The organism is Aeromonas sp. s8 (genome assembly GCF_040907785.1).
Classification (GTDB): Bacteria; Pseudomonadota; Gammaproteobacteria; order Enterobacterales; family Aeromonadaceae; genus Aeromonas; species Aeromonas veronii.
On sequence record NZ_JBFOCL010000044.1, the window covers coordinates 1 to 40,558 of the forward strand.

At 46.9% G+C, this 40,558-nt stretch carries 35 protein-coding genes and 1 pseudogene; 29 read left to right on the forward strand and 7 right to left on the reverse strand.

Annotation, left to right across the window (positions count from 1 at the left end):
• Positions 1-113 precede the first annotated feature (113 nt).
• The 6 genes from AB5Y86_RS15545 to AB5Y86_RS15570 all read right to left on the reverse strand — a co-directional run bounded on the left by AB5Y86_RS15545 (position 114) and on the right by AB5Y86_RS15570 (position 4,127).
• Positions 114-299: a hypothetical protein gene (locus tag AB5Y86_RS15545; RefSeq protein WP_005338109.1), complete on the reverse strand. Its 186-nt coding sequence runs from the start codon at positions 297-299 to the stop codon at positions 114-116.
• 42 nt (positions 300-341) lie between these two features.
• On the reverse strand, positions 342-923 hold the full coding sequence (locus AB5Y86_RS15550; protein ID WP_368193315.1) for a NifB/NifX family molybdenum-iron cluster-binding protein: 582 nt from the start codon (positions 921-923) through the stop codon (positions 342-344).
• Positions 920-1,234, reverse strand: a complete 315-nt coding sequence (locus tag AB5Y86_RS15555; RefSeq protein WP_005338107.1) for a DUF134 domain-containing protein — start codon at positions 1,232-1,234, stop codon at positions 920-922. The genes AB5Y86_RS15550 and AB5Y86_RS15555 overlap by 4 nt, the downstream gene beginning before the upstream one ends.
• Before the next feature lie 223 nt (positions 1,235-1,457).
• Positions 1,458-2,639 carry a dicarboxylate/amino acid:cation symporter gene (locus AB5Y86_RS15560; RefSeq protein WP_005359180.1) on the reverse strand — a complete coding sequence of 394 codons (1,182 nt, stop codon included), beginning with the start codon at positions 2,637-2,639 and terminating at the stop codon, positions 1,458-1,460.
• 192 nt (positions 2,640-2,831) lie between these two features.
• Positions 2,832-3,383 carry a hypothetical protein gene (locus AB5Y86_RS15565; protein ID WP_368193317.1) on the reverse strand — a complete coding sequence of 184 codons (552 nt, stop codon included), beginning with the start codon at positions 3,381-3,383 and terminating at the stop codon, positions 2,832-2,834.
• A gap of 105 nt (positions 3,384-3,488) precedes the next feature.
• Positions 3,489-4,127: a TetR family transcriptional regulator gene (locus tag AB5Y86_RS15570; RefSeq protein WP_005350268.1), complete on the reverse strand. Its 639-nt coding sequence runs from the start codon at positions 4,125-4,127 to the stop codon at positions 3,489-3,491.
• A gap of 140 nt (positions 4,128-4,267) precedes the next feature.
• Between AB5Y86_RS15570 and AB5Y86_RS15575 the strand changes: the two genes are divergently transcribed.
• From AB5Y86_RS15575 to AB5Y86_RS15715, 29 genes and pseudogenes are all read left to right on the forward strand, one after another.
• Positions 4,268-5,461 carry an efflux RND transporter periplasmic adaptor subunit gene (locus AB5Y86_RS15575; RefSeq protein WP_368193319.1) on the forward strand — a complete coding sequence of 398 codons (1,194 nt, stop codon included), beginning with the start codon at positions 4,268-4,270 and terminating at the stop codon, positions 5,459-5,461.
• 17 nt (positions 5,462-5,478) lie between these two features.
• Positions 5,479-8,628, forward strand: a complete 3,150-nt coding sequence (locus AB5Y86_RS15580; RefSeq protein ID WP_368193320.1) for an efflux RND transporter permease subunit — start codon at positions 5,479-5,481, stop codon at positions 8,626-8,628.
• A 340-nt stretch (positions 8,629-8,968) separates the two neighbouring features.
• Positions 8,969-9,115 carry a hypothetical protein gene (locus AB5Y86_RS15585; protein ID WP_368193322.1) on the forward strand — a complete coding sequence of 49 codons (147 nt, stop codon included), beginning with the start codon at positions 8,969-8,971 and terminating at the stop codon, positions 9,113-9,115.
• 244 nt (positions 9,116-9,359) lie between these two features.
• Entirely contained in the window at positions 9,360-10,427 is a 1,068-nt protein-coding gene (gene wecA / locus AB5Y86_RS15590; protein WP_368193324.1) for a UDP-N-acetylglucosamine--undecaprenyl-phosphate N-acetylglucosaminephosphotransferase, read from the forward strand.
• 105 nt (positions 10,428-10,532) lie between these two features.
• Positions 10,533-11,639, forward strand: coding sequence for a dTDP-glucose 4,6-dehydratase (rfbB, locus tag AB5Y86_RS15595; RefSeq protein WP_368193325.1), 1,107 nt, complete (start codon positions 10,533-10,535; stop codon positions 11,637-11,639).
• Complete coding sequence (gene rfbD, locus AB5Y86_RS15600; RefSeq protein ID WP_368193327.1) at positions 11,639-12,526, forward strand: dTDP-4-dehydrorhamnose reductase; 888 nt, start codon at positions 11,639-11,641, stop codon at positions 12,524-12,526. The genes rfbB and rfbD overlap by 1 nt, the downstream gene beginning before the upstream one ends.
• Before the next feature lie 112 nt (positions 12,527-12,638).
• Positions 12,639-13,517, forward strand: a complete 879-nt coding sequence (gene rfbA, locus AB5Y86_RS15605) for a glucose-1-phosphate thymidylyltransferase RfbA (protein WP_040094731.1) — start codon at positions 12,639-12,641, stop codon at positions 13,515-13,517.
• Between the two features lie 58 nt (positions 13,518-13,575).
• Positions 13,576-14,130 carry a dTDP-4-dehydrorhamnose 3,5-epimerase gene (rfbC, locus tag AB5Y86_RS15610; protein WP_368193329.1) on the forward strand — a complete coding sequence of 185 codons (555 nt, stop codon included), beginning with the start codon at positions 13,576-13,578 and terminating at the stop codon, positions 14,128-14,130.
• The gene (locus AB5Y86_RS15615) at positions 14,123-15,553 is read left to right on the forward strand and encodes a lipopolysaccharide biosynthesis protein (RefSeq protein WP_368193330.1); all 1,431 of its coding nucleotides are present in this window, start codon (positions 14,123-14,125) and stop codon (positions 15,551-15,553) included. The genes rfbC and AB5Y86_RS15615 overlap by 8 nt, the downstream gene beginning before the upstream one ends.
• Positions 15,554-15,593: 40 nt before the next feature.
• Positions 15,594-16,706 (forward strand): dTDP-4-amino-4,6-dideoxy-D-glucose aminotransferase VioA, encoded by a 1,113-nt coding sequence (vioA, locus tag AB5Y86_RS15620; RefSeq protein WP_368193331.1) that lies wholly within the window; start codon positions 15,594-15,596, stop codon positions 16,704-16,706.
• Between the two features lie 11 nt (positions 16,707-16,717).
• The gene (locus tag AB5Y86_RS15625; protein ID WP_368193332.1) at positions 16,718-17,983 is read left to right on the forward strand and encodes a polysaccharide pyruvyl transferase family protein; all 1,266 of its coding nucleotides are present in this window, start codon (positions 16,718-16,720) and stop codon (positions 17,981-17,983) included.
• 14 nt (positions 17,984-17,997) lie between these two features.
• On the forward strand, positions 17,998-19,266 hold the full coding sequence (locus tag AB5Y86_RS15630; protein ID WP_368193334.1) for an ATP-grasp domain-containing protein: 1,269 nt from the start codon (positions 17,998-18,000) through the stop codon (positions 19,264-19,266).
• The gene (locus AB5Y86_RS15635; protein ID WP_368193336.1) at positions 19,251-20,255 is read left to right on the forward strand and encodes a glycosyltransferase family 2 protein; all 1,005 of its coding nucleotides are present in this window, start codon (positions 19,251-19,253) and stop codon (positions 20,253-20,255) included. The genes AB5Y86_RS15630 and AB5Y86_RS15635 overlap by 16 nt, the downstream gene beginning before the upstream one ends.
• Before the next feature lie 79 nt (positions 20,256-20,334).
• Positions 20,335-21,018: pseudogene (locus AB5Y86_RS15640) on the forward strand (IS5 family transposase); the annotation flags it as partial.
• Positions 21,019-21,750: 732 nt separating this feature from the next.
• On the forward strand, positions 21,751-23,025 hold the full coding sequence (locus AB5Y86_RS15645; protein WP_368193338.1) for a hypothetical protein: 1,275 nt from the start codon (positions 21,751-21,753) through the stop codon (positions 23,023-23,025).
• A 124-nt stretch (positions 23,026-23,149) separates the two neighbouring features.
• Positions 23,150-24,097 (forward strand): glycosyltransferase family 2 protein, encoded by a 948-nt coding sequence (locus tag AB5Y86_RS15650; protein WP_368193339.1) that lies wholly within the window; start codon positions 23,150-23,152, stop codon positions 24,095-24,097.
• Positions 24,087-25,154, forward strand: coding sequence for a glycosyltransferase family 4 protein (locus tag AB5Y86_RS15655; RefSeq protein WP_368193340.1), 1,068 nt, complete (start codon positions 24,087-24,089; stop codon positions 25,152-25,154). Before AB5Y86_RS15650 ends, AB5Y86_RS15655 begins: the two co-directional genes overlap by 11 nt.
• A 39-nt stretch (positions 25,155-25,193) precedes the next feature.
• Positions 25,194-25,724: an acyltransferase gene (locus AB5Y86_RS15660; RefSeq protein WP_368193341.1), complete on the forward strand. Its 531-nt coding sequence runs from the start codon at positions 25,194-25,196 to the stop codon at positions 25,722-25,724.
• 8 nt (positions 25,725-25,732) lie between these two features.
• Positions 25,733-26,854 (forward strand): glycosyltransferase family 4 protein, encoded by a 1,122-nt coding sequence (locus AB5Y86_RS15665; RefSeq protein WP_368193343.1) that lies wholly within the window; start codon positions 25,733-25,735, stop codon positions 26,852-26,854.
• A gap of 4 nt (positions 26,855-26,858) precedes the next feature.
• The gene (locus tag AB5Y86_RS15670) at positions 26,859-27,872 is read left to right on the forward strand and encodes an NAD-dependent epimerase (RefSeq protein WP_368193345.1); all 1,014 of its coding nucleotides are present in this window, start codon (positions 26,859-26,861) and stop codon (positions 27,870-27,872) included.
• A 12-nt stretch (positions 27,873-27,884) separates the two neighbouring features.
• The gene (locus tag AB5Y86_RS15675; RefSeq protein WP_368193347.1) at positions 27,885-29,051 is read left to right on the forward strand and encodes a nucleotide sugar dehydrogenase; all 1,167 of its coding nucleotides are present in this window, start codon (positions 27,885-27,887) and stop codon (positions 29,049-29,051) included.
• Positions 29,052-29,116: 65 nt separating this feature from the next.
• Positions 29,117-31,861: an SLBB domain-containing protein gene (locus tag AB5Y86_RS15680; protein ID WP_368193348.1), complete on the forward strand. Its 2,745-nt coding sequence runs from the start codon at positions 29,117-29,119 to the stop codon at positions 31,859-31,861.
• Positions 31,862-31,934: 73 nt separating this feature from the next.
• Entirely contained in the window at positions 31,935-32,894 is a 960-nt protein-coding gene (locus AB5Y86_RS15685; RefSeq protein ID WP_368193350.1) for a Wzz/FepE/Etk N-terminal domain-containing protein, read from the forward strand.
• Positions 32,895-32,992: 98 nt separating this feature from the next.
• Entirely contained in the window at positions 32,993-33,220 is a 228-nt protein-coding gene (gene yjbE, locus AB5Y86_RS15690) for an exopolysaccharide production protein YjbE (RefSeq protein ID WP_270693406.1), read from the forward strand.
• A gap of 90 nt (positions 33,221-33,310) precedes the next feature.
• Positions 33,311-33,982, forward strand: coding sequence for a YjbF family lipoprotein (locus AB5Y86_RS15695; RefSeq protein ID WP_368193352.1), 672 nt, complete (start codon positions 33,311-33,313; stop codon positions 33,980-33,982).
• The gene (locus AB5Y86_RS15700) at positions 33,979-34,725 is read left to right on the forward strand and encodes a capsule biosynthesis GfcC family protein (RefSeq protein WP_368193354.1); all 747 of its coding nucleotides are present in this window, start codon (positions 33,979-33,981) and stop codon (positions 34,723-34,725) included. The genes AB5Y86_RS15695 and AB5Y86_RS15700 overlap by 4 nt, the downstream gene beginning before the upstream one ends.
• Positions 34,722-36,800, forward strand: a complete 2,079-nt coding sequence (locus AB5Y86_RS15705; protein WP_368193356.1) for a YjbH domain-containing protein — start codon at positions 34,722-34,724, stop codon at positions 36,798-36,800. The genes AB5Y86_RS15700 and AB5Y86_RS15705 overlap by 4 nt, the downstream gene beginning before the upstream one ends.
• Positions 36,801-36,922: 122 nt before the next feature.
• Positions 36,923-38,659, forward strand: a complete 1,737-nt coding sequence (locus AB5Y86_RS15710; protein WP_368193358.1) for a Wzy polymerase domain-containing protein — start codon at positions 36,923-36,925, stop codon at positions 38,657-38,659.
• Positions 38,660-39,268: 609 nt separating this feature from the next.
• Positions 39,269-39,679: an H-NS family nucleoid-associated regulatory protein gene (locus AB5Y86_RS15715; protein ID WP_005344269.1), complete on the forward strand. Its 411-nt coding sequence runs from the start codon at positions 39,269-39,271 to the stop codon at positions 39,677-39,679.
• A 527-nt stretch (positions 39,680-40,206) separates the two neighbouring features.
• On the opposite strand, the gene AB5Y86_RS15720 is transcribed toward AB5Y86_RS15715, so the two are convergent.
• Positions 40,207-40,558 (reverse strand): integrase core domain-containing protein (locus AB5Y86_RS15720; RefSeq protein ID WP_368193357.1); only part of this gene is annotated, 352 nt, incomplete at its 5' end.

A 40,558-nucleotide genomic window follows, 5' to 3' on the forward strand; every position in this document is an offset into this window, starting at 1 on the left:
GAGTAAATAGAGAGGGGGCACCAGCAGGTGCCCCCTCTCTCTTATAGTCTTTCTATTAAATGCGCCTTTAGTTTGCCGACCTTATCTCTGTGGCTATGGCGTTTGCGGTCAGGTTACTTTTTGGGCGTCGGCTCGCTGATCTGGTAGAGGTGATCCGCGCAGGCGCTGGAGCAGCCACAGGGACGCACCTCTTTATCTTCCCGCTTCTGGGCAAGCTGGTATTGGCGCCACCAGATGATGGTGCCCATGGCCAGGATCAGCACGAACGAGGCGAGCAGGCTCAACAACCAGATGGACATGATCTCTTCTCCTTGATGGTGATGACATGCACGGCGATGGCATCAGTGATGATGGCAGCAACCGCCCTGCTGGTTGGCACCCTCACTTCCGTGGCAACAAGTATGGCCTTGTCGTGAGCTCTCTGCTTGATGGCCACCACTGGCGCAACAGTGATCGGAGCCACTGTTGCAACCACCGTGACAATGGCCATGACTCGAGCCTGCGCCGACGGGCTGGATGGCACGGATCGCAGATTTGCTCTGATGACGGCGAGACGGACGCCCCTGACTGGCCTCGGTTAGAGGTTGCAGATTGGCGGGGGCCAGCAGCGCGGGCAGCGGCAGGCGGGCAGAGCGGCACTGCAGCACCCGGATATTGACCGCCAGCAGGCGCCCCAGCATTCGCTCGCCGATATTGCGCACCACCACCTGACCTACCTGATGATGGGTGAGGGCGTCGAGCAGCGCTTGCTTGCCGTGGCAGCCTTCGGCGGCGGCCGGATTGGGCAGGGTGGCGATAACGTTCCCTTCGGGGTTAAGAATTTGCAGCTGCTCGGCACGGGTAAAGTGGCCAGCCAGCAACCCCTGACTCAGCATCAGGGCGCTGTTGCTGGGGTTGGTGGTCATGGTTGTGACAGCATTCATGTCGGCTCTTCTCCACTGGTTGGGTGGTCGGGCTCGGCGGGTTGCATCATCAATGCCTTGCCCAGACTCAGACACTCCACCACCTTGTAGCGCCCTTTTTTCAGGATATTGGCCAGGGTCTGGCGGGAGACCCCCATCACCAGGGCGGCCTCCTGCTGCTGCATTCCTTGAAGGTCGACGAGGCGCAGTGCCTCGAACTCGTCAGGGGCCAGCGTGACCTGTTCCAGCTGATGCATGGGGCGGCCGTTGGGTTTGAAGCAGCTGTTGGCGGGGCGGCCACAGATCTGGCGGGCAATCTTGGGTCTTGGCATGGTGGCTCCTAATTGGCATAAGCCATTTATACGCTCATATGTGGCATATGCCAATAATTTTGTCGGGTGTAGAGAGCTGCGCCAGTGCTGTTTACGGCAGAGAGGGGTAAAGAGGGGGAGGAGGAATACGCACAAAAGCAGTGAAGGTGGCAGAAACGACGCAGGCCCGAACATGGTTCGGGCCTGCGGTTTTGCAGAGGATGGTCGGGCAATCCCGGCGAGTTTACGCCTGTTCGGCCTCGGCCACAGGAGCTGCGCTCTCGCTACCGTTGGCGAAGCGATCCGCCCACAGGGCAATCACGCCGTCACCGGTGACGTTGCAGGCGGTGCCGAAGCTGTCTTGCGCCAGATAGAGGGCGATCATCAGGGCGATGGAGGCTTCACCAAAGCCGAGCATGGAGGTGAGCAGGCCCAGCGCCGACATCACGCCACCACCCGGGGCGCCCGGGGCGGCGATCATGATCACCCCCAGCATCATGATGAAGGGGAGCATGGTCTCGATGCCCGGAATGGCCAGATGCTCGGAGAGGAACATCACCGCGGTGGCGCAGGTGACCAGGGTAATGGTGGAGCCACAGAGGTGAATGGTGGCACACAGCGGCACGGTAAAGTTGGCGATACCGTCGCTCACCCCGTTGTTCTTGCTCGATTGCAGGGCGACCGGAATGGTGGCGGCGCTCGACATGGTCCCCAGCGCGGTAAAGTAGGCGGGCAACATGTTCTTGATGAGCTGGGCCGGTGAGCGGCCAAGGGCCAGACCGGTACCCACGAACAGTACGGAGAGCCAGATCCAGTGCATCAGGATCGCCATCACCAGCACTACGCCGAAAGTTTTCAGGGTAGCGAATACGGTGCCTTCTACCGTCATCTCGACAAAGACGCCCGCGATATAGAACGGCAGCAGCGGGATGATCACCTTGGCCAGCAGGCGGTCGATGATGTCACGACCCTGATCGGCGACCCGGCGCAGATCGGTGGCCTGGGTGGCGCTGATGCCGATGCCGAACACGAAGGCGGCGGCCAGTGCCGACATCACGCCAAACAGCGGCGGGATCTCCAGATTGACGTAGGAGGCAAGTTTGATAGCCGTGGCCGTGGTGGGCTCGGCGGCGGTGGTGAACTGCGGGATCAGGTGGCTCGCCACGGTAAAGGCGAACAGCCCCGCCAGAATGGTGGAGCAGTAGGAGAGTGCCACGGTTTTGCCCAGCAGCTTGCCGGAGTTTTTCGGCAGGCTGGCGATGCCGCTCATGATAAAGAACAGAATGATGAGCGGAATGGTGAAGGTGATCAGCTGACCTATCACTGTCTTGGCCGTAAACAGCACGCGCGCCACCCACTCAGGGGCGTAGAGACCGAGCAAGAGACCGGCAAGGATGCCAGCAATGAGTTTCAGGACAAGTTTCATAAGGAAATCCGGAGTTGGTTGTATTGTCTGTTTTGTTATTAAAATTTGATATTAATCACACTTTTTAACACGTAAGCCGTGTTATGTCTGCCTTTTCTGCGTTAACGCCGAGTTAAATATTGTCGAAAGCCAAGATCGCCGACTAGCTGTCGGCTTGGCGTTGAACGGGAAAATCCGTGATGAATTAGCCCGTTAGGTGGCCTGATGATCGCCATGCAGCAACATGACGTACTGGCTGGCGTGTTGACTTGTGCATGATGGCGTGTTGGTCGAGGCGGTTTCCATCGGCGCCAGTTGCAGCGCTATCCCGGATGTGGTGACCAGTTGTTGTAGCTCATCGTGACTAATCTTGCCGCTTGGCTGTAGGGGGAAGCAGAGCGGAGCGCCCGCCTTGAGCAGGGTCGCCAGCTGTTGCAACAGGGGGACAAGGGTGGCCGCGTCGCTATCAAGCGGGCGGCTCAGCCAGATGCCATCGTAAGGGAGCACCGAGTGCATCTTCGCCAGCGGGCAGACCCGCACTGCTTGTCCGGATTGCTGTGAGGCAACTCTGGCGTCGGCCAGTACCGCTTCACAGGCGGTGACCACATACCCTTCTGCACGCAGCCAGCACAGATCCTCCCCCATACCGCACAGACCATTGAGCAGGTGAGCGCCGGGTTTGAGGCGCGCCACAAAGGCAGCTCGAACGTGGGCGTGCTGGTCGTTAAATGGCCAGGAAGCGGGGATGGCGTCAAAGTGTGGCACAGGGGTTACCTCAAGCTGGGGGCGCACAGGGTAACAAATCGGGGCCTGACTGCCAAAGCGCGCGGTCAGGCCCCGATTTGGATGTGATGAAGTTGCCGGAGCCGGTTAGCGGCAGCAGGCAGGCCCGTGGGGCTGGGCCAGCATGGTGAACATGCTCTCTATCATAAAGGCGGATTCGCCCTGCAGGTCGATCCGCCCCGGAAAGTGGAGCCAGTTGATGATGTAGCCATCCAGAGTGCAGTGGAGCAGGGTGGCGGCGCGCTGCAGGTTGAGGTTGGCTGGCAACTGGCCCCGCCGTACCGCATTGGCCAGGGTGGTCTCCAGATCCCGGAAGAAGTTGGCGGACTGGCTGCGGATATGTTCGCGCAGTGAGATGGCTTCCCCCTCCAGCGATTCGAGATTGAACAGGATGGTGAACATCTGCCGCTGGGCCGGATTGTGAATGAAGCTGTGGAGCACCCCTTCGAAGAAGAGGCGCAGTTGCCCCAGCGGATCCGGCTCATCTGGATTGAGGCAGGCATCGAGCTGGTGGGCGAGGGGGCTGCAGAGCTCCTGCCAGAGCGAAATGAAGAGTTCATCCTTGTTCTTGAAGTGCCAATAGATGGCACCGCGGGTCAGGTCTGCCGCCCTGGCGATGTCGGTCAGGCTGGTCTTGGCCAGGCCCTGAGAGCAGAACAGATCCAGCGCCGTGCTCATGATGTGGCAGCGGGTTTGCTGCGCCTCTTCTTTGGTTCGTCTGGCCATCGAAATTTGTGCCTCATGCAAGCAAAAAGTCACTTACATACATTTATGAATGTATGTATATTGCCTCATCTTTCGACTATTTACCAACAGGGCCCATGCGGCCCTGATTGTTCATTGACTGGCAAAGGCTCAGGTGTTTCATGCATAAACATATTCTTGCTCGTTCAGTTGGTCTTGCCTTGCTGGCTACAGGCTTGCTGGCAGGTTGTGGTGACAAGGGGGGCGCACTCCAGGGACAGGGCGGCATGCCGCCCGCGGCGGTCAACGTGGTGACCCTGCAGAGCGGTCCGCTAATGTTGACCACCGAATTGACCGGTCGCAGCGCCCCGCTGCGGGTGGCCGAAGTGCGTCCGCAGGTGAGCGGCATCATCCTCAAGCGCCTCTTTACCGAGGGAAGCGATGTGAAGGCGGGCGACCTGCTCTATCAGATCGACCCGGCTGTCTATCAGGCGGCAGTCGCCAGCGCCAAAGCCAATCTGGCCAAGGCCGAGGCCAACGAGCAGAGTGCCCGCCTCAAGGCGCAGCGCTATCAGGAGCTGCTCAAGGTCAAATCCATCAGCCGTCAGGACTATGACGACGCCGACGCCAGCTGGAAGCAGGCCAAGGCCGAGATCATGGCGAGCAAGGCGGCCCTGCGCACTGCCGAGATCAATCTCGGTTACACCCGCATCACAGCCCCCATCAGTGGCCGCATCGGTAAATCCGCGGTGACCGAGGGGGCGCTGGTGACTGCCCAGCAGGCTGACAGCCTGACCGCCATTCAGCAGCTCGATCCCATGTATGTGGATGTGCGTCAGTCCACCGCCGATCTGCTGCGTCTCAAGCGACTGGTCGCCGAGGGCAAGCTGACCCAGGACGAGCAGAAGGGGGCCAAGGTGACCTTCCAGCTGGAAGATGGTTCCACTTATGGCGAAGAGGGCTCGCTGCAGTTCTCCGATGTGACCGTGGATGAGACCTCCGGCATGGTGACCCTGCGGGTGATTGTGCCCAACCCTCACCAACTGCTGCTGCCCGGCATGTTTATGCGCGCGACCCTGCAAGAGGGTGAGCGGGCGCAAGGGTTGCTGGTGCCGCAAACTGCCGTGACTCGCACCCCCAACGGCGGCGCCACCGTGATGGTGGTAACCGCTGATAACAAGGTGGAGCTGCGCAACGTGCAGCTGAGCCGTGTCGTCGGCAGCAACTGGGTGGTGGAGTCAGGGCTCACCTCCGGCGAGCGGGTGATCGTGGCTGGCTTGCAGAAAGTACGACCGGGCGCCGTGGTCAATCCCGCCGAGCAGGGTGCTGATGCACCGTCTGCTCAAGCTGCGTCCAACACCCCGGCCAACAAGTAGGATGGAGTAGTCGCTTCATGGCTCGATTTTTTATAGACAGACCCATTTTTGCCTGGGTGATCGCGCTGGTGATCATGCTGGCGGGCAGCCTGGCCATCATCAAATTGCCGGTCGCCCAGTATCCGAGCATTGCGCCGCCTGCTGTCGGTATTTCTGCCAGCTATCCGGGCGCATCCGCCAAAACGGTGGAAGACTCGGTGACCCAGATCATCGAACAGAACATGACCGGGCTGGATCACCTGCTCTACATGTCCTCCCAGTCTGACTCCGCGGGTCGGGTGTCGGTGACCCTCACCTTCCAGCCGGGTACCGATCCCGATATCGCTCAGGTGCAGGTGCAGAACAAGCTGCAGCAGGCGATGTCGCTGCTGCCGCAAGAGGTGCAGCAGCAGGGGATCCGGGTACAGAAGACCTCCAGCAGCTTCCTGATGGTCGCGGCTTTCATCTCCAGCGATGGCTCGATGAACAACGACGATCTGGCGGACTATGTGGTCTCCAATATCAAGGAGCCTCTGAGTCGTCTGGACGGGGTTGGGGATATCACCTTGTTCGGCAGCCAGTACTCCATGCGGGTCTGGCTCGATCCCAACAAGCTCAACCGGGTGCAGATGACCCCGGGTGATGTGCAGGCAGCCATCAAGGCGCAGAACGCCCAGGTGGCGTTCGGCAAGCTGGGTGGTACCCCGTCGGTAGAAGATCAGCAGTTCACCGCGACTATCATGGGGCAGACCCGTCTCTCTACCGTGGAGCAGTTCAACGACATCCTGCTGCGGGTGAATCAGGATGGCTCCAAGGTACGGCTGAAAGATGTGGCCCGGGTCGAGCTGGCGGGCGAAAGCTATGACGCCGATGCGCTCTACAACGGCCAGTCTACCGCCGCGGTCGCCATCAAGCTGGCGACCGGTGCCAACGCGCTGGATACCGCCGAGAAGGTGCGTGCCAAGCTCAATGAGCTGTCGGATTACTTCCCGGCCAATATGGAGATCGTCTACCCCTACGACACCACGCCGTTTGTGAAGATCTCCATTGAGGAGGTGGTGCAGACCCTGATCGAGGCGATCTTCCTGGTGTTCTGCGTCATGTATCTGTTCCTGCAGAACTTCCGTGCCACTCTGATCCCGACCATTGCGGTGCCTGTGGTGCTGCTCGGTACCTTCGGGGTGATGGCGGCGTTTGGCTTCTCCATCAACACCCTCACCATGTTCGGTATGGTGCTGGCCATCGGCCTGCTGGTGGATGACGCCATCGTGGTGGTGGAGAACGTGGAGCGTCTGATGAGCGAGGAGGATCTCTCCCCGCTGGAAGCGACCCGCAAGTCGATGACCCAGATCACCGGCGCGCTGGTGGGGATCGCGTTGGTGCTCTCCGCCGTGTTCGTGCCGATGGCCTTCTTCGGCGGCTCGACCGGTGCCATCTATCGCCAGTTCTCGCTGACCATCGTCTCGGCCATGGTGCTGTCGGTGCTGGTGGCGTTGATCCTGACTCCGGCCCTTTGTGCCACCCTGCTCAAGCCGATGAAACATGGCGAGTTTGGTGCCAAGCGCGGCTTCTTTGGCTGGTTCAACCGCGCCTTTGATGCTGGTACCAATCGCTATCAGAGCGGCGTGCGCAAGGTGATCAAGCAGGGTGTGCGCTACAGCCTGATCTACGGCGCCATGCTGGCGGTGCTGGCTGTGCTCTTTATGCGGATGCCCACCTCCTTCCTGCCGGAAGAGGATCAGGGTGTCATCATGTCCATGGTGCAACTGCCGGTGGGGGCGACCAAGCAGCGTACCGAGGTGGTGCTGGCGGACATGCGCGACTACTTCCTGAAAAACGAGAAGGATAACGTTGACTCCGTACTGACCGTATCGGGCTTCAGCTTCGCCGGTAGTGGCCAGAACGCGGGTATGGCCTTTATCAAGCTCAAGGACTGGAGCGAGCGCAAGAGCGCGGATCGCAGCGCCAATGCCATTATCGGCCGCGCCATGGGCTATCTGTTCAGCATCAAGGAGGCGCAAGTGTTCGCCTTCAACCTGCCTCCGATCCCGGAGCTGGGTACGGCGACCGGTTTTGACTTCTTCCTGCAGGATCGCGGCGGTATCGGTCACGACAAGCTGATGGCGGCGCGTAATCAACTGCTTGGCATGGCGGCGCAGGATCCCACCTTGGTGCGAGTGCGTCCGAACGGGATGGAAGATACGCCGCAGCTCGATATCAAGATCGATTACGAGAAGGCGCTGGCGCAGGGGCTATCCATCGCGGATATCAACAACACCCTGGCCACCGCCTGGGGCTCGTCCTACGTTAATGACTTCGTTGACCGTGGCCGGATCAAGAAGGTCTACATGCAGGCGGATGCCCCCTTCCGGATGAACCCGGAAGATCTGAAACTCTGGTATGTGCGCAACAGTGCCGGTCAGATGGTGCCCTTCTCCGCCTTTGCCAGCACCGAGTGGAGCTTCGGCTCGCCGCGTCTGGAGCGCTACAACGGCGTGCCGGCGATGGAGATCGTCGGTGAAGCTGCGCCCGGCAAGAGTACCGGTGATGCGATGGCCGCCATCGAGCAGATGGTGAAACAGCTACCGGAAGGGGTGGGTATCGAGTGGACCGGGCTCTCCTTCCAGGAGCGTCAGGCCGGTTCACAAGCACCTGCGCTCTACGCCATCTCCTTGCTGGTGGTTTTCCTCTGTCTGGCGGCCCTCTACGAGAGCTGGAGCATTCCGTTCTCGGTGATGCTGGTAGTACCGCTCGGGGTACTGGGGGCTATTGTTGCTGCTACCCTGCGCGGGCTGGAGAACGACGTCTACTTCCAGGTGGGCCTGCTCACCACCATCGGCTTGTCGGCGAAGAACGCGATTCTGATCGTGGAATTTGCCAAAGAGCTCTATGACAAAGGGATGGGGTTGGGTGAAGCGGTGGTGGAGGCGGCACGCCTGCGCCTGCGTCCGATCCTGATGACCTCGCTCGCCTTTATCCTCGGGGTGCTGCCGCTGGTGATCAGCTCTGGCGCAGGTGCCAGCAGCCGTAACGCCATCGGTACCGGCGTGATGGGGGGGATGATCAGTGCCACCGTGCTGGCCATCTTCTTCGTGCCGCTCTTCTTTGTGTTGGTGATGCGTTACTTCACTAGCCACAAGAGTAAAGAGGCGCGCATGGCTGCAGCGGTTGAGTCAAAAGGTGACTGATGGCATGCAGGTTTAGCTAATCTGAACAGAGTTCAATAAATCGCCAGCCTGCTTTGGTCTGGCTGACAATCAAGCAGGGCAACCCCATGGGGTGCCCTGCTTTTTATGAGCTTGTCGAGAGGTTCGTTTTACCGATTGTTGAAATAAGTAGCAGGGCGTTCGAGCTGGCTGTTACAAGCCTTGTGTTCAGCTTTAAATTGCCCCCCAATGAGGTAATTTTTGCTGTTCATATGGGGGGGATACGAGCTAGAATCCTAGTTCAAATCGGTTCTGTATGGTGACAATGGCGCGATAGATTTGTGATAGCGCGTAGCGATGCATGCCGCCAAAGTACAATTAAATGCTGGAGGACATGATGGCCAACAGCTTGAGCAATGTGGTTAAAAACAGCGAACTGGGGGCTGCAACCCAGTGCGGTAGCCATTCTCATGCTTTTTTAACCATTTCTGTCACCACGTTTTTTATTTTAAACTTAACTTTAAATTAAATATTGTTTAAAGGTTTTTGTGGTTTGAATATTTTTAATAATCTCTACATCCCTTTTTTGTTTATTTAATTAGGTGAATATATCACTAATTTAAATAACTAGGGAAATGATTTTTTGATGACGTTACTGGCTTTATGGTAAAGATTCAACGAACAATTGAATTTGTTAATAATAGATAAAATGTGCTCAAGCTAGCTAGGATATGGCTTGTATGCAAGTGAAGGGATAAAACAGGAATCAAATAATGGAGATGTCAGGTATTATTGCCTTTCTTGGCACTGCAATAGCGATCGTGTTTTTACGGCCAATCGCAGGTAAGTTGCAACTTGTTGACCTTCCTAATCAGCGAAAACAGCACGTGGGGGCTATCCCGTTGATTGGGGGGCTTGCAGTGAGTATAGGTGTATATCTAAGTGTATTTATTACTATGCATCTTTCACTTACGCTGGTTATGTTATTATTTTGTGCAGGAGCTATGGTTGTGATTGGTGCGGTAGATGATGCACTTGATATTTCACCAAGGCTGCGTTTGGGTTTGCAGGCATTCCTTATAGTTGTGTTATGTTTATCCACAGGTGTGGGTCTACACCACTTTGGTGACTTAGTGGGACTGGGTAATATTAGCCTGCCTCGGGGTGAGGTTTTCGTTGCTGTACTTGCTGTTTGTGCAGCGGTTAACGCCTTTAACATGATGGATGGCATTGATGGCCTCGCTGGCTCAATGGCTGGGATAAGCTTGGTCGGCTTGGCTACGTTGTTCAGCAATACCATGCCCGATATGGCCAACTTCTGTTTAGTAATCGCGATTGCGCTGGTGCCCTATCTGGCGATCAACCTCACCATCCCCCCCTTTAAACACAAAATTTTTATGGGTGACGCAGGCTCAATGTTTTTGGGCTTTATAATCGGCTTTTTAGTGATTTATGGTTCACAAGTCACTGAACAACACCCAGCATTCAGACCTGTAATGGCCCTGTGGCTAATGGGATTGCCGCTGATCGACATGGTCGGAATTATGATCCGGCGTATTCGGAAAGGTCAATCCCCACTCAAGGCTGACCGTAATCACCTTCATCATATCTTGTTGCATGCCGGATTTACTCATCGTGAAGCATTGTTGCTAATGGTCGTTACCAACCTTGGCATAGTTTTTATGGGCATTTTGGCTGAAATGGCAAAATTACCTGAATGGTTAATGATGGTTATCTACTTGGGGTTGTTTGCAAGTTATACCCTATCTCTTAACTATGCATGGCGAGTAGGACGTTGGATAAAGAACAGTAAAAATCAAGTAAGTAACAACAGTAATTGACCCTTACCTAGGTTTTGTCAAGCTGAGGCTAAGGGATATATTATTCATTGTTTATTTTATCTTTCATAAATTTGTATTTAACTTCAACATGGCCTAATAAAGAGAATGAAAATACTCGTTACTGGTGGCGCAGGCTTTATCGGCTCTGCTGTGGTGCGCCATATAATCCGTGATACCCAAGATTCCGTTATCAATCTCGATAAACTCACCTATGCCGGCAATCTGGAATCCTTGGCCGATGTATCGACAAGCGAGCGTTATGCGTTTGAGCAAGTGGATATCTGCAACCGTGCCGAGCTGGATCGGGTGTTTGCCCTGCACCAGCCGGATGCCGTGATGCATCTGGCCGCCGAGAGCCATGTTGATCGCTCAATCACAGGCCCGGCTGACTTTATCGAGACCAATATCGTTGGCACCTATATGTTGCTGGAAGCGGCTCGCGCTTACTGGAACGATCTGGACGAGGTACGCAAGGCGGCCTTCCGCTTCCACCATATCTCCACAGACGAGGTATATGGTGATCTGCCCCATCCGGATGAAGTTGCCACCGGTGAGACGCTGCCGCTCTTTACCGAAACCACCCCCTACGCCCCCAGCAGCCCCTATTCTGCCTCCAAGGCTTCCAGCGACCATCTGGTGCGCGCCTGGCGCCGCACCTATGGCCTGCCCACCATGGTCACCAACTGCTCCAACAACTACGGCCCGTACCACTTCCCCGAGAAGTTGATCCCGCTGGTCATCCTCAACGCGCTGGATGGCAAGCCATTACCTGTCTACGGCAAGGGCGACCAGATCCGTGACTGGCTCTATGTGGAAGATCACGCTCGCGCGCTCTATAAGGTGGTGACTACTGGTGTGGTCGGGGAAACCTACAACATCGGCGGCCATAACGAGAAGCAGAACCTGGACGTGGTGCATACCGTGTGTGATCTGCTTGACGAGATTGTGCCCAAAGCGGGTTCTTACCGCGATCAAATCACCTATGTGGCTGATCGTCCCGGTCACGATCGCCGCTATGCAATCGATGCGACCAAGATGAGCGCCGAGCTGGATTGGCAACCGCAAGAGACCTTTGAATCCGGTATTCGCAAAACTGTGCAGTGGTATCTGGATAACCAGCAGTGGGTCAGCAACGTCAAGAGCGGTGCCTACCAGTCCTGGATTGAGCAGCACTATTCTGCGATTGAAAAGAACGATGGGGAGCGTGCCTGATGCATATTCTGCTGTTTGGCAAAAACGGCCAGGTAGGCTGGGAGCTGCAGCGCGCACTGGCGCCGCTGGGGCGCATCACCGCCGTTGATTTTGACTCCAGCGATTATTGTGGTGACTTCAGCAACCCGGCCGGCGTGGCGGAGACTGTTCGCCTGGTGAAGCCTGATGTCATCGTGAATGCAGCCGCTCATACCGCAGTCGACAAGGCCGAAAGCGAGCGGGAGTTTGCCGAGCTGCTTAACGCAACCAGCGTGGCAGCAATTGCCAAAGAAGCGGAAGCATTGGGAGCCTGGCTGGTTCACTACTCTACCGACTATGTGTTCGATGGCAGTGGTGAGCGCCCCTGGGTGGAAACCGATGCGACCGCGCCGCTCAACGTCTACGGCGAGACCAAGCTGGCGGGTGAGCAAGGTGCCGCCCTTTGTGCCCGTCACCTGATCTTCCGCACCAGCTGGGTCTACGCTGCCCGTGGCGCCAACTTTGCCAAGACAATGCTGCGCTTTGGCAAAGAGCGTAGCGAGATGTCAGTCATCAATGACCAGTTCGGTGCTCCGACCGGGGCCGAGTTGCTGGCCGATTGCACTGCCCATGCTCTCCGCGTGGCGCAGCGCAAACCCGAGGTCGCTGGGCTGTACCATCTGATTGCCTCCGGTACCACCACCTGGTTTGACTACGCCCAGCTGGTGTTTGCCAAAGCCAGAGAGGCTGGCGTTGAACTGGCGGTGACACAGCTCAATGCAGTGCCGACCAGCGCCTTCCCGACTCCGGCCAAACGCCCCCATAACTCCCGCCTTGATACTGGCAAATTCCAGCGCACCTTTGATCTGGTGCTGCCGGAGTGGACCGTCGGTGTAGAGCGGATGTTGACCGAGATCCTCGGTAAGTAAATCACTGGCCAGGGATGTGTTGAACGCCTCTCTGACTGGCAGGGATAAAACAGAAAGGTGTGGTCGCAAGCCACCCTTTTCTTTTGCAATTTAAAAATAAGAAACAAGCATCATGACCAAACGTAAAGGCATTATTCTGGCCGGTGGCTCAGGCACCCGTCTCTATCCAGTCACCATGGCGGTGAGCAAGCAGCTGCTGCCCATCTATGACAAGCCGATGATCTACTATCCGCTCAGCACTCTGATGCTGGCCGGTATTCGCGATATTTTGATCATCAGCACGCCGCAAGATACTCCCCGTTTTGAACAACTGTTGGGTGATGGCAGCCAGTGGGGCCTGAATTTGCAGTACAAGGTGCAGCCAAGTCCGGACGGGTTGGCACAAGCCTTTATTCTGGGTGAAGAGTTTATCGGGTCAGACCCCTGTGCGCTGGTGCTGGGGGACAACATCTTCTACGGCCACGACCTGCAGAAACAGTTGGAAGCCGCAGCGGCCAAAGAGAGTGGCGCTACCGTCTTTGCCTACCATGTGCATGACCCCGAGCGTTATGGGGTGGTGGAATTTGATAAAGAGGGGACCGCTATCTCTCTGGAGGAGAAGCCACTGGAGCCCAAGAGCAACTATGCGGTGACCGGCCTCTATTTCTACGACAACAGCGTGGTGGAGATCGCCAAGAGCCTGAAGCCGTCGCCCCGTGGTGAGCTGGAAATTACCGATGTGAACCGTATCTACCTGGAGCAAGGCAATCTGTCGGTGGCCATGATGGGCCGTGGTTATGCCTGGCTGGATACCGGTACCCATGAAAGCCTGATTGAAGCGAGCAACTTTATTCAAACTATCGAGACCCGTCAGGGGTTGAAAGTGGCGTGCCCGGAAGAGATTGCCTATCGCCAGAAGTTTATCAATGCCGACCAGGTGCGTGAACTTGCCGCGCCGCTGGCAAAGAATGCGTATGGCCAATATTTGCTAAGAATGGTTGCCAAAGCCTGATGTGATATGGGGGGATTACGCTCTCCCCATAAAAATTGAATTAAATGTGGGTAGAGCGATGAATGTAATCAAGACTGCAATTCCTGATGTGCTTATTTTTGAGCCAAAAGTATTTGGTGATGAACGTGGTTTTTTCTTTGAGAGTTTCAACAACAAGTTGTTTGAAGAGGCGGTAGGATATCCGGTTAACTTTGTGCAGGATAATCATTCCAAATCCTCGAAAGGGGTGTTGCGTGGTTTGCACTATCAATTGCCCCCGTATGCCCAGGGGAAGCTGGTGCGTTGTGTGACGGGTGAAGTTTTTGATGTGGCGGTAGATATCCGCAAAAACTCACCGACCTTCGGGCAGTGGGTTGGGGTTCATCTGTCAGGTGAAAATAAGCGACAGTTGTGGATCCCTGAAGGATTTGCCCATGGTTTTGTGACCTTAAGCGAAACGGCGGAGTTTTTGTATAAGACGACCAATTACTATCATGTGAACAGTGATAGAGGCATTCAGTGGGATGATAAGCAACTAGCAATAGCATGGCCAATAGAAAATTTAACAATCACCTTATCTGGTAAGGATCAACGACAACCACACCTTGCAAATGCCGAGCTTTTTAATGTCTAATTTGGCCACAAAAACAAAAAAAGGCCTGAAATGGAGTGCTATTGAGCGGATTTTAACGCAAGGGATTCAACTACTCATCACCTTATTACTTGCACGCTTATTGGGGCCGAGTGCATTTGGTTTGGTTGGTATGTTAGCGGTGTTTATTTCCATCGCAGCTGTGTTTGTCGATAGCGGTTTTACGTCGGCGCTGATCCGTAAAACGAATCGTTGTGACAGTGATTTGGTCACGGCCTTTTATTATAATATTGCTGTATCTGTAGCATGTTATCTGGTGCTTTATATGAGTGCCCCCTGTGTTGCCCAGTTTTATCAGCAACATGAACTACAAAGTCTGTTGCGGGTATTGGGCCTAACGGTTGTGATTAATTCATTCACCTTAATCCCCCGTGTAAAATTGAATGTTGCGATGGATTTTAAAACCCAGGCGAAAATATCCATAGTAAGCGTAGTGATTAGCGGTACCACAGCAATCTTGCTAGCTATAAACGGTTTTGAGGTATGGGCGCTGGTCATCCAGACCTTGCTAAATGCTAGTTGTAACATGCTGTTGTGTAATTTGTTGGCGCCCTGGCTGCCGCGCGGCAAGGTTAGTAAGCAATCGTTTAATTATCTGTTTGGGTATGGTAGTAAATTACTACTTTCAGGACTATTAGACGTGACCTATAACAACCTGTATCAAATCATCATAGGTAAAAAATTTAGCCCCGCTGTGGTTGGGCAATTTAGTCAAGCCAACCAGTTGGCAAGTGTGCCCGCAAGCACCTTGACGGGGATTATTCAACGGGTCAGCTTTCCTATGTTCAGTCAATTACAAGAAGACATGGTCAGGTTGGGTGATTCATATCGGTTGACGCTAAAAATGGCAGCAATATTGATATTTCCTTTAATAATAGGACTGGGATTGATTGCAGAACCATTGTTAACCTGTTTATTAGGTAGCCAGTGGCAACCTGCTGCTGCCTTGCTGACGGTGCTATGTTTAGGATATATGCTATACCCCATTCACGCTATTAATTTAAATCTATTACAAGTCACAGGGCGTAGCGACCTTTTTTTAAAACTTGAAGTGCTCAAAAAAATCATTGGTGTGACCATATTACTGTTATCCATACCTTATGGATTAATGGCTATGTGCATAGGTAGAGCTATTGGTTCATACATCGCATTATTTCTGAATATCTATTACACAGCCAAACTCACTCGTATAAGTCAGTGGCAGCAGTGTAAGGATATTGCCCCAATCTGGTTCGCTGTGATCTTGTCTGCTGCCCTAGCTTATGTTGCTGGTTTGGCATGGCAAGAACAACCCTGGTTGCAGATAGTAATTAATCTTGGTGTGGCGCTGTTATGCTATTTACTGTACTTATTTATGGCCGAAAAGCCACTGATGCTACAGTTACGTATCATTCTGCGCCGTTAATTAAAAAGAATATTGTAATAACATAATTGTGGATCCCATTATGAGTAATAAAAATATACCTGTCACACAGCCCTTCTTGCCTGATTTGAACGAATTTATCCCCTACCTGGAAAAAATTTGGGATAATCGCTGGTTGACGAATAATGGCCCATTCCACCAGCAACTTGAGGCTGCGTTATGTAAATATCTTGGCGTAGAGCATGTCTCGCTGTTCAATAATGCAACCATTGCGTTAATTACTGCACTGCAAGCGTTGCGCATCAGTGGTGAAGTGATCACAACCCCTTATTCATTTGTGGCAACTAGTCACTCGATCATGTGGAATGGTCTTGAACCCGTATTTGTCGATATAGACCCGACTACATTCAATATTGATCCGACCAAAATTGAAGCTGCTATTACTTCACGCACAACTGCCATTATGCCTGTGCATTGCTATTCCAATCCTTGTGATGTTGAGGCTATTCAAAAAATTGCTGACAACTACGGTCTTAAAGTAATTTATGATGCCGCCCATGCGTTTGGGGTGAACTATAAAGGTGAAAGCTTATTGAAATGGGGAGACCTTTCTATTTTAAGCTTTCACGCTACCAAGGTATTCAATACCTTTGAAGGTGGTGCGATTATCAGCCCGGATGCCAAAACCAAGCAACGCATTGATCGCTTGAAAAATTTCGGCATAGCCGATGAACTAACGGTGACTGCACCGGGGATTAACGGAAAAATGAGTGAAATCAATGCCGCATTTGGTTTGGTGCAGCTTAAACATATTGATCAGGCCATGGTACAGCGCCAAGCTGTCGCCGAGTGTTACCGTGCAGAGCTTGCTGGAGTAACCGGCATTACCCTGTATCAGCATGATGCTCACGCCAACAGTAACTTCTCTTATTTCCCTATTTTAGTAGAGGCTGAATACCCGCTTAGCCGCGATGAATTGTATGAAAAGCTTAAAGCGCATGGTGTGTTATCTCGTCGTTATTTTTATCCACTTATCAGTAACATGCCAATGTACAGGGGATTGTCTAGTGCTAATATAAGTCATTTACCTAACGCTAATTCATTAGCGGAAAAAGTGCTATGTTTACCAATTTATAATGAGTTAACGCTTCAAGAAGTGAAGCACATTATAGAAGTAATAAACTCATGTTTTTAAATAGGTCTAAGATGAAAGTTGCGATTACTGGCCCATTAGCGGACAAAAATTTGGGCGATTACGGGATGTTTATAAACAACCTCTATGATATGCCTATCGAACATAAATATATTGTTTTTTCATACAATAGTGCTTTTGTTGAAAATCTAAAAAGTGATTTTCTTCAAGGCTATGATGTGGATTTTATTGATGTACAATTGACAAAAGAAACAAAGTCAAAATTCAATATACTTGAAGAGCTCAAAAAAATAAGAAAAACACTACTTGGCACTTCAAGGAAAAAGATACCCACACCACTTGAATTACTTAATCGTTGTTCAAATATAAGACAGTTGGAAAGGGAGATAGAATCAATAGATGTGTTATTAGTCTCTGGGGGGGGGTATTTTAATGACCTTTGGTTTGAATGGGAACGCAATGGCGATCTATTTAAGATAATAACACCTATTCTTATAGCATCAAGGATGAATAAAAAAGTTGTTTTTACTGCAAATGGTTATGGTCCATTTGATTCAAGTCAGCATTTTTATGAAATGGTTTTCGCCGAAAGTAAAAACGCAATTTTTGGTTGCAGAGATAAAAAACTATCGCCTATGTATTTATCATCTGTTGGTGTTAAGTCAGTGGAGTACTTGCCTGATGACTTATACATAGTTAACTCGAAGATTGAATTCGGTAAAGATTATAGCTATAAGAAATATGGCGATTACGTTATATTTGAACAATATGGAGATGTTAAAAAACTAAAAGAGAATATCGAGAAAATAAAATCTTTGGTTTTATTTTTGAAGAGTAAAAAGCTTAATCTTGTTTTTTTAACCTTTGATATTGATGAGCCGACAACAACATACCTTAAAGAAAATATTAAGCAGGATAATTTTTATATATTTGGATATGACTCAGGTTATTTAAAAATAAATGATGCCGTTGGTTTAATTAAAAACTCGAAACTTGTTATTTGTAATAGATATCATGCTTTAGTGCTTTCTTTAACCAATAAGGTGCCTGTCATTAATGTAATAAAACCAGTATATGATCTAAGATACTATTACAATAAAAATGTTGGGGTGTTAGATAATGCCTTTGATGGCTTGTATTACGACTATGGTTTATTTATTAAAGAATCAATTTCGGATGTTATAGAGGTAATTCTGTTTGATTTTGATAATTTATTAATGAAACAGAATAGATTGTACCAAAGCCCGGAATTTGATTCTAATAAAGCAACCCTCGCTGACGTTAGGAAAGCCTTCTTTAATAGACATCTGATTGGATAATTTGGGGTGATTTTATGCGTAATATATTAATTGTCCCCTGTGGCACAGAAATAGCTCATGAGCTTATAAGATCTTTAAAAGACATTAAAAACATTAATATATTTGGCGTTAATAGCATAGAGTGTTATACTGACTTACCTTTAAGGAATGTTTTTTTTGACGCCCCACGAATCGATTGTGAAGATTTTGTCGACTATGTTTCAGACAAAGTTGAAAAGCATGAAATAACTCACATCCTGCCTGCACATGATTCTGCTGCATTAAAGTTAACAGAGTTTGCTCATCTTCTTAGTGCAAAAGTCGTATCATCATCCTACGAAACTAATAATATATGTCGTTCTAAGCGATTAACTTACAATACCCTTAAAGATACAGTATTAGTTCCTAATTTATATAGTTTGAATGATGATTTAATCTTTCCGTTATTTGTTAAACCTGATGTCGGCCAGGGTAGTAATGGAGTGCGAAAAATTAAAGCATATGCAGATCTTAATTTATCAGAGGGAGAGTTGCTATGTGAATATTTAAGCGGATCAGAATATACTGTTGATTGTGTGACCGATAGTAATGGTCAACTTTTGTTTGCTAAAGCGAGGCGGCGTTCTGTTACTAGAAATGGCATATCTGTAGAGACTGAGTTAGTAAAATCACAGCAGCAGTTTCATGATTTTGCTCAAAAAATTAATGCAAAGCTTCAGTTACGTGGCGGGTGGTTTTTCCAAGTTAAAGAAAACGCTAGGCAGGCTCTTTGTTTGCTTGAGGTTTCTACTAGAATTGCTGGTTCAATGATCACTAGCAGATTTAATGGTATAAATTTTACAGAGCTTTCTATATTAATTTCTGACAATATACCAGTTTCAGTTATTGATAATAAATTAGACGTAAAACTATATCGGAATCTTGCTTATCAATTTAAATCCAATTTGAGTTATAACGTTATCTATACAGATTACGATGATTGTTTATTACTGGAAAATGGAATAATAAATACAGATCTGATGAAGTTACTATTTGATGCAATTAATAAAGGTAAGAAAATTGTGTTAATTACTAGGCATGCTGGTGACTTACAACAGTCTTTAAGTAAATTTAGATTGTCTTTTATTTTTGATGAAGTAATACATATTATTGATTCTGCAAAGCCAAAATCAGAATTTATATCTGAAACTGACGCAATATTTATTGATGACTCATTTAAGGAACGAAAAGAGGTTTCTGATAAATTAGGTATTCCCTGTTTTTCTGTAGATATGATTAGGGGGCTATCTTGTTTACAAAGCTAACTGCGCCTCATTCAGAGGCTGAGATTAAGAAGCATTGGAAATATGTAGATAAAGTTTATATAAGTATATTGTGCCCTTGCTTTAATCAGGAAAACTATATTCGTGATGCAATAGAGAGTTTTTTGGCTCAAGAATGTGAGTATAGGTTCGAGTTAATTGTTCATGATGATGCCTCTACTGATAGTACGCCTGAAATATTAAAAATCTATCAAGCTAAATTCCCTACGATTATTAAATTGGTGTTGCAAGAAGAGAATCAATATTCACAGGGTAAACAAATTTCAGCCATTGCTGCTAGTCATGCACAAGGAATATACCTAGCTCTCTGTGAAGGTGATGATTTTTGGATTCATTCATACAAGATACAGAAGCAAGTCACCTACTTGTTGGCAGATTCATCATTATCATTAGTACACACCGGTTCATTTGATCTCATTGAGAACACGGGTGAAATTACAACAAGTTTTGTACCTTCGCCAATAAATACAACCAAGTCTTTATTTAACCGTAATCGAATAAGAACACTAACTACAATGTTCCCCAAAAAACACTTTGACGATTTCTATTTACAAAATGGAGAGGAGGCAAGTAAATGGTTACTCGGTGATTGGCCATTGTGGATATATTTTTCTACTGTAGGAAAGATAGCTCACATACCGGATATAACCTCTGTATATAGAATTTTACCAAACTCTGCATCTAATTTTACGAATATTAAAAAGAAAGAACGATTTATAAATTCGACTTTTTATATGCGGCTATATATGTGCAAAAAGTACTCTGCTAGCAGCTCTTATCGCTCTTATATAGATGATATATATAAGTCATATGCTAGACAATGTTTAGCTCATGGTATCTTATTTCCAAAAGAGTATGTTGACAAATTAGGCTTTTTATATAAAGTTCTAGTTTTTTCGAATAAAATAGGTATTGTGCAAAATTTTTTAATATTGAGAACTTGGTTGCGAAGTTGTTTGCCATTTAGTTAATCTTGGTTACCCATGGTGAGCAAGCTCGCAAGCAATGGTATTTCCAGACTCATTACAGTCATTGGGGGCGGGGGATCATTTCCGCGACAGCGCTATTAAGACCGCGCTGGTTCTAAAGTTCGTGTTCAAGTTGCCCTGTGTACACTGGAGGGGTTCATCAATTCACTGTTCAAGTTGTGGATGTGCCCTTGCAGTCACCGACTACAGCTGCATCAGCAAACGCGCTAAGCTGGTCAACATTCTGTACTGTTTGCACCCTAGCTCATCTGGTGATTGATGTCACTGGGCTGAAGTTCTATGGCGAGAGCGAATGGAAGGTGCATAAGCACGGCAAGGAGAAGCGGCGAGTCTGACGCAAGCTGCAATCTGGCTGTAGAGGTGGCCCACGATATCGTGGCGGCGGAAGTCTCGCTGGAAAATGTCCATGATGCCGAGGTGTTGCCCACCTTGCTCAAGCCACTGCGGCGCAGTTGGGACTTGTTTATACGGATGGTGCCTATGACAGCAAAGTCAACCATCGACTTATCTCGAGCAAAGGGGCGACAGGCGGTATTCTGCTGCGCAAGGAAGGGCTGGCGCACTGGATATCGGTGTATCACCGTCGCTCACTGGCAGAGACGGCGATGTATAGGTTCAAACAGTTGCTGGCGGGAAAATCAGTCTGCGTAACTACAATAGCCAAGTGGGTGAAGTCATGGCGTATGTAAGCGCCATAAATAAACTGAACACCCTTGGCCTACCTGTCAGAAAGCCCCGAGTGTAGTGGTCACCTGGGGCAGGGGAATGCATGACTGTTGGCTGATTTGGGCAATAACATCTTGGCAGGGGGGGGCGGGCTGTGAACAAAATGACGGGGCTTAGAATGCCTCTCGGGCAACATCTGAACTGAGCGGAGCAAACCGCTTAGGGGAACACATCTCAATTCTGATTCAGTCAGTAATGCCAATAATACTGGGTTATGGCTATTTATCAGAAGTGCCGCTAAAACAACATTGGCCGCAGCCCAACTCCTGGCTGAATATAAAAAAATAGCCTACCACCCGCAATGAAGAAATTCATAACTTATTTCATTCTGGTGGGTATCCACCAAAACAGATGGATGAATTTTTGGCATTCATTACTCCCCAGTTAGCCGAGTGGTTGCTAAAAAGATCAAGTCATAACATAAACCATGGTAAAATATCATGATGAAAGGCCTGCCACAGTGGTGACGCTGGTGTGGCAATGTACAATTTAAAACGGTTAATAGCGGGAAAAATTAGTCTGGGAAATTACAGTTTTCAGTTAGGAAAAGTGATGGTGAATATGAGCGCGATAAGTAAATTGTACCCCGTGGGTCTTCACTTAAGAAAAATCAAAATAAATTTCCCCAGTGTTGTAGTTTGATGGTTTATTTGCGAAGCTACATCGCGAGCAGATGATTTAACGTAGATTATAATATCGATTCTATTTCAGTGTTTTTTGTATATGAGCCTTCTAAAGTGGTTAGCATAAAATGTTTAAATTTACAGCCAGCTCTCTCCTTTTTATATTAACTGCGTTACTTGTTATTCCGATGAAAATAAGCGTGCCAAACGTGACTGTATCATATTTGATTGCAGTAATGTTGGTAGGCTTATCGCTACTTAATATTACAATTCGAATGAGAGTTAATACGCGCGTTTTTGGTTTGTTATGGCCAATTTTAGTAGTGATTCTTATTGCACCGCTTTTTTCATTTGGCAATCCTGATTTCTATGTCATTAACTTAATTTTTCGGGGGCTTTTATTCATAATCGCAGGTTATGCTTTGTCTATGTTATATTTTTATCTTTATGGTCAGCGATTTGAGATGAAATTACTTTCCAATATCTTCTATATTGGAGTTGTCAATTCATCTATTGCTGTATTGGCCCTGATAAGTAGAGACTTTTCTTTAGCTCTTTACCGTTTTATTGAAATATCTGATAATGCAAAAATCCACTTAGAACAAGGGTATAGAGCGACAGGTCTTTTTTATTCTGGAGTTTCAACTTTATCATTGTTTAATGCGGTCATTTTTTTTATTGGAATTTTGATTTTTTTTGGAAAAAGTCATCAAGATAATCCTCAAGAAGTCTTTTATAAAAGTAGCAATAGAACTATATTAGCACTAATTACGTTAACTATTGTATTCATATCAACTTGCGTTGCTGGCCGTTTGGGTTTGATGTTGATACTACTTACAGTTATTTCTGTAGTGTTCTTCCCAGGCCACATTATTTACAAAAAAAGATTGCTTAGATATTTTATTTTAAGTGGATTGTTTGTTTCGCTATTTTTATTTTTTTATTACGAGCGCATTGAGTATATTTTGAGATGGGCATTTGAATTGGTTTTTAATTGGCTAAGCTCAAACGAATTTTCATCGAAAAGTTCTGATCTGCTATTTGATACTATGTATTTTTTGCCTGAGAGAGAAATTGATATATTTTTCGGAACTGGGACATTTGGTCGTGGTGATGGCGCTAAGTATATTGATAGCGATGTAGGATACGTATTAATGATTTTTTATGGGGGGGTGACATCTATTGCTGTCCTCATGTTTGTTTATGCGAAAATATTATATGATGCTTTTAGTTCAGGAAAGTCATTAGTGAAGATAGTTGTGATTTATACCTTATTGGTTATATTTCTCGCAAATTTTAAAGATGTTTACTTGTATGGATTAAATGGCATTAATCAGTTGTTATTTATCCTATCCGGTGCATTGGTTATACAATACAAAAATAAAAAACGATATATTAATTGAGGATTTAATAATGGATAGAAATAGAACATGGGGTGCAATTTTTATATAATATATTTAATGGTTTTTTTTTTTTAAAAAATCATAAGCAATGTATTTATTGATTTAATCGGATGAAGTATTTAAAATGATTGATATTATAATTGTAAATTGGAATGCTGGAACACAACTCTATGATTGCTTAAATTCAATTGAACATTCCAATTTGAGTCTTATAAAAAATGTAATTGTAATTGATAACGCATCTGTTGATGATTCCATTCCACTAATTAATAATATTACATGGGATTTTAATTTAATAGTCATCCAGGAGATGGATAATCTTGGCTTTGGTAAAGCATGCAATAAGGCAGCTAAATTTTCTAATTCAGATTATATATTGTTCTTAAATCCAGATACTAAGGTTTTCTCCGATTCTATAGAAAAAACTTTATTTTTTTTATCATCGGATGAAAATAATGGCTATGGCGTATGCGGGATTAAGCTATATGATAGTAACGGTATCATTCAACCACATTGCGCAAAATTTCCATCTTTTAAAACATATATTGGTCAGTCAACTGGATTAAATGCATTATTTCCACGCATGTTTCCCCATGTAATTATGAATAATTTTGATCATCAGTCAAGCATGGACGTTGATCACTGTATTGGCGCTTACTATATGATTCGCCGTCATATATTTAATGCCGTTGGTGGGTTTGATGAAAGATTCTTTGTATATTTAGAAGATCTTGATCTGTCATTGAGAGTGCACGAGTTTGGGTATAAAATTAAATACTTTGCGGGAACTTCAGCATTTCATAAGGGGGGGGGGACCTCTGAGAAGGTAAAAGCACATCGGCTATTCTATTCGCTTAGAAGTAGGATTCTATATTGTTTTAAACATTTCAATCGTTACGAAGCATACGTGGTTGCTCTTTTAGCATTGTTTGTTGAACCAATACCGAGAACAATTCAAACTTTAATAGTAAAGCGTTCATTTTCTGAGTTCAAAAATGTATATAATGGTTATGTACTACTCTGGAGATATATTGGTTCAGTAATTAAAGCAGGTGTTCATTGTGAGAAATAAGAAATTATTGATCCTATCTAAGTATTCCAATAAAGGGGCTAGCTCAAGACTACGAACACTACAGTATATTCCATACTTTGAGGCTTCTGGATTCTCTGTTGTAACCTCATCTCTTTTTGATGATGACTACCTTAACTGTCTTTATAAAAATAAGAAAGCTACTGTTCCAAAATTAGTCAGTTACTATATAAAAAGACTATATATGGTTTTGACTGCATTTCGATTCGATTTAATTATAATCGAGAAGGAAGCATTTCCGTATTTGCCTTCATGTTTTGAACATCTGGTTAAATTATCAAGAAAACCATATATATTAGACTATGATGACGCGATATTTCACAATTATGATCTTCACAGTAACGTATTTGTACGCCAACTTCTCGGCGGTAAATTATTAGGGTTAATAAAAAATTCCAGCGCAGTAATGGTTGGAAATAGTTATTTATCAAATTATATCCTTGGTCATGGTTCACGACGGACTGAAATCTTCCCAACAGTAATTGATCTTTCTCGCTATACTGTTGTTCCGAATTTTTTTGATGGAACATTAAGAATCGGTTGGATTGGCACTCCCTCAACAGTAAAATACCTTAGGTTACTGTGGCCTGCATTAGAAATCATATCGCGAGAAATGAAGGTTGAATTGATTACAATTGGAGCCAGTGAAATCGTGGATTGTCCGATTCCTATTGAACAATATGAATGGTCAATACATAAAGAAAATGAACTTCTCTCTTTAATTAATGTTGGAGTTATGCCACTACCAGATAATCCTTGGGCAAATGGAAAGTGTGGTTATAAATTAATCCAATATATGGCTTGTGGTCGCCCTGTCATTGCGTCCCCAGTGGGGGTTAATAAAAATATTGTTGATCCTGACATAGGTTTTTTAGCAGTTGACACAGCTGATTGGTGTAACGCATTTAAGTACTTTTATGAAAATCCATCCAAATTAAATTCATTTGGTCTTATGGGTAGAAAAAAAGTTGAATCTCATTATAACTCAGCCATAATCGCTTCTAAAATGATAGAGTTATTCAATGATGCAACGAGGTAAATCTTTCTTCACAACTAAGTTATATTTTTAGAGGCTATTATGCTTTTGATGATGATTAGAGTTGTTCTTGCATACCCAATTAACGTATTACATTCTTTATTTTTTTTTAATAGACTCAAGTTTGATTTTTTAAGAAGCAATTTGCCACTTAATTTATCTATAGGTAATGCTAACGTTAGGTTAGGTGTTAGATTAAGGGTGAGGTTTGGGGTTGTCTTTAATGTTGTGTCAGGGAATTTAGTTATTGGTGATAGAGTATTCTTTAATAATTATTGTTCCATTAATTGCCGAGAGAGTATCACTGTAGGGGATGATGTTTTATTCGGTGAGTCAGTAAAGTTATATGATCATGATCATATGTTCACTGCGCAGTTTGGTGTAATTAAGAATAACTTCAAAACAAAGGGGATTGTTATTGGTAATAACGTATGGTTAGGTTCTAATGTTATTGTTTTGAAAGGTGTGACGATTGGCGATAATGCAGTGATCGCGGCAGGTTCTGTTGTGTCTAAAGATGTCCCTGCATCTCATGTGCTTATTAACGGCAGCATTAAAAAAATCATCGAGTAGGTCTTTAATTGAAAAAGATAGTTGTATCATCCAACACAAGTTGGAGTATATTTAATTTTCGGCTAGAGCTGATTAAATACCTTTCTAAAACATTTCATGTTGAAATAATATCTCCTAAGGATGAGTACACTACAAAACTGCGGGATATGGGTTTCGTTGTTCATGAAATTAACATGGCCTCAAGCTCTATTTCACCATCAAAAGACTTAGATACAATATTTAGTTATTTTCAGACGCTTAATAAATTAAAGCCTGATTATTACTTAGGGTTTACTGCCAAGCCTAATATTTATGGGGGGGCTGTTGCCGGTTTTCTAGGTTGCAAAGTAATTAATAACATTGCTGGTTTAGGACGTACTTTTTCGTCCCCAAGCTTGTTGCAGAGTATGATGAAGGTTTTATATCGCATTGGATTAAGTAAAAGTAACCATGTGTTTTTTCAAAATAAAGAAGATCTCGCCTTGTTTAAACGGAATAATATAATAAAAAATGTCAACTGTTCTGTTTTACCTGGTTCTGGTGTTAATGTTGAACTTTTTTCTTATAAAGAAACTAATGTCTGCAATCCCGAGGAGAAAATTGTCAATACAAAATTCAAGTTTCTTTTTTCTGCTAGATTGTTAATTGAGAAAGGTATACGAGAGTACATTTCTGCTGCTGCAAAATTAAAGGTTATTTATCCATGGTGCGTATTCCAAGTATTAGGAAAATATGGTGATAATACATCGGAGATACCTAAGGAAGAGCTCGATGCGGCTTGTAAAGATGGTATAATCGAATATCTAGGTACCACTGATGATGTCGTATCTATTCTGCATCGTACAGATTGTTTTGTTCTGCCCAGTTTCTATCGTGAAGGTGTGCCACGTTCATTGTTGGAGGCGGGCAGTTGTGGTTTACCGTTGATTACGACTGATTCGGTTGGCTGTCGTGAGACAGTGGTAAATGGGAAAAATGGTTTTTTAGTTGAGCCACGAAATAGTGATGCTTTATTTGAGGCAATGAAGTCCATGGTAGAACTGAGTAGTGATGAACGTAATACCATGGGATTAGCTAGCCGTAACTATATAGTGACAAACTTCAGTGAGTCATTGGTGTTAGAAAAATATCTGCAGGTTTTAACGGAGTAGAAAAATGAAGTATTTGGTAACCGGATCTGCCGGTTTTATCGGTTTTCATGTATGTCAGCGTCTTCTTTCCCAAGGCCATCAAGTTGTCGGTATCGACAATCTCAATGATTATTATGCGGTTTCCTTAAAGCAAAGCCGGCTAAAAAACTTACTATCTACACCGGGGTTCCGTTTTGAACAGTTAGATCTATCTGATCATAGTGGCATTGCTTCTATATTTACGAAAGAAAAATTTCATCGTGTGATCCATCTGGCAGCGCAAGCCGGAGTGCGTTATTCCCTTGAAAATCCGTTTGCCTATGCCGACAGCAATCTGATGGGGCACCTTGCCATTCTCGAAGGGTGTCGTCATAACGGTGTCCAGCATTTAGTCTATGCCTCTTCCAGCTCTGTGTATGGTATGAATAGCAAAATGCCGTTTTCGACCACTGATGCGGTTGATCATCCTGTCTCCCTCTATGCAGCTTCGAAAAAAGCTAATGAACTAATGGCGCATACCTATTCTCATCTGTATGGTATTCCGACCACGGGTTTGCGCTTTTTTACTGTTTATGGACCTTGGGGGCGCCCTGATATGGCGTTGTTTAAATTTACAAAAGCGATGCTTGCCGGTCAGCCCATCGATGTATACAACAATGGCCAACTTAGTCGCGACTTTACCTATATCGACGATATCGTTGAGGGAGTTTTACGTATTGCCGATGTGGTACCTGTAGCTAATTCTGACTGGCAGTCAGAGAAAGGCTCGCCCGCAGACAGCTGTGCCCCTTATCGTATCTTCAATATCGGTAATGGCAGCCCGGTTAAATTGATGGATTTTATTAATGCACTTGAAAAAGCACTCGGTATTGAAGCAATCAAGAATATGATGTCGATGCAAGCGGGTGATGTATATGCCACATGGGCTGATACCGAAGATCTGTTCAAGACCACAGGATATCGACCTGCTATATCGGTGGAGCAGGGCGTGCAAGCCTTCGTCGACTGGTACAAACAGTATTATAAAGTGCAGCACTAAGCGAGGTTAGCTGTGAAAATTGCTATTTGTGGTACGGGGTATGTGGGTCTCTCTAATGCTGTATTGCTGGCGCAACACCATGAGGTGGTTGCTGTTGATGTGATTGCCAGCAAGGTAGAGCTGATTAATCAGCGCCGCTCCCCCATCGTTGACAACGAGATTGAACATTATCTCGCCAGCCATGACTTGAATCTTCGAGCCACTCTGGATAAAACCGATGCTTATCAGGGGGCCGACTTTGTCATTATCGCCACTCCCACCGATTACGATCCCGAGACAAACTACTTCAATACCAGCACTGTTGAGTCCGTTGTCAAGGATGTAGTTGCCATCAACCCCGCTGCGGTGATGGTGATCAAATCCACTATCCCAGTCGGATTTACCGCTCGGCTGCGGGAAGAGCTGGGATGTGACAACCTAATTTTTTCACCAGAGTTCTTGCGGGAAGGGAGAGCGCTTTACGACAACCTGCATCCGTCACGCATCGTGGTCGGTGAGCTCAGTGAACGGGCCCAAGTGTTTGCCAACCTGCTGTTGGAAGGAGCAATCAAGCAGGATGTACCTGTGCTCTTTACTGACAGCACCGAAGCTGAGGCGATCAAGCTATTTGCAAACACCTATCTTGCTATGCGGGTTGCCTTTTTTAATGAGCTAGATACCTATGCTCAGCTTCATGGTCTTGATAGTCGCCAAGTTATTGATGGGATAGGTCTGGATCCACGTATTGGCAGCCATTACAATAATCCATCATTTGGTTACGGCGGTTACTGCCTACCAAAAGATACAAAGCAGCTACTGGCCAACTACAGCAATGTACCGAATAATCTGATCCGAGCCATTGTCGACTCCAATACCACCCGTAAGGATTTTATTGCCGATTCTGTGATCCGTAAAAATCCCCGGCGAGTGGGGATATATCGGCTAGTGATGAAGGCGGGCTCCGATAACTTCCGCGCTTCTGCCATACAAGGTGTGATGAAACGGATAAAAGCCAAAGGTATTGAAGTCGTGATTTATGAGCCGAAGTTGAGCGAATCGGAGTTTTACCGTTCTCGCGTACTCTCTGATCTGGTGGAGTTTAAGGAGAGTTGCGATGTGATTCTAGCGAATCGCATGGTTGATGACTTGGTTGATGTGGTGGACAAGGTTTATACCCGCGATCTGTTTGGCAACGATTAGCATCAGGCTATGGTATTTTTCATGTGCTCGTTTAACTCATTGTTCTAAAACAAGCGCTTTTTGTTATGATGCCACCTACCTATGCCATGGGTGGCATCAATATTGTGTATGTGGTGGATTTTATCAAGATGAAACAAAAGGGATTGCTTCTCTCACTGGTTTTGATGGGCTTACCGCTTATGGCTGCCCCACAAATTACGCCTGAGATGATGGCCAAATTTAAACAGTTATCTCCGGCCCAGCAACAGGCAATGGCTGCTCAATATGGTATTGACCCATCCCAATTAGGAGGGCGTGCCGGAAAAAGCAATGTGACGCCTGTTAATACGGCCCCAGTGGCCGCACCGCGTGAGGTCGATTATAGCCAGGCATCCCAGCGCCCCTTGTTGGCTGGTGTGGCACAAGAGGGGGAGTTACAACCCTTTGGCTATAACGTGTTTGCCGGTGAACCTTTAACTGATGCACCAGTTGTTGACATGCCTGTTACTGATGACTATGTGATGGGACCGGGTGACGAGATCCGAGTTCAGCTCTATGGCAAAGAAAATGCAAATTATTCGCTGGCCATTGGACGTGAAGGCTTTATCGATTTCCCATCACTCGGTCCCATTGCTGCAAGTGGTCAAACTTTTCAGCAACTGCGCAGTGAATTGGAAAATCGGATCAAAGAGCAAAAAATTGGTGTAGAGGCATTCATCAGTTTTGGTGCTCTGCGTACCATGCAGGTATTTGTTATGGGTGATGCATATCGCCCCGGCGCCTATAACGTCAATGGTATGGCTACCGTAACCCAGGCTTTGCAGGCCGCGGGTGGTATCGATACCGTTGGGTCACTGCGAAAGATCCAGGTCAAGCGTGCAGGGCAGAAAGTTATCGATGTTGATCTCTACAAGATGTTGGTATGGGGTGATACCAGCCAAGATATCCGCCTGCGCTCTGGTGATACGGTGTTTATCCCAGCCAAAGGGAGTGAGGTGAGTATCGATGGTCTGGTTAAACGCCCTGCTATTTACGAGCTGAGTGGTCCTGCCGCCTTGTCCAATGTTCTGGGACTTGCGGGTGGGATGAAAGCCGCTGCGCTGAAAGAGATTTCGGTGACTCGCTATGGTGAAACCGGAATGCGGGTATTTAATCTGAACTTGTCAAATCATCATGATCGTCAGTTTGTCGTACGTGATGGCGACAAAATAACAGTCAAGCCTAGCACTACTGAGTACAGTCAGGCTGTAATGGTGAAAGGTGCTGTGGTTCGTGATGGTGCGTTTAGCTATCAGCCAGGTATGCGCATTAGCCGCATTTTGCAAAGTGCTTCACGAGACTTGACATCAGCTGCAGATCTGAATTATGCCCTCGTGGTTCGTGAAGTGGATGCATTACGCAATATCGAAGTATTGCAATTTAATTTGGGGCGTGCACTTCAACTCCCTGGGAGTGAAGATGATCTGCGGTTACAGCCTCGTGATCAGGTTCTGATATTTAGTAATTCTGCGCTTGATGGTATAAATAACTCTACTTTTCATGGTGCTAATTCCGGGCGTGACAACCATCGTCAACGGGCATCTACATCTGATAACTCGGTCGTTACCCCGTCTGCTGATCAGCAACAATTGGCGATGCAATTGCAGCAAGAGCAGCGATCTGTTGTCGACTCGAGTACCGGTGCCATGGTTCGTCAAGGAGAATTGACATCAGAAAAAATGACCCTTGCAAAACTGGGGACTGATAGCAGCACAGTTGTGCAAGCCGCTGCCAGTCGCCAAGCGTTACTTGCTCCTGTAATTGAAAAACTGAAAGCTCAGGCTGCTCAAGGAAAACCGGTACAGATTGCTGAAGTACGGGGTGAAGTGAAGTTTCCGGGAGTGTATCCAATTAGTCAGGTTACCACCACACATGATCTATTGGTCGCAGCAGGTGGGCTGAATGAGCAGGCTAATATCATCGAGCTCTCACGTATTAATGAAGTGGGAGATAATATATCAATTGAAAATTCGCGCTTGGATCTACCAACAGCCAATCGAGTTTTGGGAGCGCCTCAGGTACAGTCCAAAGACAGTCTGAATGTGTTACCTCATCCGCAATGGCGTGAAGAGGCAATAGTGCAAGTATTTGGTGAGGTGAAGTATCCGGGCACTTACACGGTCCGTCGGGGTGAAAGTCTGCAGGATTTGATCCAGAGAGTGGGCGGGATTACTGCGTATGCTAACCCGAATGGTGCAGTTTTTGCGCGTGAAGCGTTGCGTAAACAGGAAGCAGAACGTATAGCGTTGCTGCGTGATGAACTCAAGCAAGAGATTGCGACCATGACACTGCGTCGTCAATCCAGTATTGCAAACTATACCAGCTCACCTGCAGAAGCGATGACGGTAGTTAATCAGCTGGAAAACAGCAAGGCTGTCGGTCGCATGACTATCGATATGCCGGCGATCTTGTCTGGCGACAAGCAGGCTGATGTGATGCTGCAAGATGGTGACAAACTCTATGTGCCCGCATTGCAAAATGTGGTTTCTATTCAGGGGATGGTGCAGTTCCCCTCTTCTCACGTCTATGATGGAAGTCTGAGTGTCAATGATTACTTGAGTCGGGCCGGGGGAACCAAGAAGCAGGCTGATACCGACCGTATCTACGTGATCAAGGCCAATGGTAGTGTGATGCTGCCAAGTGATAGCTGGTTTGGTGGCCGCAAGAGCTTGGAGCCGGGTGATACGATCGTGGTACCTGTTGATTCTGATTATCTGGATAACCTGAGCATCATGACTTCTGCAACCCAGATCCTCTATCAGCTGGGTGTCGCTTGGAATGCAATCAAGTAATGCCATAGTGTATTTGATAACCCATTCAGTCAGGTGGTGAAGGCCACCTGACTTTTCTGAGAGCCGGTTTGTTATGACACAAGTAAAAGAACACTCTCCTTTACCATTGGTAATGAATAGGGGGGGGGAAGATGAAATCGATTTGCGTGAACTGTTTGCGACACTTTGGCGTGGTAAGTGGTGGATAGTTGTCAGTACCTTGCTTGGTGCGGTAACAGCCGTCATTTTTGCAATATCACTGCCCAATATCTATCGCTCAGAGGCCTTGCTTGCACCATCAGCGGAGCAGCAAGGAGGGGGGCTTGCCGCCATGGCTGCCCAGTTTGGGGGGCTTGCCAGTTTGGCGGGGGTGAATCTCAGTAGTGGTGGGTCGGACAAAACGGCGATTGCTGTCGAAATTGGGAAATCTCGTCAATTTTTAAGTCACTTTATTCGCCAACATCAGCTGGAAGTGCCGTTGATGGCGGTGACCAAAGCAGACAAGGCGACTGGGGAATTGGTGATTGATGAAGATGTATACGATGTCGCCAGTAAAAAGTGGGTGCGTGAGCTTCCTCCTGGAAAGTCCGTTGAACCAACAGATTGGGAGTTGGTTAAGGCATTTCGCAATATTGCCAGCATTAGTCAGGATGCCAAATCTGGGTTAGTTACGGTGGCGGTGGAGTACTATTCTCCTGAGTCTGCGAAGCAGTGGGTCGATTGGCTGGTGTCTGATCTCAATGAGGCCATGAAGTTGCGGGATCAGACTGATGCGACACGCAACATTAGCTATCTCAAGGCACAACTTGAAAAAACACCGGTCGCAGATATGCAAAAGGTGTTCTATCAGCTGATCGAGGATCAGACCAAAACCTTGATGTTGACGGAAGTGAATCAAGAGTATGTGTTTAAAACCCTTGATCCTGCTGTGGTAGCTGAGGAGAAAGCGAAACCTAAGCGAGCGTTGATAGCCGTATTGGGGACTTTGCTTGGTGGTATGTTAGGCGTTATGATTGTGCTGGTACGGCATGCAATGGGACGTACACGATCGTAATAGATAAAAGGGCTCATCTGAGAGACTTACTCTGGTTTATTGGTTTGTTTCACGATATCCTTAGTACTTTAAGTCATGTTTAAATAAGGAAACTAGTAATGAAAAAATCAGCGTTGACTCTGGCTGCTTTGTTGGTTCTTTCTTCAAATGCTTTTGCTGCTGAAGAAGCAACAGGGACTGCAGCTGGTTCCACTGCGGGCACTGCGGCTGTTGGTACCACCTCTTTGGTTGCTGTCGGTGTTGGTGCTGCCGTACTGGCAGCGGTTGTTATTTCAGAGGCAAACGACGACTCTACCAGCACTAGCACAACTACTGCTACTAAGTAAGTTGTTTGGTATTTTAATAAGGCTGCCATACTGGCAGCCTTATTTTTGTCACTTTGCAATCATTTTCCAATTCCACTGAGTGACCCGTCTATGTTTCCTCTTCGTTTGTTTATACCTTTGGGAATGTTACTCTTGAGTGGTTGTTCCGCCACCAGTTCAGATACCTATGCAACGCTCCGCTATGCCATTTTGGGGGTAGATGATGTGGAGGTAACCGCTGAAAAGGTGCGAGAATTACCTTATGCCAGCGCCTATCTGCGAGTCGGTGATAATCCACTGGCATTGGTAGTACTTGCGTTTGCAGACCCCGATGGTTCATTGAGCTGGGTGAGCTCTGATAATAAGCTGTTTGTTACTAAATCAGGTCGACTATACAAGACGGTGGGTTTGGAAAATGATCTCTATTCAGTGGCATCAACTTGGCCTGATCCATTACACAAAATGGTAAATGTACCCGATATATCTTTGAACTTGGATGCTATGTCTTGGCAGTATACTGCCGAATGGGAAAAGGATTATCTGAGTGGATATAACATGCGGGCTAAGTTTATATCTGCTGTTCCAGAAAAGTTGTTAATCCTTGATAAATCACATGATGTTATGTTGATTGACGAGTTGGTCAGTCTCGGACATGACCAGAACTCCTGGCATAATTACTATTGGTTTGAGCCTAGTACAGGCAGAGTATTAAAAAGCCAGCAGCAATTGGGGCCGGACTTACCGGTGATTGAAATGACGATATTAAAGCCGTACGCATTATGAAAAAATACCTGACGATCGGTCTCATACCATTTTTTGCTTTGGCTCAAGCTGATGTAAACGTGATTTTTGAACGTCATGCTACAGCGAAGATTGAGTTGCATGATGGTGCCAGACTTGCAGACCTGTTATTTAATGTTCAATTGCCAGATGATATCTATTGGCGTACCGCACAAATAGCGAATGAAAAGACCATAACAGCATTTCAAGCGACTAAAGAACAATTGCTCAAGGATCTTAAAGCACTCCAGGTATTTTGGATGCGAGAGGGTGACAAAGGTTCATTGATCCAGTCAACTCAGCAGTTACTACAAGAGCTGGATAAAATTCCTGTTAGTGGGCGTTTGTCAATCACATTGGATCCTGCTAAATCCAGAATTGATCCGAATAGTAATCCACTTTTAAAAGGGCAGTACACTCTTTTTCTTGCTTCAAGGCCCGATTTTATCTACTTCGTGGGGCTGATTAACGGTCGCAATAAACAGCCACTTCAGCCTGGTGCTAGTTTGGCAAGTTATTGGCATGATTACAGTTTGTTGGCTGGCGCTGCGCAACATGAAGCATTCCTGATCCAGCCTGACGGTTCTATCAGCCGGGCTCCTGTCGCGAATTGGAATAAACTGCATCGTGAACCTATGGCGGGTGCTACGCTCTTTGTCGGTTTTGATCCCCAAATCCTTCCTGAGCAATATAAATATATCAATATTCGTATTGCCAATCTGATTGCTAATCGGGTACCAGAATGATGCTGTCTAAGTTGAAATATATAGCGATCTTTGTTTCAGCGGCTGTTTTTGCTGCAGAGTCTGTTATTGATCCTTATGGTCCTTCACAAGGTGATTTCGGTGGTGCGGGTCTGCTTCAAATGCCTACCGCACGAATGGCCAAAACAGGTGAGTTCAGTGCTAACTATGTTGATAACGACCAGTATCGTCGATGGTCTATCTCTGCGCAGCCATTTGATTGGTTTGAAGCAACGCTAAGATATACAGATGTAAGAACAAAAAAATACAGTCCGTACGAAGAGTTTAGCGGTGACCAAACCTATAAAGACAAAGGAATGGATTTCAAGTTCCGTGTTTGGCAAGAATCCAACTATCTGCCACAGGTGTCACTGGGCTTTAGAGATCTAATGGGGACTGGTCTCTTTGATAGTGAATTTGTGACAGCTAGCAAGCGGTATGGACCATTTGATTTTACTATCGGTATCGGCTGGGGAAATATGGCCGAAAGTGGTAATGTTAAAAACCCATTCTGTGAGTATAAAGATAGCTGGTGTCAAAGGAATAATAGTCACTCCGGTAATGGCGGTAAGTTTGAGTTTGATAGTCTGTTTCATGGACCAGCTGCTCTCTTCGGTGGAATTGAATATCAAACGCCATGGCAGCCACTCAGGTTAAAGCTGGAATATGATGGCAATGATTATAGCAAGGAGTTCGCTGGCCATATTTATCAAGATTCACCTTGGAATGTCGGGGCTGTGTACCGAGTTTTCGAGAATCTGGATAGCCATCTAAGCTGGCAGAGAGGAAACACCTTGATGTGGGGGGTGACTTTTCGGACTAACTTTAATGATATGAAACCCGCTCATATTGATCAGCCGAGACCCATTTATCAGCCTGATCAAGTCCCTGCAACCATGATGGACGTGAAGTGGCAAGCGCTGACTGCCGATTTGAAAGAAAATGCTGGGTGGCAGGATACAGAGTTTTACACAACCACCAATTCTGTGACTGTCATCGGTAAGCAGAGCAAGTATCGTAATAAGAGTGAGGCGATAAAGAGAACCTCTTTGTTAGCAGCAAATTATCTGCCTAGTACGGTTGATGCTCTGAATGTTGTTGAACGTAAGGCGAACTTCCAGTTGCAAGAGACTCGCATCGATCTCCCATCTGTTCGTCGTGCCAATGTGGTACAGGTGTTGGGAGAAGAACAGCATGAAAAATCGACGGTTCAGGCTGTAGGAAAAATTCAGGGAGAATCCATCTATGCATCTGAGCGCAAAGCTTTTTCATACTCTTTTGATCCAGATCTAACGCAATCATTTGGTGGCCCTGAGTCTTTCTATATGTATCAGTTAGGCATTAACGCAAATGCCGATTGGCGTATAAATGAAAACAACAGTTTGCAAGGAACGCTGTTTGTCAATCTGGTGAATAACTACGATGAGTTCAATTATAAAGCGCCTCCTCCAGATGGTGCGGCTTTACCACGAGTTCGTACGTGGATTCGTGAGTATGTAGATTCTTCAAATCTATTACTCAACAACTTGCAGTTAACCCATATGCAACCACTTGCTCAAGATTGGTACGGTCAAGCTTATGGGGGATATTTGGAGATGATGTATGCTGGCGTCGGGAGTGAGGTGCTCTATCGTCCATACGGTAAGACTTGGGCCATTGGCGTTGATGCGAACTGGGTGAAACAGCGAGACTGGAACAATACCCTGAAAATGGCTGATTATGATGTCATGACTGGACATGTGACTGCGTATTGGCAGTTACCATTCATGAGTAATGTCACCGCCAAAGTCTCCGTAGGTCAGTATTTGGCTGGTGACAAAGGAGCTACATTCGACTTATCCAAACGGTTTGATTCGGGCGTTGTCTTGGGGGGGTATGCAACATTTACCAATGTCTCTGCAGACGAGTATGGTGAAGGTAGCTTTACCAAAGGAATTTATGTCACGATACCGTTTGATTTGATGCTGCTCAAGCCAACAACCGCGAAAGGAAGCATTGGATGGGTTCCTTTGACACGGGATGGAGGTCAGATGTTGAGCCGCAAGAATGGTCTTTACGGTTTGACAGAGCTGCAGTAATCAAAAGTTGCATAGAGCCGATCTTTTTTCATCAAACAGGGCGAGCAGTTGTAAACTGTTCGCCCTTTTATTACCTACCCAAGATATATGGCAATCTGCAGAAATTATGCTAGGAATGCATGATGATTAAAAACATAAATGGTGTGTTTGGCGTACTCTTTATCGCCTATTGGTTGTTCGGTATGCATTTTTTTATGCACAACCCGGGAGGATCAGGGCTGTATCTGCCCTTTAACGCATGGGGATGGGTATTTGCCTCGCTGGCTATTGGATTGGGATTGTGGCAGGTGACGTTACGTCAACGTCTGGCCTTTTCTCCATTACAAGCGGGTTTATGGATAGGATCTCTCTTGCTACTGCTCCCGATCTTCTATCCAGGTTTTGCACTCAAGGATTATGCTATTCCCCGATTGCTGGGACTTTTTGCTGGCCTACTGTTTTTGTTTGGGCTCTATCAATGGCGCTTTGATAAAAAGCGTGATCGCTTGCTCTATCTCATCCTGATTGCGATCGCGATGGAGGCAGTGCTGGGTCTGGTGCAGTTCTACATGTTGATGCCAGGTAACTGGATTGGCTATGACACTAAAGCCAATCGTCCATACGGGATATTTCAACAGCCAAACGTGATGGCGACGTTTATGGCAACTGGACTTGCCCTTTCTATCTGGCTGGAATTACGCCGAGAGGGTGGTCGATTGCTGATGGTGTTGCGCTATGGCGTCATTCTATCTGCAGCACTGCTGCTCGTTGTTTTGCAATCCCGAGTGGGGCAGTTAGGCGGTCTGCTAGCACTGTTTTTACTGATGCCTCAGCTTTATCGACAGCGGCTGTTATGGCGTATAGTGGGTCTGGTTATTTTGGCTGTAGCGATTGGCCTGTTATCACAATATTGGCTGGCTGGAGCAAAACGCGGATTAGAGATCTATCAGTCCGGTGGTATGCGCTCTATTTACTGGCCTTACGCGGCAAAACTGATTGCACAGGCTCCCTGGAGTGGTTGGGGATACGGCAGTTTTGAATCTGTTTTTCTTCATCACTACATGGCTGATAAAGCACTGAATCCGTCCATGGTGCAGATTGAGTACAATCTTGACCACCCCCACAACGAGTTTCTCTATTGGGCTGTTGAGGGCGGTATTGCACCCATGGTCGGCATGGTGATCATGGGAGGCGCATTATTATGGCGTCTGGCTAGTGTGCGTTGGGTAAATGCCATGGGGCTGTTTGCCCTGGTTACGCCGATATTGCTTCATACCCAGACGGAATACCCGCTCTACCATGCGATCGTGTTGTGGTGGCTTTTGCTGACGCTGATTTATATCATTGATACCGAAATTGAAGAGACCAACCTGGCGAGTCAGGGGGGCTCATCATGGTGGGATATGGAGTGCCGACCATGGTTGTTACTGCGATTTATGGCGATCGCTATCCCGCTGCTGGTTGTTCCCTTTATGCTCACAGCAATTCACACCGCATGGGTAGTCACAAAGTACGAAAGAGGTGGGTATAAAGAGCCGACCTTGCTACTTGATATCATCAATCCCATGGCTTGGTTGACCCGAGTGGAATTTGATGTGAACTCGGTTCGTCTGATGGTGGGCTTGCAGACAAATAACAAGACCGAACTGGAAGCTTACCTGGAGTGGGGGCAGGCATTCGTACGCCATACACCCCGTGCCAACATATACGCCAATATGGTGATCGCCCTTAATGCATTGGGTCGTACAGAGGAAGCCAATGCGATGCGGGCAGAAGCACTTAAGCTCTATCCAACCGAGCCCCTTTTAACTGAGTCTGCTTCACAGGCAGTGATTAGCGGTGTTGACCAATCAGGCAAGAATATAACCAAAAATAAATAGTGCTATTTGGATACATAGAAAGCCAGCCCTTAAAAAACGGCTGGCTTTTTATTTTTTTCCTTCTGGGCAACCAGTATCTGAACAGTCTGTTTTCGGACGCATGCGTCTGTCAAACGAGCGACGAAAAGCATATTTGAAATGTCACATTTTGTTTTCAACTAATTGATTAATATGTAATTTTATTGGTGGCGCCGAATGGGTTAATAGTCAATTGTGAGTATCCCCCTCATCATCGGGTGAAGGGACAGGCTCTAGACGTGTTCATTGCTAAACAGATAGGCATAGTCTTGTCACATGATCTTGAACGTATGGTAGAAATGTGTGCTCAGGCTTATAAAGCAGGTTACCGAGTTAGTTTTGTTGGATGCTGAACTGGAAATTAATGAGTCTTGAAATACCGATGTTTCTTGAACACAAGATGGTAATCACCTCTCTACCCAGAAGATCTGCATTCCAGCCAGTTTGTTATTGATAGTGGCAAGCATTCGATCTTGATGGTGAAATTTAAGAAAAAAAGAACGTTAATATAGAAAAACTGTATGTTCTCGCGAATTGTCCATGCTATTCTGAAACAGTTATCCCTGTAACCGACTTTTTTGTGAGGAAATAATGAACGAGTTTCTGAAAGTTCTGCTGAACATTCGCAGTTTGCGTGCGGCTATTCGTGAGCTGCCGTTTGAGCAACTGCTGGAAGCTAAAGAGAAGTTTGACCTGGTTTACCAAGAGCGCGCCGATTCTGTTGAACAGGAGCGTGCTGAACAGGAAGAGCGTCAGCGCAAGCTGAATGAATTCACCGAAATGCTGCAGCAGGCTGGTATTGATCCTCGCGAGCTGCTGGCGACTGCCGCAGCTCCGGCTGCTGCGACTGGCGCTGCCAAGAGCAAGCGTGCTCCGCGTCCGGCTAAATACAAGTACGAAGAAGATGGCCAGGAAAAAACCTGGACCGGTCAAGGCCGTATGCCGAAAGCCATTGCTGCTCAAGTAGCACTGGGTAAAGACCTGAACGATTTCCTGATCTAATTCGTCAGGTTCAGAGATTGAATAATGCCGCCCTTGGGCGGCATTATTTTTTGCTTTTTTACTCGTCGTTATCCAATCCGCCTTCTGACGCTCTGCTATCTACATCCTCGCTTGTATCCTTTTTACCGTCGTTTCACCGCACTGTTACTTTGCTCAATATCCCTCGCTGTTTGCGATTAATTTTGTCGTGCAGGATTAACTGCGTGATATTGCTATTTGTATAGGTCGTGCAGATACGTGTTTCGGATATGTCTCTTACGATTCACGGGGCGTAGCTCGGCAAGAGCCGAGCTCTCTGCTGATGGAATATCCGGTAATCGTTATCTCCGGTCAGGGAGCGTGAGGGATAGAGATAGCCGTAAGGTATGGCCGGTATATTCAGGGTCGCCGATGCATGTAATTGGCTGCGCTGCCATGACTGCCCCTGATAATGGGCAATGAAGTTCGGCTGCAGTGTGGGAGAGGAAATTCTGTATGGTGTACAGATCTAGTTATCACCTGACACCGGCCTCAAACCGGTGTCTTGTTTACGCTACTTTAGTGCGCACTTCCTTCGGTATCAATTTCAGACCCTTCTTGAACATGCTGTAGGGGGTTTGACCCTCCATCATCCTGCCTTGATGTGGCCACTGGGTGTTGTAGTGCTCCAGGTAGCTATCCAGGTCTGTCTGCATCTGCTCTACCGACTCATACCAGGTCGTTCTCCCCTTGATACGGAAGTGTTCATCCAGCAGTGTGCGATGCAGCCGCTCGATAAAGCCGTTGCTCTGCGGCCTGCGCACCCTGGTGGTTCGGTGCTCAATCCCCTCCAGTTGCAGGAACAGCTCGTAGGGATGGTGGTCAGGGCGCCCACAGAACTCGCGCCCGTTATCCGACAGG

Excerpts from the sequence above, each read along its gene's own strand:
- AB5Y86_RS15545 (WP_005338109.1), bottom strand. The coding sequence starts at position 299 with ATGTCCATCTGGTTGTTGAGCCTGCTCGCCTCGTTCGTGCTGATCCTG.
- AB5Y86_RS15550 (WP_368193315.1), bottom strand. The coding sequence starts at position 923 with ATGAATGCTGTCACAACCATGACCACCAACCCCAGCAACAGCGCCCTG.
- AB5Y86_RS15555 (WP_005338107.1), bottom strand. The coding sequence starts at position 1,234 with ATGCCAAGACCCAAGATTGCCCGCCAGATCTGTGGCCGCCCCGCCAAC.
- AB5Y86_RS15560 (WP_005359180.1), bottom strand. The coding sequence starts at position 2,639 with ATGAAACTTGTCCTGAAACTCATTGCTGGCATCCTTGCCGGTCTCTTG.
- AB5Y86_RS15570 (WP_005350268.1), bottom strand. The coding sequence starts at position 4,127 with ATGGCCAGACGAACCAAAGAAGAGGCGCAGCAAACCCGCTGCCACATC.
- AB5Y86_RS15575 (WP_368193319.1), top strand. The coding sequence starts at position 4,268 with ATGCATAAACATATTCTTGCTCGTTCAGTTGGTCTTGCCTTGCTGGCT.
- AB5Y86_RS15580 (WP_368193320.1), top strand. The coding sequence starts at position 5,479 with ATGGCTCGATTTTTTATAGACAGACCCATTTTTGCCTGGGTGATCGCG.
- AB5Y86_RS15585 (WP_368193322.1), top strand. The coding sequence starts at position 8,969 with ATGCTGGAGGACATGATGGCCAACAGCTTGAGCAATGTGGTTAAAAAC.
- wecA (WP_368193324.1), top strand. The coding sequence starts at position 9,360 with ATGGAGATGTCAGGTATTATTGCCTTTCTTGGCACTGCAATAGCGATC.
- rfbB (WP_368193325.1), top strand. The coding sequence starts at position 10,533 with ATGAAAATACTCGTTACTGGTGGCGCAGGCTTTATCGGCTCTGCTGTG.
- rfbD (WP_368193327.1), top strand. The coding sequence starts at position 11,639 with ATGCATATTCTGCTGTTTGGCAAAAACGGCCAGGTAGGCTGGGAGCTG.
- rfbA (WP_040094731.1), top strand. The coding sequence starts at position 12,639 with ATGACCAAACGTAAAGGCATTATTCTGGCCGGTGGCTCAGGCACCCGT.
- rfbC (WP_368193329.1), top strand. The coding sequence starts at position 13,576 with ATGAATGTAATCAAGACTGCAATTCCTGATGTGCTTATTTTTGAGCCA.
- AB5Y86_RS15615 (WP_368193330.1), top strand. The coding sequence starts at position 14,123 with ATGTCTAATTTGGCCACAAAAACAAAAAAAGGCCTGAAATGGAGTGCT.
- vioA (WP_368193331.1), top strand. The coding sequence starts at position 15,594 with ATGAGTAATAAAAATATACCTGTCACACAGCCCTTCTTGCCTGATTTG.
- AB5Y86_RS15625 (WP_368193332.1), top strand. The coding sequence starts at position 16,718 with ATGAAAGTTGCGATTACTGGCCCATTAGCGGACAAAAATTTGGGCGAT.
- AB5Y86_RS15630 (WP_368193334.1), top strand. The coding sequence starts at position 17,998 with ATGCGTAATATATTAATTGTCCCCTGTGGCACAGAAATAGCTCATGAG.
- AB5Y86_RS15645 (WP_368193338.1), top strand. The coding sequence starts at position 21,751 with ATGTTTAAATTTACAGCCAGCTCTCTCCTTTTTATATTAACTGCGTTA.
- AB5Y86_RS15650 (WP_368193339.1), top strand. The coding sequence starts at position 23,150 with ATGATTGATATTATAATTGTAAATTGGAATGCTGGAACACAACTCTAT.
- AB5Y86_RS15660 (WP_368193341.1), top strand. The coding sequence starts at position 25,194 with ATGCTTTTGATGATGATTAGAGTTGTTCTTGCATACCCAATTAACGTA.
- AB5Y86_RS15670 (WP_368193345.1), top strand. The coding sequence starts at position 26,859 with ATGAAGTATTTGGTAACCGGATCTGCCGGTTTTATCGGTTTTCATGTA.
- AB5Y86_RS15680 (WP_368193348.1), top strand. The coding sequence starts at position 29,117 with ATGATGCCACCTACCTATGCCATGGGTGGCATCAATATTGTGTATGTG.
- AB5Y86_RS15685 (WP_368193350.1), top strand. The coding sequence starts at position 31,935 with ATGACACAAGTAAAAGAACACTCTCCTTTACCATTGGTAATGAATAGG.
- yjbE (WP_270693406.1), top strand. The coding sequence starts at position 32,993 with ATGAAAAAATCAGCGTTGACTCTGGCTGCTTTGTTGGTTCTTTCTTCA.
- AB5Y86_RS15695 (WP_368193352.1), top strand. The coding sequence starts at position 33,311 with ATGTTTCCTCTTCGTTTGTTTATACCTTTGGGAATGTTACTCTTGAGT.
- AB5Y86_RS15700 (WP_368193354.1), top strand. The coding sequence starts at position 33,979 with ATGAAAAAATACCTGACGATCGGTCTCATACCATTTTTTGCTTTGGCT.
- AB5Y86_RS15705 (WP_368193356.1), top strand. The coding sequence starts at position 34,722 with ATGATGCTGTCTAAGTTGAAATATATAGCGATCTTTGTTTCAGCGGCT.
- AB5Y86_RS15710 (WP_368193358.1), top strand. The coding sequence starts at position 36,923 with ATGATTAAAAACATAAATGGTGTGTTTGGCGTACTCTTTATCGCCTAT.
- AB5Y86_RS15715 (WP_005344269.1), top strand. The coding sequence starts at position 39,269 with ATGAACGAGTTTCTGAAAGTTCTGCTGAACATTCGCAGTTTGCGTGCG.